We start from the raw sequence: 56,561 nt of genomic DNA, 5'->3' as shown, positions 1-56,561 counted from the left end.
CTTTCCGGTCGAAGCGCTGTGGTGGTTGGACAAGGGCAAGGCGGCAAAGATTGGCAAAGGCTGAGATGTTCGCCCATCGAGGGCAGAGGGCCTAATGGGCGCCTATATACTGCGCCGCATCCTGCTGATGATCCCGACCCTGTTCGGCATCATGGCGGTGTCCTTCGCGGTCGTCCAGTTCGCTCCAGGCGGCCCGGTCGAGCAGGTCATCGCCAAGCTGACCAACCAGGGCGGCAGCGATCGTCTCGGCAGTGGCGGCGGCGATTCGGGCGGCGCCAATTTCGATCCGGCCGGCGATGTCAGTTCGAAATACCGCGGCGCGCAAGGACTCGATCCTGAATTCATCAAGAAGCTGGAGAAGCAGTTCGGCTTCGACAAGCCGCCGCTCGAGCGCTTCGGCCTGATGCTGTGGAACTATGCCCGTTTTGATTTCGGCGACAGCTATTTCCGCGACATTTCGGTGCTCGACCTGATCCTGGAAAAGATGCCGGTATCGATTTCGATCGGGCTGTGGATCACGCTTTTATCCTACCTGATCTCGATCCCGCTCGGTATCCGCAAGGCGGTCAAGGACGGCACGCCCTTTGACATATGGACCAGCGGCGTCGTCATCGTCGGCTACGCCATTCCAGGCTTCCTGTTCGGCATCATGCTGATGGTGCTGTTTGCCGGCGGATCGTTCTGGGACTGGTTTCCGCTGCGCGGAATCACCTCCGACAATTGGGACCAGCTGTCCTGGTCAAGCAAGATTCTGGACTATTTCTGGCACATGACCTTGCCGCTGACCGCGCTGGTGCTGTCGGCCTTCGCCACCACCACGCTTTTGACCAAGAATTCGTTCCTCGAGGAAATCCGCAAGCAATATGTGGTGACCGCACGCGCCAAGGGCCTGTCGGAGCGGCAGGTGCTCTATGGCCACGTCTTCCGCAACGCCATGCTGATCGTCATCGCCGGCTTTCCCGGCGCTTTCATCTCGGCCTTTTTCACCGGCTCGCTGCTGATCGAGAACATATTCTCCCTCGACGGCCTTGGCCTGCTCGGCTTCAAATCGGTGATCGATCGCGACTATCCGGTGGTGTTTGCCAACCTCTACATCTTTTCGTTGCTTGGCCTGTTTGTCGGGCTCTTGTCCGACCTGATCTACACCTGGGTCGACCCGCGCATCGACTTCGAGCGGAGAGACGTCTGATGACGCAAGCTGCCACAGATGCTGTGCCGGCGCGGATTCCTCGGCCGTGGCTGTCGCCGCTCAACCAGCGGCGCCTGCAGAATTTCAAAGCCAACCGGCGCGGCTACTGGTCGTTGTGGATTTTTCTTGTCCTGTTCGTGCTGTCGCTGTTTTCCGAACTGATCGCCAACGACAGGCCGATCATCGTGTCCTACAAAGGCGAGATCCTGTTTCCGGTGCTGGTCGCCTACCCGGAAGAGAAGTTCGGCGGCTTTTACGCGGTCACCGACTATCGTGACCCTGTCATCCAGGACGAGATCAATGGCAATGGCTGGATGATCTGGCCGCCGGTGCGCTACTCCTACCAGACCGTCAACAACGCCATTCCCGAGGCAGCCCCCACCAAGCCATCCTGGCTCTATGATGCCAAGACACGCTGCAACCAGTATCCGCAAGGTGCTGCCGACCCCAACTGCGTCGTCGGCAACTGGAACTGGCTCGGCACCGACGACCAGGCGCGCGACGTGCTGGCGCGCGTCATTTATGGGTTCAGAATCTCGGTGCTGTTCGGGCTGATCCTGACGCTGGGCTCGGCACTGATCGGCGTCGCGGCCGGTGCGGTGCAAGGTTATTTCGGCGGCTGGACGGATCTTCTGTTCCAGCGCTTCATCGAAATCTGGTCGGCGATCCCGGTGCTCTATCTGCTGCTGATCGTCGCCGCCATCCTGCCGCCCGGCTTCTTCATCCTGCTCGGTCTGATGCTCTTGTTCTCCTGGGTGGCGCTGGTCGGCGTGGTGCGGGCCGAGTTCCTGCGCGCCCGCAATTTCGAATATGTCAACGCCGCGCGCGCGCTCGGCGTACCTAACCACACCATCATGTTCCGGCATCTCTTGCCCAACGCCATGGTGGCGACGCTGACCTTCCTGCCCTTCCTGCTCTCAGGCTCGATCTCGACGCTGACCTCGCTCGACTATCTCGGCTTCGGCCTGCCGCCCGGCTCTGCCTCGCTCGGTGAATTGTTGAAGCAGGCGCAGCGCAATCTCAACGCGCCGTGGCTGGGCATTTCCGGCTTCGTCGTCATTTCGCTGATGCTGTCGTTGCTGGTCTTCGTCGGCGAAGCGACCCGCGACGCTTTCGACCCGCGCAAGGCGTTCCGATGAGCGACGCCCCTCTCCTTTCCGTCCGCGATCTCAGCGTCGCCTTCACGCAAGGCGGCAACCAGTCGATGGCCGTCGACCACATCTCCTTCGATCTCGCCAAGGGCGAGACAGTTGCACTGGTCGGCGAATCCGGCTCCGGCAAATCCGTCTCGGCGCTGTCGGTGCTGAAGCTGTTGCCCTATCCGACCGCCAGCCATCCCTCGGGCAAGATCCTGTTCCAGGGCGCCGACCTGCTGGCGATGAACGAGAAGCAATTGCGCAGCGTGCGCGGCAACAAGATCACCATGATCTTCCAGGAGCCGATGACCTCGCTCAATCCGCTGCACACGATCGAGCAGCAGATTGTCGAGATCCTGAAACTGCATCAGGGCATGGCTGATCGCCCGGCACGCGCGCGCACGCTGGAACTGCTGAGCGAGGTCGGCATCCGCGATCCGCAAAAACGGCTCGACGCCTATCCGCACCAGCTTTCCGGCGGTCAGCGCCAGCGCGTCATGATCGCCATGGCGCTGGCCAACGAGCCTGAGTTGCTGATCGCCGACGAACCGACGACCGCGCTTGACGTGACCGTGCAGGCGCAGATTCTCGAACTGCTGGCGGGGCTGAAGAGCCGCAAGGGCATGTCGATGCTGTTCATCACCCATGATCTCGGCATCGTCCGGAAAATCGCCGACCGCGTCTGCGTGATGACGAAGGGCAAGATCGTCGAGACCGGGCCGACGAAAGAGATCTTCGCCAACCCGCAACACGCCTATACCAAGCACCTCCTGGCGGCCGAGCCGAAAGGCAAGCCGCCGGCCGCCAACGCTGCCGCCAAGCCGGTGATGACGGGCCACGACATCAAGGTCTGGTTTCCGATCAAGAAAGGCTTCTTCCGCACCACCGTCGACAATGTGAAAGCGGTCGACGGCATCGACGTCACCGTGCGCGCCGGCCAGACGCTTGGCGTCGTCGGTGAATCCGGTTCGGGCAAGACGACGCTCGGCCTGGCGCTGGCGAGGATGATCTCGTCGACCGGAACCATTCAGTTCAATGGACGCGACATCAACAAGCTGACCTTCAACGCCATGCGACCGCTGCGGCGCGAGTTGCAGATCGTCTTCCAGGACCCGTTCGGATCGCTCAGCCCGCGCATGTCCATCTCGGAGATTATCGAGGAAGGGCTGAAGATCCATGAGCCGAAGCTGTCGCCGGATCAGCGAGACGTGAGGGTGGTCGACGTGCTCGGCGAAGTCGGCCTCGATGCCGCCACCCGCAACCGCTATCCGCATGAATTCTCCGGCGGCCAGCGCCAGCGCGTCGCCATCGCGCGCGCCATGGTGCTCAATCCGCGCTTCGTCATGCTGGACGAGCCGACCTCGGCGCTCGACATGAGCGTGCAGGCGCAAGTCGTCGACCTTTTGCGCAGCCTGCAGGCAAAGCACGACCTCGCCTACCTCTTCATCAGCCACGACCTGAAAGTCATCCGAGCCCTTGCCAACGACGTCATCGTCATGCGCAATGGCAGGATCGTCGAAGCCGGCCCGTCCGAACAGATTTTCGAGCGGCCGCAGACCGACTATACCAAGGCGTTGATCTCGGCCGCCTTCAGAATCGAGACGGCGCCGGTTGGCATCGTCAGCGAGTAGACTGCGCAAGAGGGAATAGAACCCGAAGATGGAAAAAGGCCGCATCCTGCTTGCCGTTACCGGCTTTCATCCGCAGCGCTGGCGCGAACTTTTGTCGGCCGAACGCGAGGTGGTGCTCGAGCCGGACGGCGCCAGCGATCCGTCGATCACCTATGCGGTGGTGTGGAAGCAGAAGCCGAACCTTCTGGCGTCGCTGCCCAATCTGCGCGCCATCTTCTCGATCGGCGCCGGCGTCGACCATATCTTCGCCGACCCCGGCCTGCCCAAGGTGCCGATCGTCAAGGTAGTCGCCGACAACCTCACCCAGTACATGACCGAATATGTCGTCTGGCGGGTGCTCGATCATCACCGCCAGGGCATGCTCTACCGGTCGCAGCAGCCAAAGAAGATCTGGCACGAGCCGCCGCAGCGGCCGGCCGGCGACATTTCGGTCGGCATTATGGGGCTCGGCAATCTCGGCCGCGCGGCGGCGTCGGTGCTATTGTCGCTCGGCTTTCCGGTCAATGGCTGGTCGCGCACGGACCGGCCGATGAAAGGTGTCTCGACCTATGCGGGAGAGGCCGGGCTGGTTCCCTTCCTCAATGCCACCGACATCCTGGTGGTGCTGTTGCCGCTGACGCCCGACACGAAAGGCATCATCAATCATGGCGTGCTGAAGGAGTTGCGCAAGCGCAATGGCCTTGGCGGCGCGGTGCTGATCAATGCCGGGCGCGGCCGGCTGCAAAAAGATGCCGACATTTTGCGCGCGCTGGACGACGGCACGCTGAAGGAAGCGAGCCTCGATGTGTTCGAGGTCGAGCCGCTGCCGAAGACCAGTCCGCTCTGGGGCCATCCGAAAGTGTTCGTGACCCCGCACGCGGCGGCGACCTCCGATCCTGTGCATCTGGTACCGATCATGCTTCGGCAGATGGCCGCCTATGAGCGCGGCGAAAAGCTCGACAATCTTGTCGATCGCGACGCGGGGTACTAGCCGAGCCTTCACTTGGCCAGGTCCCAGTCCCGGAAACTCTTCTTGATTGCCCGCAGCGACGACAGCTGCAGCTTTGGCAGATCGAGCTCTGCGAACATTGCCCGGTATCGTTTGCGATTTTTCGGTGTGATCACGGCAATGTGGTGGATCATGTCCCATTTGATGCTGTCGCGCCCGCCTTCCAGGCCGCCGCGCCTGTCTTTTTCGAACAGCGTTCGCCTGACATAGCGCAGCAGACTAAGCGGCGTGGAGATATCCAGCAGGATCAGCCCCGTCGCCCGCTGAAAGCGCTGCGGCATGCCGATCGCGTAATTTCCATCCATCACCCAGCGTTCGCCGGCGATTGCCGTGTCATGCAGAGCCATAAATTCGCTCTTGGGACGCTGTTCCCAATCCGTGTTCGGAAGATGGAAGAGCAGATCGAGATGAACGACCTCCAGATTGCGCTTGCGGGCAATCGCGTCGGCAAGGGTCGACTTGCCGCTGTTGGACGGCCCGAGGATACAGATGCGGTTCCCCAGCTCCGAGAGATCCATCCGATCGTGCCCTAAGAGGTAGCTTGTTGCCTGCTATTCTCGACCGCTGACGGCTTGGGATCTCAGCTGGGGAGAGCGAACTTCTTCTGCTTGCCCGGCTTACCGCAATCGCGGCGGTCAATCGAGCGGTTCATGGCGTCGATCCTACCGGTTGCCTGGTCGATATCGCGCTTGTTCTTCGAGCGCATATCCGGCGTGAACGGACCAAAGCCCAAAGCCGGATTGGAGAAGGTCGGCTTGGCATCCACCGCCAAATGATATTGCTGCGCCAGGCCGTTTCGCTGCGCCAGCAATTGATCGCAAGGCACGGTGTCGAACTGCAGCGAGGATTCGACATTGGCATCCTGCCGCTCGGACATCGATGAGCCCATGCAGCCGGCCATCGCCAGGCAAGACGCCAAGACCATCATGTTCCAGCGCATTGGTTTTGCTCCTGCGGATGTCCGCCCCCTGTCATCCGCGCATGCGATTCGGGCTTTTTCACAGCAAAGGAGGCGGGACGGCACCGCGGCTTTGGTCACCATTGTGAGCATTCAGCCCGTGCTGATTTTCCCTGCCACCACCACCAGCCCTTCGACCGCCTGACGGCGATCCTGCCGGATGGTTTTTGCGTCCAGCGACAGGACCGAAAACCCGCTGGCGGCCAGAATCCGCCTGACATAGGGCTCCGAATGCGCAAAGCGGCGCGACGGCTGCAGCGCCAAATCGCCGGCCGGGTCTGCCAAACTCTCGACCGAGAACGCAAGCAGACCGTCGCTGGCCAGCAGCCCGGCAATCGTCTTCAGCATGGCTTCGAGCCCGCCGACATAGATGAACACGTCGGCCACCGTCACCAGATCGGCTTTTGGGCCGGCATAGGAAAAATCCCGCAGGTCGGCCTTGCCCAGAAAATCGTAGATGGCTTTGGCTCGCGCCTTTCTCAGCATGCTGGCCGAGATATCGTAGCCCTCCAGCCGGTCGGCGATCGGCCGCAGCCTTTGCCCCATCAACCCGGTGCCGCAGCCGAGATCGAGCGCCAGCGAGAAGCGGCTCGGCCTTGCCGTCCGAATGGCCTGATCGAGAAACTCCGGCAAGCGGTAGCCGAGTTTCTCGACCAGCGATTGATCGAACGTCTCGGCATAGTGGTCGAACAGCGTCTCGACGAAGGCGCTGGGGAGTGCGTCGGTCGCCGGCGCCTTGCCGATCAATTGCAAATTGAGCGACGCACCCTGGCGATCCGTCGGGTCCAGCTGCAACGACATCGTCCAGGCTTGCGCCGCCAGACTCGGAGCGCCCGCCGCTTGCTGCATCTCGCCGAGGCGGAACCAGCCCATCGCCCATTGCGGCGTCAGTTCCAGCGCGCCAAGCAGCAATTCGGCCGCTGCCGCATGATCGCCATCGGCATGCAGCATCTCGGCATAGTCGGCGCGGCGATCGGCGTTCAAGTCGCCGGACGAGGCCTGAAGCGGTTTCATGGCGATGGGTCCTGCCGGCAAACGAAGCCGGCGGTGCCGTGTATGCGGGAGTCAGCAGGGACTTACAACAGGCTTCCCGCGCCTGAATTAGTGCCTATCTTGGAACCATGCGCGCCAGCGACCTGCTTCATCCCCGGCCGGAAGGCCTGTATTGCCCGCCCGGCGATTTCTTCATCGACCCGGTGCGGCCGGTCAACCGGGCGCTGATCACGCACGGCCATTCCGACCATGCCCGCTCCGGCCACCGCTCGGTGCTGGCGACCCAGCAGACGCTCGACATTATGGGGCTGCGCTATGGCGAGGATTTTGCCGAGGCAACGCAAGCGGCGGCGCTCGGCGAGACGATGGCGCTGAACGGCGTCAGCGTCACCTTTCATCCGGCGGGCCATGTGCTCGGCTCGGCACAAATCACGGTCGAGCATCAGGGCACGCGCATCGTCGCATCCGGCGACTACAAGCGGCAGAAGGACGCCACTTGCGCACCGTTCGAGCCGATCAAATGCGACGTCTTCATCACCGAGGCGACCTTCGGCCTGCCGGTGTTCCGCCACCCGCCCGATACCGAAGAGATCGCCCGGCTGCTGAAGTCGGCCGCACAGTTTCCCGAACGCTCGCATCTGGTCGGCGCCTATGCGCTGGGCAAGGCTCAGCGGGTGATGCGGCTGCTGCGCAACGCCGGCTACGACAAGCCGATCTACATTCACGGTGCGCTGGCCAAGCTCAGCGACTACTATCAGAGCCAGGGCATCGACCTCGGCACGCTGGAGCCGGCAACCGTGGAGGGCGGCAGGCAAGATTTCGCTGGCGCCATCGTCGTCGGTCCGCCGTCGGCCTTTGCCGACCGTTGGGCACGGCGCTTTCCCGACCCGATCTCGTGTTTTGCCTCCGGATGGATGCGCATCCGCCAGCGCGCCAAGCAAGGCGGGGTCGAACTGCCGCTGATCATTTCCGACCATGCCGATTGGGACGAACTTACCGCCACCATCAAGGAGACGGGCGCCGGCGAAGTCTGGGTCACGCATGGCCGCGAGGAAGCGCTGGTGCGCTGGTGCGAACTGGAGGGCATTGCTGCCAGGCCGCTGCATCTCGTCGGCTATGAGGACGAGGGCGACTGAGGCATGAATCGCTTTGCCGAACTTCTCGACCGCCTGGTGCTGACGCCGTCGCGCAACGGCAAGCTGACGCTGCTGATCGACTATTTTCGCAGTGTCGAGGATCCGGATCGCGGGCTGGCGCTGGCGGCGATCACCGGCGATCTCAATATCGCGGCGGTCAAGCCGGCGATGCTGCGCACACTGGTCACCGAGCGCATGGACCCGGTGCTGTTCGGCTATTCCTACGACTATGTCGGCGACCTCGCGGAAACCGTGTCGCTGGTCTGGCCGCAATCACCGGCAAATATGCAGAACCGTGAGCCGACGCTTGGCGAGGTCGTCGAAAAGCTGCAGGCGGCGAGCCGTTCCGACGGGCCGAAGGTGCTGGCCAGGCTGCTCGACAGCGCCAGCATTTCGGCACGCTTTGCCATCATCAAACTGGTCACCGGAGGGTTGCGCATCGGCGTCTCGGCGCGGCTAGCGAAACAGGCGCTGGCCGAATTCGGCAAGGTCGAAATCGCCGAAATCGAGGAGCTGTGGCACGGGCTGACGCCACCCTATGCCGGGCTGTTCGCCTGGCTGGAAGGCCAGGCCGAAAAGCCGGCAAGGACGGCGTTGGCGCTGTTCCGGCCAGTGATGCTGTCCAACCCGGTTGGCGACGGCGATCTCGAAAAACTCAACCCGGCCGACTATGCCGCCGAATGGAAATGGGACGGCATCCGCGTCCAGGCAACCTGCGAAGGCGGCGTTCGCCGGCTCTATTCGCGCACCGGCGACGATGTCTCCGGCGCCTTTCCGGATCTCGCCGACGCTATGCATTTTTCCGCCGCCCTCGACGGTGAACTGCTGGTCGGCGATCCCTTAGCGACCGGCACGTTTTCCGACCTGCAGCAACGGCTGAACCGCAAGAGCGTAACAGCGAAGATGCAGCAGCAATATCCAGCCTTCATGCGCTGCTACGACCTCTTGCAGATCGGTGACGAGGATTTGCGCGCGCTGTCGTTTCGCGAGCGGCGCGGCCGCCTCGAAGCCTTCGTGACAACGCTCGATCCGAGCCGCTTCGATCTCTCGCCGCTGGTCGACTTCGCCGACTGGCCGGCGCTGGAGGAAATGCGCCGTGCGCCGCCGCATCCAATCATCGAAGGCGTCATGCTGAAGCGCTGGGATTCGCCCTATCTGGCCGGCCGGCCGAAAGGCCCGTGGTTCAAGTGGAAGCGCGATCCGCACACGGTCGACGCGGTGCTGATGTATGCCCAGCGCGGCCACGGCAAGCGTTCGAGTTTCTACTCGGACTATACGTTCGGCGTCTGGTCGGGGCCGGAAGGATCGGAGGAACTGGTGCCGGTCGGCAAGGCCTATTTCGGCTTCACCGACGAGGAACTGAAGCAGATCGACAAATATGTCCGCGACAACACGGTCGAGCGTTTTGGCCCGGTCCGCTCGGTGCGGGCCGACCGCAAGAACGGCCTGGTGCTGGAGGTGGCGTTCGAAGGGCTCAACCGCTCGACCCGGCACAAATCCGGCGTCGCCATGCGATTTCCCAGAATTTCGCGGCTACGCTGGGACAAGCCGACCGCCGAGGCCGACCGCATCGAAACGCTGCAGGCGCTTCTGGACTAGGGCGCGATCGAGACGCGGATTTCGTAGATGTCGACTGCTTTGCCCTGCTTGTCGAAGTCGGAATTGATGGCGATGGTGCCGGCGGCACCCGGATGCTTCTGCGGGAATTGCACGTCGAACAGATATTCGTTGCGCTCCTGGCTGACCGCGTAGCGCTTGCGGCCACAATCGCCGAGATCGCCGAAATTGCAGTCGACGGAAATCTGCGTCTCCTTGCCCTCTTCGGAGCGGGCGAGGATATCGAACATGGCGTGTTTGCCGGCGAGTTTCTCCAGCACGCCTTGCCCGACATCGAAGGCGATGGCCGAGCCGGAGGCGCCGGAGCGGATGCGCAGGAAGGACCCGGTGTCGTCCTGCATCACCTCGGCCTTGGCGTCGGACGGCGCGCTGACATGCGTCGGATCGGCAGGCGAAAACACATTGATCCAGTCGCGCGCCTGATCGGCGGCGCCGGGTTTCTGCGGCGAGCCCGAGTCGGCCGGTGGCGTGAAATCGTCACCGTCGACCGTCGGCGGCGCCTCTGGCGGGGCCGTGTCGAGTTGGGCCGGCGTTTTGAAGACGCCGGTCTGGATGCCGAAATAGAGGCCGATGCCGGCGGCGGCGAGCAGAGTCACAGCGAGGAAGATCGCGGTCAGCGGCAAGCGGCGCCCCCTCACCCGCCTCTCGTCACGGTCGGGCGCCACCTCTGTCGCGGCTTCGGTGGGAGCTGAGGTGAACATGTCGATTTCCGGCACGCCGGGAAGAACCGCGTCGGGCATGATATCGGGGACGACCGGCAAGACGCGCGATTGCGGCGCGTCGGATGCCGGAGGTTGCACTGGCCCGTCGACAACGACCTCAGGCGACGGCGCGGGTTCGACAGCTTCGCCCACAGGTTCGGTGCTCGTGGGAAGTTCCACTGCGGGCGCAGCCGCGGCAGGTTCCGCCTGCGCGGCAGTTTCCACCTGCGGCGCAACATCGGCAACCGCCGGCAGATACTCGGATTCGATCTCGGTGATCTTGGCCTGCACCGCTTTGCGGCGCTTGATGGCGGCTTCCACCGTCACGCCGGGATTGGCCTGGAGGACGCGGTCAAGCGCGGCGAAGGCCGATCGATAGACCTTCTCGCGAAACGCCCGGTCCTCGGCATTGCCTTTTTCGAAGGCGTTGCGGATCGCTTTTTCGATCGCGTCCAAGCGAATTCCCTCTGCACGTTCGCTCACATCGCCATGATCGTTAGCCGCAGGCGACCAATCAATCAACGGGCGAGCGGCCGCATTCTGCCTCAGCAGGGCGTCCAAGGCCGATTTCGGAGGTTTTCGGCAAAGAAATCAACATATTTCGCCGATCTTGCCGGTGCGATCACGGACGAAGCGCCCGGCGACGGTCGCGTAGGCGTCAAGCGGACCGGTGTGCCGGCTCCTTTTGGACCGGCAGCCAGGGTCGGCACGAAATGCCAAGTCCTGTCTTGAATTTACGACCGGTTGCGTCTATCACCCAGCCCATCTTGGAGGCCTTGGCTTCCCGGGCCGCTTTAGCTCAGTTGGTAGAGCACATCATTCGTAATGATGGGGTCAGGTGTTCGAGTCACCTAAGCGGCACCATTTTTCTCAGACATTTGCCCGCACTTGCTCCCGACGGGCTGCTCTGGACGCCCCCATTTATCGACGACAGCAAAATGGCAGGCGGTGGCTTGCGTCAGGCGCCAATTGGCAGGATGTTGTATGAGGGAAACGGGAGGCGAACCGGCACGCTGGCGCCAAAACGGCTGCTGGAATTATCCGATGTCGCGAGCTTGCTTTGCCTTTCTTGCCCTGATTGCCGTCTTCATCAAGCCGGTGGAGGCAGGCGGGTGGATTTCTCATCTGCTTGACCATTCGGCCATGGCTTCAGCCTATGCGGCAGAATCCGACCTTGTAACCGCTTACACGACAGGGATGGCGCGCATCCGGCTGAAGCTCGCGGGACGTTCTGGCGAAACCGACCTTGCGGTCCCTCTCGAACCAACGCTCTTGCGAGCGGAATTCCGGGCCCGGACATGGCGCGCGGCGGACGGCAGTCTGTTGCAGGGTTTCGCAGGGACTGGCGGCTTCCGGCTGACGCTCGGAAATTGCCTTGCCCGCATCTGCGCTGCCAGCGAATGCAGCGATGCCGGTTGGCCGGTTTTCAGTTGCAGCGACGGCCGTAAGCGCAAGATGTCGGCTACGGACTTTGCCGTCGCGGTTTTCGACGGCGTCTCCTACCGACGATTGAGCGCTGCCCCTTCTCAGCAGTAAGGCCGACCCACCGAGTTGCCTACCCGCGTTGCGGCTGAAACGCCCGCCCGTTTCCGGAGCGGGCGCCTTTGGCAATCCGTCAGTGATTAAAAGCCCCAATAGCCGGGATGCCAGCGATGGCGGAACCAGAATCCGGCATGCCAGTGGCCGACCGGACGCATCATCACCCGGTGGTTCGGCACGCAATTGCCCCATCGGTTCATGTGCCAGGCGGGGCCGCATCGCCAACCAACGGTTTCAATGGGACCGACGCTTTGAATGGGGATTGGGACGGTACCGGGCTTTGCCGTTGGCAGAGCCTGCGAGCCGACACTCGACAGCATCAAGGTGCCTGCCGCAATCGCGATGGGTAGAATGTGTTTGGTGAGCATGACTGTGTTCTCCATGTTCACACCCCCGCGAACAATTAACCCGCTGCCACCTGAATGTTGACTGAACGGCGCAATCACAAATGCGTCATTTGGCCATGCCGCCGCCTCGCCGACATGCGTGGAACACGCCCTGCAAGAAGCGTTGAAAGGCGATGACAGGCTCGACTGCCGTGCCAGCAAGGCCTGCACCTTCGCGAGATCACCAAAAACCCCGACCTGACGCCGGGGTTTTCGCTTCATGGAAAACAAACAAGCTTGCCGCCGCTCGGCTCAGCGGCCGGCTTCAACCGTCTGCGCAGGGCAGCACAGTGGCGGTCAGGCCATCATTGCCAGGATCTTGGCCATGTCTGCGGTGTCGAACGCCCGCAATGTCTGGGTTCTGATGTTGCCCAGCGATGCGATCGATAGGGCTAGTGCGGTCGCGGCAATGTCGTCGTCGGCTTCTGCGACCGCCACGACATCATATTGTCCAAGCGTCCACAACAGCGTGTGAACCTTGATCCCGTTCTTGCTGGCCATCGCCTTGAAAGCTTCAGCACGCTTCTGGGTGTCCTTGATGCTCTTGATGCCTTGATCTGTGAAACTCGACAGCAATACGTAGTAAGCCATTGGTTCCTCCCACAAATGGGGAGCGTACGGGCGCTCACGGCGCGTCCGCCGTCTCCCGGAATGACGATAGCACGAGCCGGGCGCGCGAACCACAGAAGGCCTGCGCGGCTGCCGCACCCGCTATTTCCCCGGTCAAATGGGGGAAGCACGAAATCCGTTCGCTACAGTGTCGCCACGGTCTTCAGCGCGCCGTCAAGCATGTCGCCCTTCTCGTCTTTCAGCGCCATCTCTCGCAGCCGCCGGATCCAGTCGGCGGCATCCGGGCGGCCCTTGACCAGATCGAGCGCCGACAGCACCCGGTCGAATTTCGATTGGGCGCGGAGATGGGTGTCGCTGTAGCCCTTGATCAGCCGGCGGCAGTTGACGATCTCGACAGCCAGCGCGTAATCAGCCGGCACATAGCCAAGCGCCAGCGCGTACCAGCGATCGATATGCTCGACCTCGACCTTGTGGCGCAGCAGGCTGCGGCGCCAGCGACGCAGGCCGCCGATGAACCAGAGCGCGGCGAAGCCGGCGAAACTGTCGGTGCGGATGCGGCGGCCATGGTTGATACGGCGGTCGAGAAAGGCGGCGAGCTTCGGCCGGTCCTCGATGTAGCTGCCGAGCCCCGCCGGCAGCGTGCCGCAGAATTCCTCGATGCGCGGATGGAAATATTCGGTCACCTGCAGGATCGAGCCGTCCTTGACGCCGACCTCGCGGCGCACGCGCTGGTCACGTGTCGAGCGTGTCTTCAGATCGGCAACGCGGATCATGTCGTCATAGCACATCGCGTTGGCGAGATGCTTGGCGGCGGCGATCGACAGCGCATAGGCCTGTCCGGCACCATCCAGCGCGATCGCCCGGTCGAGCCGGTCGAGATACTCGCCACCATAGGCGATGTCCTGATAGTCGACGACCTTGCGCAGGCCGCGCTGCGCCATGTCGCGCGCAGGCTCCGGCAGCGCGGCGACGCGAGCCGCCAAGGCCTGCCAGCCCTTCAGCAGGCTTTCCGGACCGCTGACTTTTCCCGCCGCATCAGGGACGCTCTCGGCAGCCACGGGTTCCGCCGCCTGTGGCGCTGGCGAGCCGGTGCCGCGCGCGCGATCAAAGGCAGCGCCGAAGGCGGCGAGGCTGGCCTTGACGCCGCGACCACCGGCACCGATCGCCTGCTCGTAGCTTTCGCGGGTGAAGGGCAACGCGTCGGATCCGGCCAGTGCGCCGAGCAGGCTGGCCGAGATCATCGAGCCGTTGTCGGCGGCGATCTTCTCCATGTCGAAGGCGATGAAACGCTTGGCCGCTGCTTCCGCCGTTGCGTGCACCTTTGAGGACGATGCGCGGCCGTCGCCGGGTTCGATCTTTTCCGATACCGCGGCGATGCGGTGCGACGACGCGATCAGCGTCGTGCGCTCGGGCGTGACGAAGCCACGGATGATGGCGCGGCCGGCCTCCATCAGTTCGGCGGCGATCAGGATGTCGACATCGCCCTGCGACGGCGACAGAGCGAGGACCGGCGGGCGGCCGGTGTCGCGGCACATCTCGACATAGTAGATGGTGGCGCCGGTGCGCTGGGCGACGCCGGCAACCGAGGTCGATTGCGCGACATAGCCATTGCGCTCGGCGACGTCGGTGATCCAGTCGGCCAGAACGCCGCCGCCCTGGCCGCCAACCGCCAGCACCGCAAGCTTGATGACGCGCTCGTCATGCTGCGCGTCCGCCCTGGAGTGGGATGAAGGCTCAAGCATCGGCGAATGTCAGGCGCCGGCTTTCGCGCCGCCTCTGCAGGAGGCTGATCGTGGCCCGGCGCGTGGCTTCCAGGAAACGATCCCAGCGGCCGGGATTGTGCACGACGTCGGCGCGATAGAAAGACGGGCACAGCACCGCCGCATCGGCGACCTCACCGCAATTGCCGCAGCCGACGCAGCTCTGGTCGATATGCGCCACCGGATCGTCGCGCAGCGGATCGTCGAGCGACTTGACCGACAGCGACGGGCAGCCGGACAACCGCATGCAGGCATGGTCGCCGGTGCAGATATCCTCGTCGACGCCGAACTTCGGTTTGACCACCCGTTCGCCACCCTTGACCGCCTTGTCGACCAGCGGCTTTTCGCGGCGCTGGCGATTGAGCATGCATTCGGACGAGGCGACGATGACTTTTGGTCCCTTCTCCTCGGTGGTCAGCGCCTCGCGCAGCGTGTCCTGCATTTTGGTCACGTCATAGGTGCGGTCGATGTGGCGCAGCCATTTGACGCCCATGCCTTTCACCGCCTCGGTGATCGGGTGCTTGGTCGATTTCGTCTTGTTGCCGGCGCGCGACGACAGGATGTCCTGCCCGCCAGTGGCGGCCGAGTAAAAATTGTCGACGATGACGATGACGCCGTCGTTCTTGTTGAACACCGCGTTGCCGATCGAGGAGGTCAGGCCGTTATGCCAGAAGCCGCCGTCGCCGACGAAGGAGATCGAGCGGCGCTTGGCATCGGGCGAATTGAATGCCGAGGCCGAGGCCGGCCCGAGCCCATAGCCCATGGTGGTGGCGCCGAGCTCGAAAGGCGGCATGATCGAGAACAGATGGCAGCCGATGTCGGAGGCGATGTGGTGCTTGCCAAGCTCCTGCTCGACCAGCTTGGTTGCGGCAAAGATCGGCCGTTCCGGGCAACCGACGCAGAAGCCGGGCGGACGGCCCGGAACGACGTTGATCAGGTCGGCAATGTCGAGCCCGTCGCCAACCTTGTTGGGCGCGCGCACCTCTCCCGGCAAAAGATGGGGAGCGGTGGCGCGCAGGAAGGAACCGATGCCGTCTAGCATGACCTGGCCGGTGTATTCGCCGGCCATCGGCAGGTGCTCCTTGCCGACGATGCTGGTGCCGCGCCCGGCCTTGTGCAGCATCGAGGCGAACGCCTGCTCGATGTAGTTGGGCTGGCCCTCCTCGACGACGAGCACGGAGCCCTTGCCCTCGCAGAAGGCCAGGAACTCGTCATCGACCAAGGGGTAGACGGCATTCAGGACGTAGAGCGGCACATCGGTGCCGCCAAAGGTATCGGCAAGGCCGAGGCGCTGCAGCGCGCGGATGACCGCATTGTACATGCCGCCCTGCAGGACGATGCCGACCGAGCCGTGATCCGGCCCGAAGATCTCGTTGATCTTGTTCTTGCGAATGAAATCGACCGCCGCCGGCCAGCGTTTCTGCACCTTCTCCTTCTCGTGCAGGAAGGAGGCGGGCGGCAGCACAATGCGGCCGGTGTCGCGGCGCGGCGCGTCGAGCGCGTCGGCCACCGTCATCGGCGGCCGCTTGTTGTCCTTGGCGATGAAATGGCCATGGACGTGGCAGCAGCGGATACGGACCTGCAGCATCACAGGCGTGTTGGAGGCCTCGGACAGTTCAAAACCATCCTCCACCGCCTTGACGATCGACGGCAGGTTCGGGCGCGGATCGAGCAGCCAGACCTGGCTCTTCATGGCGAAGGCATGGCTGCGCTCCTGCATGATAGAGGAGCCCTCGCCATAATCCTCGCCGACGATGATCAGCGCACCGCCGGTAACGCCTCCGGAAGCGAGATTGGCGAGCGCATCGGAGGCGACATTGGTGCCGACCGTCGACTTGAAGGTTGCGGCGCCACGGATCGGATAGTGCACCGATGCCGCCAGCATGGCAGTGGCTGTCGCTTCCGAGGCGCTGGCCTCGAAATGCACGCCGAGCTCGCCCAGTATGTCCTGGGCGTCGGCCAGCACGTCCATCAGATGGCTGATCGGCGCGCCCTGATAACCGCCGACATAGCCGACGCCGCATTGCAGCAGCGCCTTGGTGATGGCGAGAATACCTTCGCCGGCAAACTCCTCACCGGCGCCGAGGCGGAGCTTTTCGACTTCCTTGGCAAAAGACCGTTCGGCCATTTTTGTCTCCTTCCGTTACCGCCCGACGCCGGCGGCGCGTAGGTCTAGATGTCGTGCTTGCGAATGTTCTTCAGCATCTTCAAGAGCGTGGCGATCAGTGCGGCATATTCGGCATCGTCGACATCGTCGAACATTGCCTCGAACGCGTCATGCATGGCCGGCCAGGCGCGGGTGAATTCGGCGCGGCCTTCGTCGGTCAGGAACACATGGCGGATGCGGCTGTCGGTTACGCCCTGCTCGCGCCGCACAAAGCCCTGCCCCTCCAGCGTGTCGAGCGTGCGGCTCAAGGTGGACTGCTCGATCACCGTGTAGACCGAGAGATCGTTGACGGTGACCCCGTCGGTGATCGACAGCACGGCCAGCGTGCGGACCTGCGGAATGGTCAGGCCCTGCTTGCGGAAATCGTCACGCAGAGTGGCGTTGTAGCGGCCCATGATGCGGTTCATCAGATAGGGCGCGAATTGCTGCAGGCCGATCTCGCCCAGGGTCGAAATGCGCTGGCGTTTTTCCGGGGGCTTCTGATCCATCACAACCTCCCCGCCAGCAGGAAGCCGGAGCCGCCGCCCAGGCCGGCGCCGGGATGGGTCGAGGCGCCGATGTGATAGAGGCCTTTGATGCCTGTCTGATGGTTGCGGCTGGCCTTGAATGGCCGCCACAGGAACGACTGGTCGATAGTCGACGAACCGCCATAAGGATCGCCGCCGACCAGATTGATGTTCATCGCTTCGAGATCGGCCGGCGAATAGGCGCGGCGCGCGATAACGCTGCCCTTGAAGCCGTCGATATGGCTGGCGAGGATGGCCTCCGCACGATCGGCATAGGCCTCGCGCAACGCGTCGGTCCAGCGGCCGTCCGCAGGTGTCTGCAGCGTGCCAGCGGCATCGCCCTTGATGTGCCTCGGCGCCTCGGGCAGTTGCAGCCACAGGATCGCCTTACCGTCCGGGCAACGTGACGGATCGAGCGCATGTGGCTGGCCGACACAGATGGTCGGCACCTCCGGCAGCATGCCGCGCGCCGCCTCGTTGCAGGCTTTTGACACACCATCAAGCCCCGGCGTCAGATGCAGCAGCGCGACCTTGTCGAGACCGTCGCCGCGCCATGCCGGCGGCTTGCTCAGGGCATAGTGGATCTGGAAATTGCCCTTGCCGTAGCGGTATTTCTGCGTCGCCTCGACATCGTCCTTGGGAGCAATTGCGCCAAGCAAGCGCCCGTAAAGCTGCGTCGGCGTGACCGAACAGATGATGCTCTTCCTCGCATTGACGGTCTCGCCCGAGGCCAGCCGCACACCGGTGGCGCGGCCGTTGGTCAGGATGATGGAGGCAACGTCGGCTTCTGTGGAGATGACGCCGCCGCGCTCGGTGATGAGCGCCTCGAAAGCCGAGAGCAAGTTTTGCGCCCCGCCCTTGACGATCGGCGCCCCGGCGGCTTCCAGCGCGAAGGCAATAACCTTGGCGATCTGGCCGGAAAATGCGTCTTCAGGCCCCAGGCCCGCATGCAGCACCCAGGGCGCCCACAGCGCGCGGATGGTGTCGGACTGGTAAGTGCTTTCCAGCCAGCTGCGCGCCGGCGCCAAAGCGTCGCCGAGGAACGCTGCAAGGCCGCGTGGGCCACGCCGCCAGACCTCGCCGGCCAACAGCTTCGCCGTCGGGTAGGACCACAGGCTGCCGCCGAGCAGGCCGAACAGCAGTCCGGCATTGCGCTCGATGTCGCCGACATCGCTTCCATGCTTATCGCCGTCACCCGCAGCAATCGCATTGATCGCTGCGACATTGGCGGCACGGTCGGTGCTGAGCACGGCATGGCTGCCGTCCGGCCGCAGCACGCCGGTCGGCGTGCCGGCGTGGCAGAATTCCAGCCCGTGCCGCGCCAGGTCCTTGCCCAGCGCCGCATAGGCCGGCGAGGTGATGAACAGGACGAAGGTCGTCGCCATCACATCATGGATGAAACCGGGCGCGGTGATCTCCTCGGTGCGCATGCAGCCGCCGATACGGTCGTTGCGCTCGAGGATGAGCACTTTCGCGCCCTTGCCGCCAAGCATCGCCGCGCAGACCAGCGCGTTGATGCCGCTGCCGACAATGATGTGATCCGGCTGGCTCACTTCAGCGTGCCTTCGCTTAGCCTTTCGACACAAGCGCCAGCGCGCGGATCGGGCTGCCGGTGCCGTGTTCGATCTTCAGCGGCGCCGCGATCAGGATGGCGCCTTTCGGCGGCAACTGGTCGAGATTGCAGAGGCTGGCGAGGCCGTAGCGGTTGGCCTTGTGCATCAGCGTGTGCGCCGGGAATGGTGGCTCCATGCCGCCGGCCTTGCCAGCATCGGTGCCGATCGTTTCGCTGCCCCAGCCCTTGATATTCTTGCTGATCAGGAACTGGATGGCTTCGGCGGTCGGGCCCGGCGTGTGCGGGCCGGTTTCGTTGGCGTTGAGGAATTCGGCTTCCGAGCCGTTGCGCTTGTACCAGTCGGTGCGCATCACCACCCACTCGCCGGCGTTAATGGCGCCATGCTTGGCCTCCCATGCCTTGATGTGGTCGACGGTGAGCAGGAAGTCATGGTCGGCGGCGGCTTCCTTCGAGCAGTCGATGACATTGACCGGGCCGACGAAATTCTGCGCCGGAATGGTGTCGGTGGCGCCGTCCGGATAATCCTTGCCGGTGATCCAATGCTGCGGCGCGTCGAAATGCGTGCCCGAATGCTCGCCGAGCTTCAGCCAGTTCCAGGCCCACCACGGCCCGTTCTTGTCGTAGCGGGAGATCGAGTGGATCTCGACCTTCGGCGTGTCGACGGCCAGCTCCGGCGGCAGCTTGATCAGCGGCGTGTTGGGTCCAAGTGGCGCCGACAGGTCGATCACCTGGATGGCGCCTGAAAGAAGCTGGCCGGCAACTTCGCCGAGGAGTTTCTGGGTGTCCATGGTCTCAGTTCCCTCTCTTGTCAGTGATGATCAAGGCTCGTCTCGGCCCTTAATATCCTACTAGACGAAAACATATGCATCTGCAATTATCTTTAAGCATAAAGGAAATGGGTTGGGTGGGCGTGAGCGAGTTTGACGCCATATTCGTCGGGGCCGGCCACAACAGTCTGGCCTGCGCCGCGCATCTGGCGCTCAAGGGTTGGAAAACCGGGATTTTCGAGCGCAGTGCAGCAATCGGCGGCGCCGTCCAGACTGACGAATATACACTTCCCGGCTTCCGGCACGATTTCGGCGCGATGAATCTGAGCCTGTTTGCCGGCTCGGCCTTTCACCGGAAATATGCAAATGAATTGAAAACCCACGGGCTGGAATTCGCGCCGGTCGCCGATTGCTTCGCCAGCGCCTTTCCTGACGGCCGCTGGTTCGGCGTCAGCAACGATCTGGAAAAGACGACGTCGCGCATCGCCGCTTTCTCCGCCGCTGACGCGGCCACATGGCGAAAGCTGGTTGCGGCTTTCCCTGGGGAGGCCGAGCATCTGTTCCGCCTGCTGGGCTCGCCGATGAGCGCGCGTGCCCTTGCCGGCACCGCCTGGAACCTGTGGCGCAAGAAGGGCATTGCCGGGGCGCTCGACACCAGTCGTATGTTGCTTTCCTCACCCCGTGCGTGGCTCGAGGAGAATTTCGAGTCGCCCTATGTCAGGGCGACGCTCGCCACCTGGGGCATGCATCTCGATTTCGCGCCCGACATCGCCGGGGGTGCGGTGTTCCCCTATCTGGAATCGATGGTCAACCAGTGTTTCGGCATGGTGATCGGCAAGGGCGGCGCCGATACCATGATCCGCGCTTTGTCCGGCATGGTCACATCAGCCGGCGGCAAGATCGTCACAGGGGCGGAAGTGGCCGAGATCACGGTTTCCGCCGGCAAGGCGACCGGCGTGCGGCTCGCTTCCGGCGAGACGCATAGTGCGACCAAGGCGGTCATCGCCGGCGTCGCTCCCGCCGCGCTAGCCGTCAAACTGTTGCCGAACGGTTCCGGCGATGCCGGCTTCGATACGGCGATGAAAAAGTTCCGCCATGCACCGGGCACGATGATGATCCATCTGGCGCTGGACGAATTGCCGGACTGGCGCGCCGGCGCAGAGCTCCGGCAATTCGCCTATGTGCATCTGTCGCCGTCGCTCGATGCCATGTCGCGCACCTACCAGCAGGCGATGGCAGGCCTGCTGCCGGACGAGCCGGTGCTGGTCGTCGGCCAGCCGACTGCCGTCGACCCGTCGCGCGCGCCTCAGGGCAAGCATGTCCTGTGGGTGCAGGTGCGCATGCTGCCGGCCGAAATTTTGGGCGACGCAGCCGGCACAATCGCACCGGATCACTGGGACAAGGTCAAGGAAACCTACGCCGAGCGCGTCCTCGACATCATCGAGACCTACGCGCCTGGTCTTCGCCACAAGATCCTCGGCCGTGCGGTGTTTTCGCCTGTCGATCTCGAGCGCGAGAACCCGAACCTCGTCGGCGGCGACCAGGTTTGCGGCAGCCATCATCTGGCGCAGAATTTTCTGTTTCGCCCGGCACGCGGTTACGCCGGCTGGAACACACCGGTGGCGCATCTGCACCTCACCGGCGCTGCGACATGGCCGGGCGCCGGCACCGGTGCCGCCTCCGGCTTCATGCTCGCGCAACAGCTTGGCGGGAGGTAGGAGCCAAAGATTTCATAGGGGCGACGAGGGGCACGGCGCTGCTGCCCAAGGAGCCTGAACGAATGAACTGACATAGCCGCGCAGACGAATAACCAAACAGGGGAACGATGATGACCATCAACAGACGCGAATTGCTTGGATACAGTGCTGCAGCGCTTGGTGCGGCGGCGATCGGCTTGCCGCAGGTTGCCAAGGCGGCGGGCGAACTGACCATCGCCTATAACGTCAATTTGCCGTCCTGGGATCCGACGACTGGACCTTCGGCGGTCAACCCGACGATCCAGGGTCTCTACCAATCGGTGTTCGACCAGTTCATTCCGCAGAAGCCGGACCTTTCGTTTGCGCCGGGCCTGATCACCGAATGGGGCTGGAACGACGACCGCAGCAAGATCACGATGACGGTGCGCGAGGGCGTGACCTGGCATGACGGGTCGCCGTTCACCGCAGAGGACGTGGTGTGGTCGCTGCAGCGGGCGGGCGACGAGAAGACCGGCAACCCGATCCAGTTCGTCTGGAAGAACGTCACCAACTTCAAGATCGACGGCAACAAGATCACCGGCGACGTGGTGCAGTTCGACCCGGTGTATTTCAAGTGGATGTCGTTCCTGACCGGCTACGTCATGCCAAAAGCCTATTACGAGAAGGTCGGCGCCGAGGGTTTCGAGAAGGCGCCGATCGGCACCGGCCCCTACATGGTCGACAAATTCGAGCGCAACGCCTTCCTGCGGCTGAAGGCCAACCCGAACTATTGGGGCGACAAGCCGGCCTTCGAGAACGTGACGATCAAGTTCGTCACCGATGCGGCAAGCCGCGTCGCCGAGATCGAGTCGGGCTCCTCGCAGGTGACGCTCGAAGTCCCCTATGAGGAGTATGACCGGCTGATCGCCAAGGACGGGCTGGCCGGCTCGTGCAAGAACGTGTCCGACATCGGCATGATCTTCTTCAACGACATCGAGGCGATGCTGGACAAGAACGTCCGCCAGGCTGCGGTGATGGCGGTCGACAAGAAGCTGCTCGTCGAGCGCCTGCTGCACGGCTACGGCCAGCCCATCGATACGCTGGAGACGCCGGAATACACGGCCTTCGATCCGTCGATCAAGGTCGAGCACAATCCGGAAAAGGCCAAGGAGCTTTTGGCCGCCTCCGGTTTTTCGCCGGAGAAGCCGGTCAAGTTCACCATCCAGACCACCAAGGGCTTCAAGCCCAAGGATTACGAGATGATCCAGGCGATCGTCGGCATGTGGCGCAAGGTCGGCATCGAGGCGACGATCGAGGTCTATGAGATCGCCAAGCATTACGAACTGCGCGCCGCCGACAAGCTGGCGCCGGCCGCCTTCTACAATTGGGGCAATGCCATCGGCGATCCGACGACGTCGACCGGCTTTGCCATGTATGGCCCCAGCCCGCATTCGGTGTGGGACAGCCAGGACCTGATCGACATGATCAACCCGCTGTGGGGCGAAAAGGACGAGGCCAAGCGCATCGCCGGCTGGAAGGCGGTCGACAAGTACATCGCCGAGCAGGCCTATGTGCTGCCGCTGATCCAGTATGCGCAGCCGATCGTGCATGCCAAGGGCGTCAACGTCGTGCAGCATGTGTCCGGCGCGCTGTTGCCGGCCTTGATGACCCCGGCCTGACATCGGCATAGACTGCGTGCGCGCCACCGCAACCGGTGGCGCGCCTCTTTCCGCCAGGCTTACAGGCGACCATGCTTCTGCAAAGATTTCTGATCCGTCTTGTGACGATGGCGATCACGCTGTTCGGCGTCGCGGTCGTGGTCTTCGTCGTCATTCGCGTCGCGCCCGGCGACCCGATTGCGATGATGCTGCCGCCCGGCGCGACCCAGGAGGATATCGCCCGGCTGCGCGCGCTCTACGGGCTCGACAAGACCATCGTGCAACAGTTCTTCATCTGGCTGTCCGGCGTCGTCAGGGGCGATTTCGGCACCTCGATTTCGCTGCGGCAAGACGTGCTGGGGCTGGTCTTCAACCGGCTGCCGGCGACGCTGGAACTCGCTATCGTGGCGCTCATCATGGCACTGGCGATCGGCGGTACGACGGCGATCCTTGGCGCGCGCGAACGCGGCACCGCGGTGGAAGCCGGCATCGACATTGCCAGCGGTGCGGCACTGTCCATTCCGGATTTCCTGTGGGGCCTGGTGCTCATTCTTCTCTTTGGCGTGCTGGTGCCGGTGTTCGACATTTCCGGGCGGGTGTCGCCGCAACTCGACCTGCCCTTCGTCACCCAGTTCTATCTCGTCGAAAGCATCGTGCGGCTGCGCTTCGACCTGACCAAAGATCTGCTGGCGCATCTGCTGATGCCGGCGATTGCGCTGGCGCTGCCGCTGGCCGCGATCATCGCGCAGCTCTTAAAACAGTCGCTGAAGGAAGTGCTCGATCTCGACTATGTCGTGCTGGCCCGGGTGAAAGGGTTTTCGGAAACGCAGGTCATCCTGCGCGAGGCGCTGAAGAACGCCGCCCTGCCGACGCTCACCTTGGTCGGCGTGCAGTTCACCTTCCTCATCGGCGGCACCGTCATCGTCGAACGGCTGTTTTCCTATGAGGGTCTCGGCAACATGGCGATCGACGCCGTCATCAACCGCGACCTGCCGCTGATCCAGGGCATCGTGCTGGTCTTTGCGCTGCTGTTCGTGCTGATCAACCTTGCCGTCGACATGATGTATGCGCTGCTCAATCCGAGGCTGCGCCATGGATGATAGCCGCATCTCAAGACATGGCTCGGGCGCAAAACTGTGGCTGGCCGGCGGCTGGCTGCTTTTGGCACTGCTGGCCGCGATCCTGGCGCCGCTGGTGGCGCCGCAGGATCCGCTGGCGCAGGACCTGATGCTGGAGCGGCTGCCGCCCTTCTGGCTGAGTGGTGCGGAACCCGGCTATTGGCTGGGCACCGACAGCCTTGGCCGCGATCTGCTATCGCGTCTGATCTTCGGCGGCCGCATCGCCTTCATCGTTGCCTTCGCCGCGGCCATCGCCGCCTGCCTGGTCGGCTCGACGCTCGGGCTGGTCGCCGGCTATTTCGGCGGCTGGGCCGACCGCATCATCTCGCGCATCGTCGATGTCTGGATGGCGTTTCCGCCGGTGCTGTTCGCCATCCTTCTGGTCGCGGTGCTCGGCACCGGCTTGAGCTCCGTCATCATCGCCATCGCGGTCATCGACTGGACGCGCTTCTGCCGGGTGATCCGCGCCGAGACCATGGGGCAGTCGCGCATGGACTATGTCGAGAATGCCCGCATCGCCGGCTATGGCCGCGTCGGCATCATGCTGCGCGAAGTGCTGCCCAATGTGGTGCCGTCGATCGTCGCACTTCTGTCGCTGGAGATGGGCATCGCCGTTATCGTCGAGGCCATCCTGTCCTTCGTCAACCTGTCGATCTCGACCGACGATCCGACCTGGGGCGGCATCATTGCCGAGGGCCGGCTGTCGATCCATCAGGCCTGGTGGGTGCTGGTGTTTCCGCTCATCACCCTGATCCTGACGGTGCTGTCGTTCAGTCAGTTCGGCGAGGGGCTGAAGGCACGTTTCGATCCGGTGCTGCGATGAGTGCCGCTTGCCTCGATATCCGCAATCTCAGCGCGGTGCTGCCGAACGGCCAGCGCGTGCTGCGCTCGGTGTCGCTCGCCGTTCAACCCGGCGAAGTGCGCGCGCTGGTCGGCGAGAGCGGCGCCGGCAAGACCATGATCGGCAAGGCGGTGCTCGGCGTCTTGCCGCCAAGCGTGCGCATCGTCGAGGGCGACATGTTGTTGGAAGGCGAAGACCTCGGCAGACTTCAGCCCAAGGCGCGGCGCACGCTGATCGGCGCCCGCACCGCGCTGATCCCGCAGGACCCGCTGACCGCGCTCAACCCGTCGCGGCGCATCGGCCCGCAGATGACCGACCGGCTGGTGCGCATCCTCGGCTGGAGCGGTGAGAGAGCCGACCAGCGCATCCGGCAATTGCTGGGCGAGGTGCAGATCCGCGATGCCGACCGTGTGCTCAAATGCTATCCGCACGAGCTGTCCGGCGGCATGCGCCAGCGCGTGCTGATCGCCGCTGCCTTTGCCGCCGAGCCAAGGCTGATCGTTGCCGACGAACCGACCACGGCGCTCGATGTGACCGTGCAAAAGCAAATCCTGCGGCTGATCGCTGAGTTGCAGCGCGAGCATGGCACCGCGATCCTGTTTGTCACCCACGATCTCGGCGTCGTCGCCAAGATCAGCCAAAAGGTCTCGGTGCTCTATGCCGGCAAGGTGGTGGAAGAAGCCGAAACGGCTGATCTCTTCGCCGCCCCTGAACATCCCTACACGCGGGCGCTGATGCAAGCCACGCCACGCTACACCGACCCGTTCGCCTCGCTCAAACCGGTCGACGATGCCGTGCTGGCGGGGCTCGCCGCCGAGATCGCTGCTGCCGACCAGACGTGGAGGCGGCCGCATGGCTGAGCCGCTGTTTTCCGTGCGTGGACTGAAGGTCGCGCTGCCCGACATGACGCGCAAGCCGCTGATTGGCCGCGCGCCGCTGGCCGAGATCCTGAAAGGTCTGGATTTCGACCTGCCCAAGGGCTCGGTGACCGGCATCGTCGGCGAATCCGGCTCCGGCAAATCGACGCTCGGCCGCGCTTTGGTCAGGCTGTTGGAACCCAGCGCCGGCAGGGTCACCTTCGATGGCCGCGATATCACCCATCTGCCGGAGGCGGAGCTTCGGCCGCTGCGCCGCAATCTGCAGATGATTTTCCAGGATCCTATGTCGTCGCTCAACCCGCGCCGCACCATTGCCAGCATCATCGCCGCCCCGCTCAAGCAGAATGGGCTTGGCGACAGTCTGAAGGCCCGCGTCGCAGAAGCACTGCAGCGCGTCGGCCTGCCACAGAGTTTTGCCAGCCGCTACCGGCACGAACTGTCCGGCGGCCAGCGCCAGCGCGTCGGCATTGCGCGCGCCCTGGCGCTGTCGCCGAAATTCGTGCTGGCCGACGAGATCGTCTCCGGCCTCGACGTGTCGACCCAGGCGCAGATCCTGACGCTCCTGGAAAAGCTCGCCGCCGAGATGGGCCTGACCGTTGCCTTCATCAGCCATGACCTGTCGGTGATCCGGCGGCTGTGCAAGCAGGTGATCGTCATGCGCGAAGGCGTAATCGTCGAGGCCAGCGCGACGGACGCTCTGTTCGACAATCCGCAGCAGGCCTACACGCGCGACCTGATATCAGCCATTCCGCTTCCCGAAATCGATGCCGGCTGGCTGGACATCCATCCCGCCGCAAAGCCACCGGCATGAACCATCCGCACGCCGAACAGCGGGCTGTGGCGTGCGCCCGGCAAGTGTCCCGCAATGGAGGATGACTGACATGAAGAGTGCAATCCTGACTGCAACATTTGCGGCCGCCGCTCTGGGAACCATGGGTGCTGCTTCCGCCGATTCCATCCCCGGTATGCGCGGGCACGACCACACCGGCATCACCGTGCCCGACATGAAGCAGGCGGTCGATTTCTTCACCGAAGTGGTCGGCTGCAAGAAGGCGATGTCGTTCGGCCCGTTCGCCGACGACAAGGGCACGTTCATGCAGGATCTGCTGGGCGTCGACCCGAAGGCAGTGATCGAGGAGATCACCCTGGTCCGCTGCGGCTACGGATCGAACATCGAACTGTTCAAATACATCGCTCCCGACCAGAAGGATCTGACGCCAAAGAACAGCGACATTGGCGGCTTCCATATCGCCTTGTATGTCGACGATGTCGCCGCCGCGAAAGCCTATCTCGATGGCAAGGGCGTGAAGACCCGATTGGGGCCGCTCCCGGTCAAGGAAGGCCCGGCCGCCGGCCAGACCATCCTCTATTTCCAGTCGCCCTGGGGCCTGCAGCTGGAAGCCATCAGCTATCCCGACGGGATGGCCTATGAAAAAGGCGCCGAGACCGTGCTGTGGAGCCCGAAGAACCCGGAGAAGTGACCCGGCAGGGGCGTGCTTGCGCAATCATCCGCAAGCACGCCATAGACCTCTGAAGCAAATCGTCTCAATATGAAACTTTAAGCTTGAAATAATTTACCTCGGGCGCAATACTGGCAATCGGGATCGCTAGCCTTGCCGGCGACCCAGAAAGCGAAGAGGAGATCGCAGGCATGAAGGTTGCGGTTCTCGGCGGTGGACCAGCCGGCCTCTACTTTGCCATCTCGATGAAGCTCAGGGACGCCGCGCACGAAGTGACGGTGTTCGAGCGCAATCGCGCCGACGACACATTCGGCTGGGGCGTCGTGCTGTCGGCGGAAACGCTCGACAATCTGACCCGGAACGATCCGGTCAGCGCCGTCTGGATCAAGAAACACTTTGCCTATTGGGATGACATCGCCGTCATCCATGACGGCGTGCGCACGGTTTCGACCGGTCACGGCTTCTGCGGCATCGGCCGCAAGCGGCTGCTGGTCCTGCTGCAGCGGCGGGCGCGCGAACTCGGCGTCAAGCTCAGCTTCGAGACCGATATCGCCGATCCCAAGCCTTATATGGAAACGTACGATCTCGTCGTTGCCGCCGACGGGCTGAACTCGAGAGCCCGCAACACTTTCGTCGACGTGTTCAAGCCCGACATCGACACCCGCAAATGCAAGTTCGTCTGGCTGGGCACAGAGCAGAAATTCGACGACGCCTTCACCTTCATCTTCGAAAAGACGGAACATGGCTGGGTGTGGGCGCACGCCTACCAGTTCGACAGCGATACCGCGACCTTCATCGTCGAATGCAGCGAACAGACCTGGGCTGGTTTCGGCTTCGGTTCGATGTCGCAGCAGGAATCGATCGCCGTCTGCGAGCGCATCTTCGCCAAGCACCTTGGCGGCCACGCGCTGATGACCAATGCCAACCACATAAGGGGTTCGGCCTGGATCAATTTCCCGCGCGTGCTGTGCGAGCGCTGGTCCTATCAGAACCTGGCGCTGATGGGCGATGCGGCGGCATCGGCGCATTTCTCGATCGGCTCCGGCACCAAGCTGGCGCTGGAAAGTGCTGTGGCGCTGGCAGACTATGTCGAGTCCGAGCCCGACCTCGAAGCGGCGTTTCGTAAATATGAGGATGCGCGCCGCACCGAGGTGCTGAAGCTGCAGTCGGCGGCGCGCAATTCGCTCGAATGGTTCGAGGAAGTCGAGCGCTATCTCGGCCTCGATCCGGTCCAGTTCAATTACTCGCTGCTGACGCGGTCACAACGAATCAGCCACGAGAATTTGCGGCTGCGCGATGCGGAATGGCTGGCCGGCGCCGAAGAATGGTTCCAGCGCCAGGCCGGCGCCGGCGGCAACAGCTTGCGCCGCGCGCCGATGTTCGCGCCGTTCAAGCTGCGCGACATGGCGCTCAGCAACCGCATCGTCGTCTCGCCGATGGCGCAGTACAAGGCCGTCGACGGCTGTCCGACCGACTGGCATTTCGCCCACTATGCCGAGCGTGCCAAGGGCGGCGCCGGCCTGCTCTATATCGAGATGACCTGCGTCAGCCCGGAAGGTCGGATCACGCCTGGCTGCCCCGGATTCTACGCACCAGAGCATGAAGTCGCGTGGAAGCGGCTGGTCGATTTCGTCCACACCGAGACAGAGGCGAAGATCTGCGCCCAGATCGGCCATTCCGGCGCCAAGGGCTCGACCCGGCTCGGCTGGTTAGGCACCGACGTGCCGCTGCCGTCCGGCAACTGGCCGGTGATGGCGGCATCGGCTGTCGCCTGGTCGCCTGAGAACCAGGTGCCGAAGGCGATGGACCGCGCCGACATGGACCGCGTGCGAGACCAGTTCGTAGCCTCGGCCGAGATGGCCGAGCGTGGCGGCTTCGACATGCTCGAAATCCATGCCGCACACGGCTATCTGCTGTCGTCCTTCATCACACCGGTCACCAACCGACGCACCGACGCCTATGGCGGTTCGCTGGAAAACCGCATGCGTTATCCGCTGGAGATCTTCCATGCGGTGCGCGCCGTGTGGCCCTCGGAAAAGCCGATCTCGATGCGCATCTCGGCCAATGACTGGGTCGGCATCGAAGGCGTGACGCCTGCCGACGCGGTCGAGATCGCACGGCTGTTGCATGAGGCCGGCGTCGACATTTGCGACGTCTCAGCCGGCCAGACATCGGCGCTGGCAAAGCCTGTCTATGGCCGCATGTTCCAGACGCCGTTTTCCGACCGCATCCGCAATGAGGTGGGCATGGCGACGATGGCGGTCGGCAACATCTACGAACCCGACCACGTCAATTCGATTCTGATGGCCGGCCGCGCCGACCTAGTGGCGCTGGCAAGGCCGCATCTCGCCGATCCCTACTGGACGCTGCATGCCGCCGTCACGCTCGGCGACCGCGGCGTCAAATGGCCGGATCCCTATTTGCCAGGCCGCGACCAGATCTACCGGCTGGCCGAACGCGATGCGGCTGCGGGGTTGAAAGTATGAGCGGCGCCGCAGCCATCGCTGGCAGGCATGCGCTGGTCACCGGCGGCGGCTCCGGCGTTGGCCGGGCGATCGCATTGGCGCTGGCCGGCGCCGGCATCGACGTGACCATCTGCGGCCGGCGCGAGGCGGAGCTCGCCAAGGTGGTCAAGGAAAGCAGCCGTATCTTCGGCATCGCCGCAGACGTCACCGACGAAGCCTCGATGGCGTCGCTCTACAGCCAGGCGGAAGCCGCACGCGGACCATTCGACATCGTCGTCGCCAATGCCGGTATGTCCGGCAGCGCACCGGCGCACAGAACCGCGCTCAGCGACTGGCAGCGCACGCTCGACGTCAATCTCACCGGTGCGTTCCTGACGGTGAAGCCGGCGTTGGCCGGCATGGCCGCGCGCAAGGCGGGCCGCATCGTCTTCGTCGCCTCCACCGCCGGGCTGAAAGGTTATCCGTATGTCGCAGCATACGTTGCCGCCAAGCACGGCGTCGTCGGGCTGATGCGGGCGGCTGCCGCCGAGACCGTCAAAACCGGGGTGACCGTCAACGCCGTTTGCCCGGGCTTCGTCGAAACCGACATGCTGGAGGCATCCGTCCAGCGCATCATCGACAAGACCGGCCGCTCGGTCGAGGACGCACGGACGAGCCTCGCCTCGACCAATCCGCAAGGCCGCTTCATCCAGCCGGAGGAAGTCGCCGCCGCGGTGCTTTGGCTGTGCGGCGATGCCGCCCGCTCGATCACCGGGCAGACGATCTCGATTTCAGGAGGCGAGACATGGTAGCAGGTCCCCTGCCCACCCCTTCAGGACACGGCAAGGACCGGCTGCGGCTGTGGATAAGGCTGCTGCGGGCATCCCGCACCATCGAAGCCGAACTGCGCGAGCGTCTGAAAAAAGAATTCAACACGACGCTGCCGCGTTTCGACGTGATGGCGGCGCTCTACCGCGTGCCTGAAGGCATGCTGATGAGCGACCTGTCGCGCTTCCTGCTGGTGTCCAACGGCAATGTCACCGGCATCGTCGACCGGCTGGTTTCGGAAGGGGTGGTGGCCCGCGCGCGCCGCAATGGCGACCGCCGCACCTCGATGGTGCGGCTGACCGAGGAAGGCTCGAAGGCCTTCGGCATCATCGCTGCCGCGCATGAGACATGGATCGCCGAGCTGCTGGGCAATGTCAGCGAGGATGAAGCACGCCGGCTGACCGGCATGCTGACCTCGTTCCGCAGCAATTGGGAGGGCAGGGAATGACCGAGATGGCAGGCCGCAAGCCGAAGCATTTCCTCTGGCAGGTCGAAGGCAAGATCGCCAAGGTCCGGCTCGACCGGCCGGAGCGCAAGAACCCGCTGACGTTCGAGAGCTATGCCGAATTGCGCGACACTTTTCGCGACCTCGTCTATGCCGACGATGTCGATGCGGTGGTGTTCCTGTCCAATGGCGGCAATTTCTGCTCCGGCGGCGATGTCCATGACATAATCGGGCCGCTGGTCAAGATGGATATGAAGCAACTGCTCGCCTTTACCCGCATGACCGGCGATTTCGTCAAGGCGATGCTGAACTGCGGCAAGCCGATTATTTCGGCGGTGGACGGTGTGGCGGTCGGCGCCGGCGCCATCATCGCCATGGCGTCCGATATCCGCATCGCCACGCCGGAAGCCAAGACCGCGTTCCTGTTCACCCGCGTCGGCCTTGCCGGCTGCGATATGGGCGCCTGCGCGATCCTGCCGCGCATCATCGGCCAGGGCCGCGCCGCCGAATTGCTTTACACCGGCCGGACAATGACGGCGGCTGAAGGCGAGCGTTGGGGGTTCTACAACCGGCTGGTCGATGCGGCGGCACTCGAGGCCGACGCACTCGACATGGCGGAGCGCATTGTTTCCGGCCCGACCTTCGCCCACGGCATCACCAAGACGCAGTTGAACCAGGAATGGTCGATGGGGCTCGACCAGGCGATCGAAGCCGAAGCCCAGGCGCAGGCGATCTGCATGCAGACGCGCGATTTCGAGCGTGCCTACAAGGCATTTGTGGCCAAGGGAAAACCGGTGTTCGAGGGGAATTGATGGCCGACAAGAGTTTCCTCAACTGGCCATTCTTCGAGGGCCGTCATCGCGCGCTGGCCGAGCGGCTGGACGCATGGTGCGCCAAGAACCTGCCGGTCGATCATCATGATGTCGATACCGCTTGTCGCGAGTTGGTGGCGAAGCTGGGCCGAGACGGCTGGCTGAAGCCGACGGCGCTCGATACCGACAATCCGGGGCCGCTCGACGTGCGCGCGCTGTGCATCGCCCGCGAGACGCTGGCCCGGCATGATGGGCTGGCCGATTTCGCCTTCGCCATGCAAGGGCTCGGCACCGGCGCGCTCAGCCTGTTCGGCACACCGCAGCAACAGCAATGGCTGGCGAAGACACGCGCCGGCAAGGCGATTTCCGCCTTTGCCCTGTCGGAACCACGTTCGGGCTCGGATGTCGCCAATATGGAGATGGAAGCCGTCCGCGACGGCGACAGCTATGTTCTGTCCGGCGAAAAGACCTGGATCTCCAATGGCGGCATCGCCGATCTCTACATCGTCTTCGCCCGTACCGGCGAGGCGCCCGGCGCCAAGGGGCTTTCCGCTTTCATCGTGCCGGCCGAAACCAAGGGGTTGAGCATCGCCGAGCGCATCGAGGTGATTGCACCGCATCCGCTGGCGCGCCTGTCCTTCGACAACGTCCGCGTTCCAGCCTCGGCGCTGATCGGCAAGCCCAGCGATGGCTTTCGCATCGCCATGTCGGTGCTCGACGTGTTCCGCTCGACGGTGGGTGCCGCCGCCCTGGGCTTTGCCCGCCGGGCGCTCGATGAAAGCATCGCCAGGGTGGCCGAGCGCGAATTGTTCGGCGCGCCGATGGCCGAGCTGCAGATGGTGCAGGGCCACATCGCCGACATGGCGCTCGATGTCGATGCCGCTGCCTTGCTTGTCTACCGCGCCGCCTGGACCAAGGACATGGGGGCACCGCGGGTGACGCGCGAGGCGGCCATGGCGAAACTATACGCGACAGACCGCGCGCAAGAGGTGATCGACAAGGCCGTGCAGTTGCATGGCGGCGACGGAGTTCGCAAAGGTCATATCGTCGAAAGCCTGTATCGCGAGATCCGCGCGCTGCGCATCTATGAGGGCGCTTCGGATGTGCAGAAGGTGGTTATCGCGCGGCAAGTGATGGGCGCGGCCTGAGGGCAGCTCAGAAGATTTGGACGAGACCGTTTTCGAACCGGACATTTGAGAAGCAGATTGAGTATCGGGAGGCCAGAAATGCACACCATTCTGCAGCCGGAGGGCTGGGCGAAACCGGTCGGTTACGCCAACGGCATTGCTGCGCGTGGGCGGCTGGTCTTCGTCGGCGGCCAGGTCGGCTGGAACGGGCAATGCCGGTTCGAAACCGATGATTTCGCCGGCCAGGTGCGGCAGACGCTTGAAAACATCGTCGCCGTGCTGGCCGAAGCCGGCGCCGGGCCACAGCACATCACCTCGATGACCTGGTATTTTACCGACAAGGCTGAGTACCTGGCCAACCTCAAAGGGATTGGCGAGGCCTACCGCGAGGTGATCGGCCGGCATTTTCCGGCGATGGCCGCCATGCAGGTGATGGCGCTGGTCGAGGACCGCGCCAAGGTCGAGATCCAGGCTACCGCGGTCATCCCTGAGTGAATTATCCGCGAAGGCCTGCCTGTTTCAGAAGCGGCAGCACGCGGTCGCAGAAATAGGGCAGTTCTTGCGTGTAGTTGACGAAGGACAGCGCAATTCCCTGATAGCCATGCCCGGCAATGGCGACCATGTCGGCGGCGATCGTTTCCGGCGTTCCGATCAGGGGATAAGTGCCGGCGCCGCCGGCAAAGCGCTGGCGGTAGCGGTCATAGGCATGCGGGTCGTGCGACTGCGAGAATTCCTTCTTGCCCGCCATGTGGGCATCGACCGCGTCGTGGTCGGCCATCTCGACCGCATAGCGGGTGTAGTAGGCCTGTGCCTCTTCCATCGTCGGGCGGCAGACGACATGCGCCACGGTGTAGACGCCGACATCACGGCCCACCTTGTCGGCTCGCTCACTGATATCGGCGACGTGCTTGCCGGCATCGCTCATTTCGGAAAAGGTTGTGAACAGGTAATCACATTTGGCGGCGGCGAAATCCCGGCCCGGACCGCCGAAAGCGGCATTCATGGTCACCGGGCGTGGAGCTTGTAGACTGGCCGGGCGGCTCACCGCCTCTTTCAGGTGATAATAGGTGCGTTCGTAGTCGAGCGGCTGGTCCGAGGCGTACAGTTTTTCGAGGATTTCGATCCATTCGGCCGCCTGGTCGTAGCCTTTCTCGACCAAAGGCGTGCCGAACATGCCGAATTCCTTCGGGTTCCAGCCGCATACGATGTTGAGGCCGGCGCGGCCCTGGCTGATGTGGTCGACCGTCGCCAGTGCCTTGGCGGCGTAGAGCGGATGCACGAGCGGCACATGCACGGTCATGAACAGGCCAATCTGTTCGGTCGCCACGGCAAGGGCCGCAGCCCAGGTAAAAGTCTCGAACGACCATTCGCGCACCTTGTTGCGGCCGCCAAAACCGCGCCAGCGCGCGATCGGCAGCATGAACTCCAGACCGGCGCGGTCGGCGATCCGGGCTGCCGTCAGATTGTCCTGCCAGCTTGCCGTCCAGCGTTCCGGCACATCGGTAATGGCAAGCCCGCCATCGGCATTGGTCGAAAAGACGCCGAGCTTCAATCGGTTCGGGCCGTGCAGGGGATGCGCTTTGATCATGTCTGAAAACTCGCTGCGGGAGACGGCAGGCTACGGCCGCGGGAAAATATTTCAAGCCTGAAATAGCTTCGCTCGGCTCTGGTTTGCGGCTATGGATTTGGACCGGACAAAAAAGGGGATCGGCATGAGCGAGTTCCGCCAGAAATGCACGGCCAAGCAAAACCTCGTCGGCTCGTTCGCCGCCATACCGCACGCCGTTGCGGTGGAAGTGATGGCGATGGCCGGTCTCGATTTCCTCTGCATCGACTGGGAGCATGCGCAGATCTCCAGAGACACAATCGAGAACATGGTGCGTGCGGCCGACAGTCATGGCGTGCCCGCCATGGTGCGCGTCCCTGGCCACCAGCCGGAAGCGATCGCCGCGGCACTCGACAGCGGTGCGCAAGGCGTGCTCATCCCGCGCATCTCGACGGCTGCCCAGGCCCAGGCGGCGGTGAAGGCCTCGCGCTATCCGCCTGAGGGCGAGCGAGGCGTCGGGCCCGGCCGGGCCGCCGGCTATGGCTACCGCATCCCGCAATATCTCGCTGCCGCCAATGCCAGGACCGTTGTCGCGGTCCAGGTCGAAACCGCCGAAGGTCTTGCCAATATCGAGGCGATTGCAGCCGTGGACGGCGTTGACGTGATCTTCGTCGGTCCTGGAGACCTCTCGGTGTCGATCGATGCAATCGGCCCGAAAGGCGCCGACAAGCTCAATGCGGCGATCCGGACGATCATCGGCGTGACGATCGCTCACGGCAAGGCCGCCGGCATATTTTGCGCCAGCCCGCAGCCTGTCGGCCAATGGGCAGCCATTGGCGCCAGCTTTTTCATCCTGGCCAGCGACACAATGTTTCTCGGCGCCGGCGCTGCCGCCAACTATGCCGCGGCACGCGATGAGCTGGCTTAACGGAAACTTTTTAAGCTTAAAACTTTTGTCTTGAAATGTCCGACGCTTTGGATAAGCATTCAATATCGATCTGACTGCCGTGCCGGACGGGCTTGCCGGCGGTCCTGTCGAGGCGTTCAGGGTGCGAGGTTCAGTCCTTGTCGTTCATGCTGCCCCAGTCATCGTCTCTGGCCAGCGCGCGTTACGCTTTCGATGGCGTGCGCGCCCAAATTCGTGATCTGCACACCGAAAACATCGCCAACCTTGCCGTGCGCGCCCGTGAACTGGGCGATGTGATCGCGCTCTGGTACGGCGAAGGCGACATGGTGACGCCGGCTTTCATCCGCGACGCGGCCAAGGCGGCGTTCGATGAAGGCCTGACCTTCTACGTTCCCAACATGCGCGGCCATGGGCCGTTGAATGAAGCGCTGTCGGAGTACCAGACGCGCATCCACGGCAGGCCGATCCCGATCGCGCGCACCACGGTGACGCCGGGCGGCATGCAGGCGCTGTACCTGGCGCTGGAACTGCTGGTCGATACCGGCACCAACGTCGTCTATGTCGCGCCGCAATGGCCCAACATCCACAACGCCATCCACCTGATCGGCGGCGAGCCGCGGCCATTTTCGCTCGATTTCAAGGGCGACTGGAAGCTCGATCTCGACCGGCTGTTTGCGACCTGCGATGCGCGCACGCGGGCGATCTTCCTGTCGACGCCGTCCAACCCGACCGGCTGGACCGCGTCGCGTGAAGAGATGCAGGCGCTGCTCGATTTCAGCCGGCGCACCGGCATCTGGATCATCTCCGACGAGGTTTATGGCCGGCTCTATTTCGACAGCGTTGTGGCGCCTTCGGTGCTGCAGATCGCCGAGGACGGCGACCGGGTGCTGTCGGTCAACAGCTTCTCGAAGGCCTGGGCAATGACCGGCTGGCGCGTCGGCTGGCTGACGCATCCCTCCGGTGTCGCCGACCAGCTCGGCGCCATGAGCCAGTATATCAACAGTGGCACGGCCGCCCCCATCCAGGCCGGTGCCGTCGCGGCGATCCGCCAGGGCGAGCCGCTGGTCGAGGAGATCAGGCAGCGGATCAAGACCGGTCTCGACCTCGCCTATGACAGGCTGGCTGAGATCCCGGGCATCGTGCTGCCGACAAAACCGCGCGGCGGCATGTATGCGTTCTTTGCCATGGAAGGCGAAGACGACGCGCGCCGCGCCTGCGCCAAGATCCTGGAGACGGCACGCGTCGGGCTGGCGCCCGGCCATCTGTTCGGAAGTTCGGCGACGGCCTTCCTGCGCATGTGTGTCTGCCGCGACCGCGACCAGTTAGCGACTGCGCTCGACCGCATGACCGCTGCCATGAATTGACGCCCTGCCCAAAAGCGGGGCGGCAAAAAACCGTGCGGGAGCAAACCCGCCCGATCAACAACCAGAGGGAACAAAAATGAGCCTCACTCGTCGTAACCTGCTTCTTCTCGCGGCCACGATCGGCATCGCTGCCGGCCCCGCCACCGCCTTCGCGGCCGATGTGCTCAATGTCGGCGCCTACCCGACCAATCCGCCCTTCGAATACAAGAACGAGAGCGGCACGTTCGAGGGTTTTGAAGTCGACATCGTCAACGAAGCGGCAAAGCGCGTCGGCATGACCACGGAAATTGCCGACCTCGGATTCCAGGCGCTGTTTGCCGCCACCACCTCAAAGCGCATCGATGTCGCCATCTCGTCGATCACCATCACGCCGGAGCGGCTGAAGTCGCAGTCGTTCACCCAGCCCTATTATGATTCCGACATGGGCATCGCCACCAAGACCGACAGCGCGATCAACACCGAGGCCGACCTCAAGGGCAAGATCATCGGCGTGCTGTCCGGCTCGACCGGCGAGACCTGGGTTAAGGAGCACCAGGCGGCCGACGGGTTCAGCGATGTGAAGGGCTACGACACGCAGCAGAACCTGCTGCTCGATCTCAGCGCCGGCCGCGTCGACGCCGCCGTCAGCGACATTCCGGGCATGGAATACTCCTTCACCAAGATGAAGGACCTCACCGTGAAGAAGCGCATCAAGACCGGCGAACAGTACGGCCTGATGATGACCAAGGACCACCCGCTGCTCGGCAAGCTGAACGACGCGCTGACCACGATGAAGAAGGACGGCACGATCGCCGCGATACACAAGAAGTGGTTCGGCAGCGATGCACCGGCCGATTCCTCGACCGTCAAGGAACTGCCGCTGCCGAAGGGCTGAGCGGCAGTTTTCGTTTGAACCGCGCCGGCTTTCCAGGCCGGCACGATTTGACGGCGTCCTTCGATTTTCGCGCATGACCCTCCCCGGAAACCGATTTCGGTTTCCGGGATCATGCTTTAGCGTCGCGGGACGCCAACCGTTTCGGGAATGCTCCCATGTCGCTGCTGGACACCTTCTTCAACCCCGATGTCATCATGTCCAGCCTGCCGGCGTTGCTGCGTGGCTTCCTGAACACGCTGCTGCTCGGACTGCTCAGCATCGGCATCGGTATCCCCGTCGGCCTGGTGATCAGCCTGGTGCGGCTCTATGCGCCAAAGCCGCTGCGCTGGCTGGCGATTGGCTACACCGACATCTTTCGCGCGCTGCCGGTGCTGGTCGTGCTGATCCTGATCTATTATGCGCTGCCCTTCCTCGGCATACGCCTGTCGTCCTGGACCTCCGCAGTGACGGCGTTTGCCATCATCATGTCGGCCTATTCGAGCGAAGTGTTCCGCTCCGGCATCGAAAGCATTCCAATCGGCCAGTTCGAGGCGGCAAACGCGCTCGGCCTGCCGTTCCTGCTGACCTTGCGCAAGGTGGTGCTGCCGCAGGCGATCCGCGTCGTCATTCCACCGATGACCAGCAACTGCGTCTCGATGTTCAAGGACACTTCGCTGGCATCCACCGTGGCGCTGCCGGAACTCTTGAAGGAAGCGACCAACGCGCAGTCGCTCTACGCCAATCCCTCGCCGCTGATCGGCGCGGCACTGGTCTATCTCATCTTCCTTTGGCCGATGGTCCGCCTCGTCAGCCTGCTGGAACGCCGCTTCAAAACCGAAAAGACGCGCTGACCTCGCCACAATTTCCATCTGCAAAGCACTTGCGCAGGAGACGACCTTGAACAAGCACCAGACCGACAATGCGAGCGACGCCGCCGGCGCGTTCCCCGTCGAAGCCATCCGCGCCATGTTCCCCGCGTTGCAGCGGGCCGGCGACTTCATCTTCCTGGACAATGCCGCCGGCGCGCAGATCCCGCAAAGCGTGCTCGACGCGGTGACCAACCATCTGGTCGCGCACAATGTGCAGCGCGGCGGCCGTTATGGCCGAAGCGTCACTGTCGACCAGTCGGTCGCCGATGCGCGGGAAAGCGTAGCGCTGCTGATAAACGCCTACAGCCCGGCCGAAATCTGCTTCGGCATGAACGCCACCTCCTTCATCCGTCTCGTCAGCCTCGGCATCGGCCAGATGCTGCAGGAGCGCGACGAGATCGTCATCACCGACATGGACCACGACGCCAACATCGCGACATGGCTGGCGCTGGAGTCCGCCGGCGCCAAGTTCAAGTGGTGGCGCATGCGTGAGGACGGCAATCTGCATGTCGACGACCTCAAGCCCCTGGTCTCCGACCGCACAAGGCTTGTCGCTTGCACGGTGACGGCGCACTCGATCGGCTCGATCGTCGATGTCGCGTCAGTGGCCAGGATCGCGCACGCGGCCGGCGCCGAAGTGTTCCTCGACTGCGTGCATTACGGCCCGCACGGGTTGATCGACGTGCAGGCCTGGGATTGCGATTACCTCGTCTGCTCCGGCTACAAGAACTTCTCGCCGCATATGGGCTTCCTGTGGGGTCGCTTCGAGACACTGAAGCGGCTGCCGACCTTTCGCGAGGATTTCATCCCCGACGAGCCGCCCTACAAGGTCGAGGCCGGTACCTTCATCTACGAGAACGTCTCCGGCATGGATGCCGCCGTGCAGTATCTGGAACTGATCGGCCGCAATCTTGCGCCATCCAACAACCGCTCGCGGCGCGACAACATCGTCGCCGGCATGGGCGCCATCCGCGATTACGAGCTGGTGCTGGCGCGCGAGATGCTGGCCGTGCTCAAGGATTGCGGCGCCACCATCTACGGCGTCGCCGACGAGGCCCGCATCAACGAGCGGGTGCCGACCTTCTGCTTCAACATCGGCAAACTCTCGCCCCAGCGGATCGTCGAGGAAATGGCCGAAATGCAGATCGGCATCCGCGACGGCCACATGTACGCGCCGCGGCTGATGAAACGGCTCAACCTCTCGATGGACAGCGGCGCCATCCGCGCCTCGCTGGTGCACTACAACACGGTGGACGAGATCAGGCGCTTCGGCGAGGCGCTGCGCGCCATCATCGCCAAGCTGTCGTGACTGGAATGCGGCGTGCCTGACCTTCCGGTCAGGCCGCCGCCTTCTTCGCCAGTCTCGCCTTGATCGAGGCGACGTCGGCGCGCGGCGTCGCGGCGAACAGCGTGCGGGTGTAGTTGTGCTTGGGGTCGGCAAAGACCTCTTCGCGCGAACCGTATTCGACCGCCTCGCCGAAATACATCACCATCACGTCGTCGGCGATGTAGCGCACCACGGACAGGTCGTGGCTGATGAAGACATAGGTCAGCTGGAACTCGTCCTGCAGGTCGGCGAGCAGGTTCAGCACCTGTGCCTGTACCGACAGATCGAGTGCCGAGACCGGCTCGTCCAGCACCAGCAGGCTCGGGTTCAGCATCAGTGCGCGGGCAATGGCGATGCGCTGGCGTTGGCCGCCCGAGAACATGTGCGGATAGCGGTTGTAGTGCTCGGTGCCGAGGCCGACCTTCTTCAGCATCTTCATGGCCAGGTCGCGCCGTTCTTCAGCCGGCTTGTCGGTGTTGATGAGCAGTGGTTCGCCGAGAACGTCGCCGATCTTCTGGCGCGGATTAAGCGACCCGTATGGATTCTGGAAGACGATCTGCACCTTGCGGCGCATCTCCTTGGTCAGGCCGTTCCTGGCGATATCGACCTTGTTGCCGTCGATGAAAAGCTCGCCCGACGTTGCCGGATCGATCAGCGTGATGATGCGGGCAAGCGTGGACTTGCCGCATCCGCTCTCGCCGACAATGGCCAGCGTCTTGCCCTTGTCGACACTGAAGGAAACGCCCTTGACCGCATGCACGGTGCGCTGCCCGCGAAACAGGCCGCCGCCGACGTGATAGTCGCGCTTGATGTCCTTGCCTTCGACGACCTTGATGCTCATCAGGCGACTCCGGCGGCCGGTTCGAACAGCATGTCTGAGACAGTCGGCAGACGGTCGCCGACAGCGTTGTCCGGCAGCGCCGACAGGAGCGCACGCGTGTAGTTGCTCTTTGGCGATTCAAACAGCGACAGCACGTCGGCCTCTTCCATCTTGCGGCCCTTGTACTGAACGATGACGCGGTCGGCGGTCTCGGCGACGACGCCCATATTGTGGGTGATCATGATCAGGCCCATGCCGTATTTGACCTGCAGCGAGACCAGCAGGTCGAGGATCTGCTTCTGGATGGTGACGTCGAGTGCGGTGGTCGGCTCGTCGGCGATCAAAAGCTTCGGATTGCAGGCGATGGCGATGGCGATCATGACGCGCTGGCACTGGCCGCCCGACATCTGGTGCGGGAAGGAGTTCAGCCGTTCCGCCGGCTCAGCAATGCCGACTTGCGTCAAAAGCTCGATGGCGCGCTCCCGGCGTTGCGCACCGTCCATGCCCATATGGAAGCGCAGCACTTCCTCAATCTGGAAGCCAACCGTGAAGCAGGGATTGAGGCTGGCCATCGGCTCCTGGAAGATCATCGACATGTCCTTGCCGACGATCTTGCGGCGCTCGGCCGGACTCAGCTTCAGGAGGTCGCGGCCATTGAAGCTCATCTTGTCGGCGGTGACCGTTGCGGTCCACGGCAACAGGCCCATCACCGCCAGCATCGACACCGACTTGCCGGAGCCGGATTCGCCGACAATGGCGAGCACCTCGCGCTCTTCGACATGGAGCGAGACACCGTCGACCGCACGGAACGGGCCCGACGCGGTCTGGAATTCGACGACGAGGTTCTGGATGTCGAGCAGCGCCATCACGATCTCCTGAGTTTTGGATCGAGTGCGTCGCGCAGGCCGTCGCCGATCAAATTGATGGCGAGCACGGTGATGAGGATGGCGAGGCCGGGGAAGGTCACCACCCACCAGGCGCGCAGGATGAATTCGCGCGCCGTGGCAAGCATGGTTCCCCACTCCGGCGTCGGCGGCTGGGCGCCAAGGCCGAGGAAGCCGAGCGCAGCCGCCTCGAGGATTGCGTTGGAGAAGGACAGCGTGCCCTGGACGATCAGCGGCGCGAGGCAATTGGGCAGGATGGTGCGCAGCATCAGCCTAATGTGGCCGGCGCCGGCAACCTTGGCGGCGATCACATATTCGCGGCTCTTTTCGGCCATCACTGCGGCGCGCACCAGGCGGGCGAAATGCGGCTGCAGCACCAGCGCGATCGCCAGCATGGCGTTGAACAGCCCGGGACCCAGGATGGTCACCAGCACCAGTGCCAGCAGCAGCGACGGAAAGGCCAGGATCAGATCCATGACGCGCATGATCGCCACGTCGACCCAGCCGCGGAAATAACCGGCGAGCAGGCCGAGCGTGATGCCGCCGACCAGGGCAAGCGTAACGACGACGGCGCCGATCAGCAGGGAGAAGCGCGCGCCATAGAGCAGGCGGGAAAGTATGTCGCGGCCGACGGCGTCGGTGCCGAGCAGATATTCGGCGCTGCCGCCTGCCTCCCATGCCGGAGGCCTCAGAAACGCGGTCTTGTCCTGGACATCGGGCGCATAGGGCGCCAGCACCGGCGCAAGGATCGCGGCCATCACCAGCAGGATGAAGACGAACAAGCCGATGACGGCGCCGCGGTTCACCGAGAAATAGTGCCAGAAGGTCCTGAAGCCGGTCAGCCTATCCGGATTGCCGGCGGCCATCGGGGCGGTTTCGGTTGACTGGCTCATCACGATGCCCGTATGCGCGGGTTGATGACGGCATAGAGCACGTCGACGATCAGGTTCACGGCCATGACAATAAGGGCGATCAAGAGCAAGCCTGATTGCACCACCACATAGTCGCGCTTGCCGATGGAGTCGACCATCCACTTGCCGATGCCCGGCCAGGCAAAGATGGTTTCGGTGAGGATGGCGCCGGCGAGCAGGGTGCTGACCTGCAGGCCGATGGTGGTGACCACCGGGATCAATGCATTGCGCAGCGCGTGCACGCCGATGACGCGGGACGACGACAGCCCCTTGGCACGGGCGGTCCGCACATAGTCCTCGCCCAACACTTCAAGCATGGCCGAGCGCGTCTGGCGAGCGATCACCGCCAGCGGGATGGTGCCGAGCGCAATTGTCGGCAGCACCAGATGGCTCAATGCCGAGCGGAACGCGTCCCATTTGCCGTAGAGCAATGTGTCGATGGTCATGAAGCCGGTGATCGGCTTGAAGAAGTACTGCAGGCCGATGCGGCCCGAAACCGGCGTCCAGCCGAGATAGCCGGAGAAAAAGATGATCAGCAGCAGGCCCCACCAGAAGATCGGCATGGAATAGCCGACGAGTGCGGTGCCCATCAGCGACTGATCGAACCAGGAGCCGCGCTTGACCGCCGCGAATATGCCGGCCGGAATGCCCAGCGCCATGGCAAAAATCATGGCGAAGAACGACAGTTCCAGCGTTGCCGGAAACAGGGTTTTGAACTCTTCGAGAACCGGGCGCTTGGAGGAGATCGCAACGCCGAAATCGCCTGTCAGGACTTCGCCGACATAGCGTGCGTATTGCTGCCAGATCGGCAAATTGTAGCCGAACTGTTCCTTGAGCTCGGCGTAACGTTCAGCCGACACGCCATGCTCGCCGGCCATGGCAAGGATGGGATCGCCAGGCAGCAGCCTGACGAAAGCAAAAGCACAGATGGTGATGCCGATAAGCGTCGGAATCAAAAGTGCTATTCTGTTGAGGATATATTTGAGCATGATGAAGGGGGCGGCGCTTTATCGCGCCGCCCCACTCTAATGTCTTATTCGGCTTTGTCGACGCCGTCGAAGCGGTGAATGCCGAGCGGATCCATCATGTAGCCGCTGACATTCTTGCGCACGACCGAGTAGACTTGGCTGTGTGCCAGAAGGAAGGCCGGAGCCTGCTTCTGGAAGACCACCTGAGCCTGCTCGTAAAGCTTGGTGCGTTCAGCCTGGTCGCTGGTCTTCTTGGCCTTCTGGATCAGGTCCTCGAAGTCCTTGTCGCACCAGCTCGAGTAGTTCGACACGCCGATGGCCGAGCAGGCGAACAGCGTGGCGAAGAAGTTGTCCGGATCGCCATTGTCGCCGGTCCAGCCGATCTGGAAGGCGCCTGGACGATCCTTCTTCTTGCCCTCCGAGCGATACTTGGTCCACTCGTAGTTGACGATCTCAGCCTTGACGCCGACCTTGGCCCAGTCGGCCTGGATCAGTTCGGCGGCACGCTGGAAGTTCGGGTTGTAAGGACGAACGCGGTCGGAAGCCCAAAGCTGGATTTCCGTGAGGCCGGCTGCGGCCAGCACTTTCTTGGCAGCTTCCGGATCGTAGGAATCGGACTTCACGTCCTTGTTCCACGACCACATCGTCGGCGGAATCAGGTTTTCGGCCGGCGTTGCGCCGGCATCCTGGAACAGCGACTTGATCAGCGATTCCCGATCGATCGCCTGGTTGAGCGCGTGACGCACCTCAGGCTTGTCGAGCGGCGGGATGGTCGTGTTGTAGCTCATATAGCCGATGTTCAGGCCGGCCTGATCCATCAGGGTCACGTCGGCGTTGGCCTTGATCGTGCCGATGTCGGCAGGATTCGGATAAGGAGCGATGTCGCACTCGCCGGCCAGGACCTTCTGGATACGGGCGGTCGCGTCAGGCGTGATGGCGAAGACGAGATCGTCGATCTTTTCCTTGCCCTTGAAGTAGTCCGGGTGAGCCGCATAGCGGATGACCGAATCCAGCTGGTAGTCGACGAACTGGAACGGACCGGTGCCGATCGGCTTGGTCGAGAAGTCGGCCATCTTGCCGTCCTTCTGAAGCTGGTCGGCATATTCCTTCGAGACGATCGAGGCGAAGTCCATGCCGAGATTGGCCAGCATCGGCGCGTTCGGCTCGGTCAGCGTCAGCTTGACGGTCAGGTCATCGACCTTTTCCCACTTGGCGACGTATTTCGGCATGTCCATGCCGGTGTAGTAGTCCCAGGTCAGGTTCGGCAGATACTTGTCGCCGTTCCAGGGATTTTCCTTGTTGAACTGGCGGTCAAAGGAGAAGACGACGTCGTCCGCATTGAGGTCGCGCGTCGGCTTGAAATACTCGGTGGTCTGGAACTTCACGCCCGGATGCAGGTGGAAGGTATAGACCAGGCCGTCGTCCGAGATTTCCCACTTGTCGGCGAGGCCGGGCTCGACCTCGGTGCCGCCATGCTTGAACTCGACCAGCCGCGAATAGACGGTACGCGACGAGGCGTCGAAATCATTGCCGCCAGTCGTGGTACCCGGATCGAAATTGGCCGGCGATGCCTCCGAACAGTAAACCAGCGTCTTTGCGCTGGCCACGCCGCCGAGGACGCTTGCAGCCAGCAACGCGGCTGCAAAAGTCAGTTTCTTTTTCATTGAGCACTCCCTGATGTTCTGCCAAGCCCCTCTAGCAGGCTCGCGAAGGGCGCATATAAGCACCGTTTTCCCGGCTTTGGAACTCCCTGTTTGCCTACCCCACCGTAAGCAGAAAATGATTCTCTTGTTTTGCTCAATTTCAGAAAAAAATAGCAAAACCTGCTAATCACAGGATTGTTAACGACCGCATTTTTTTATTGATCGCCAGTCCCGCGAATACAATCATCCACAGGCCCGGCCCTGTCGCCCGCATGACGGGAAGCAGGCCTCGAAGGCCCCGTCGCCGGAAAGATTTCGGCGGCAAATCTTTCCGGTTCTGCCGCAGGGGCAAGACTTGCACGGCCGCCGCTAGTCGCAATACATAGGCTGCATGCCGGATTTCTCTAGGGAATCCGCACCATCGCTGCAGCAGAGGACGTCTCGGTCATTCAGAGGCGGTGCGGCATGGAGCATGCAGTGGAACGACCGAGGGAGGCACGGATGGCAAAAGCAACAAAGACAACGGCCGCGAAAGCGGGGGCCAAGGCAGCTCCCAAAGCTGCTGCTGCCACGGCCAAGCCCAAAGCCTCATCCGTCAAAGCCGCTGCGCCGGCCAAGCCAAAGGCGACGACTGCACCTGCCAAGGCAAGCGCCAAGCCCGTCGCGAAAACCGTGGCCAAGCCTGCCGCTGGGAAGCCGGCAGCCGCAACAAAACCGGCAGCGACCAAGCCAGCGGTGAAAGCGGCGGCAGAGCCCGCAGCGACTCCGGCCAAGAGATTGCCGAAGGCACTCACGGCGCTGACTGCCGGACTGCCGGAAAAACCGTGGCTCAAAAGCTATCCGAAAGTCGTTCCGGCCGAGATCGGCACCCTGCCCTACAGTTCCATCGGCGACTTCCTGGTGGCCGCCTGCAAACAGTTTGCCGCGCAGCCGGCTTTCATCTGCATGGGCAAGTCGATCAGCTACGCCGAACTTGAGCGGCAGTCGGCTGCCTTTGGCGCCTATCTGCAGTCGAAGGGATTGCAGAAGGGTGCGCGCGTCGCGCTGATGATGCCGAACGTGCTTCAGTATCCGGTGGCGATGATGGCCATCCTGCGCGCCGGCTACATCGTGGTGAACATCAACCCGCTCTACACGCCGCGCGAGCTCGAGCACCAGCTCAAGGATTCTGGTGCGCAAGCCATCGTCATCCTCGAAAATTTTGCCAACACGTTGCAAGCCGTGATCGCCAGGACTGATGTCAAGCATGTCGTGGTCGCCACAATGGGCGACATGCTGGGCAGCCTGAAGGGAACCATCGTCAATTTCGTCGTGCGCCGCGTGAAGAAGATGGTGCCGGCCTGGTCGCTGCCCGGCTATATCGCGTTCAACGCCGCCTTGAAGGCCGGTACGGGTATCGCCTTCAAACCCGCCAAGGTGGCGGCCGGAGATGTCGCCTTCCTGCAATATACCGGCGGCACAACCGGTGTCTCCAAAGGCGCGACGCTGCTGCACAGCAATGTGCTGGCCAATGTCGCGCAGAATACGCTGTGGATGGACGACGCCTACGCGATCAAGCCAAAGCCGGCGCATCCCAACTTCATCTGCGCGCTGCCGCTCTACCATATCTTCGCGCTGACGGTGAACGCGCTGATGGGCATGCAGCAAGGTGCCCAGAACGTGCTCATTCCCAACCCGCGCGACATTCCCGGCTTCGTCAAGGAGCTGCAGAAATACCCGGTCCACATCTTTCCCGGCCTCAACACGCTGTTCAACGCGCTGCTCAACAATGAGGATTTCCGCAAGCTCGACTTCAAGCCGCTGATCCTGACACTGGGCGGCGGCATGGCGGTTCAGAAAGGCGTTGCCGAACGCTGGAAGGCGCTGACCGGCAACTCGATCACCGAGGGCTACGGGCTGTCTGAGACGTCGCCGGTGGCCACCGCCAACAAGTTCAGCGACGGCAATTTCACCGGCACGATCGGACTGCCGCTGCCCTCGACCGAGATCGCCATCCGCGACGACGACGGCAACAATCTGCCGCTCGGTGAAGTCGGCGAGATCTGCATCCGCGGGCCCCAGGTGATGGCCGGCTACTGGAACCGGCCCGACGAGACCGCCAAGGTGATGACTCCAGACGGTTTCTTCAAATCCGGCGACATGGGCTTCATGGACGAGCGCGGCTACACCAAGATCGTCGACCGCAAGAAGGACATGATCCTGGTCTCGGGCTTCAACGTCTATCCTAACGAGCTCGAGGAAGTCGTGGCGATGCATCCGGGCGTGCTCGAAGTGGCGGCGATCGGCGTGCCGGACGAGCATTCGGGCGAGGTGCCAAAACTGTTCGTGGTCAAGAAGGACCCGAACCTGACCTCCGAGGCGCTGATCGCCTATTGCCGCGAGAACCTGACCGGCTACAAGCGGCCAAAATACATCGAATTCCGGACCGAGCTGCCGAAGACGCCGGTGGGCAAGATCCTGCGGCGGGCGTTGCGAGGATAGGCACGATTTCGAACGATGGCCCTGGTTGCGGCGGGATCGCGGACGATGGTCGGCGTCCCGACCCGGCAACATTCGTCGAAGCGAACCTGCGGCTTGCGCCCGTTCCCGCGCTTCCTGAAATCCAACTCTACACGGCTCATCCAGGCAGCGGTCTGAGGCGGCTTGCCGACCCGCACCGAGGCGCCGACGCGGACGACGATGCGGTCGCGCCAGCCGACGATGCGCCAGAGCCGCAGCCGCCCTACTGGGCCTATGTCTGGGCCGGCGGCGCGGTGCTTGCCCGCTATATACTCGACCATCCGCAAAGTGTGGCCGGCCGCCGCGTGCTCGACCTCGGCGCCGGCTCAGGCCTGGTCGGCATCGCTGCAGCAAAGGCTGGAGCCCGCGCGGTGATTGCGGCCGAGATCGACCGCAACGGCGTTGCCGCCATCGGTCTCAATGCCGCAGCCAACGGCGTAAAGATCACCATTGTCGACATGGATATCACCACGGGCCCGCCACCGGCGGTCGACCTCGTGCTTGCAGGCGACGTTTTCTACGGCCGTGAGGTTGCTCTACGCGTCACTCCGTTCCTCGACCGCTGCCTGGCAGCCGGCATCGAGGTGCTGGTCGGCGATCCCCGCCGCGCAGATTTGCCGCTGTCCCGGCTGCAGTTGCTCGCCGAATATCAGGTGCCGGATTTCGGCGACGCAAAAGGCGCTGCAACCAAGCCGAGTGGGGTGTTTTCGTTCGAGTCCGCGCCACCGAGCGGTCTGTATCTTCTTTAGACCTCGGATAGGTTTTGCCGGTATTTATCGGAAAAAAGGGAGCCGAAGTCATGACCGAGATCTGGCACTCACTCCTCGCCAACCTTGCCCTGGTCTCCATCCTCGTGGTCGCCTGGGACCTTGTGGCCGATTTCACCGGGCGTCTCTCGCGGCGGATGCAGTCGTTGCTTCTCGGCGTGGTCATGTGCGTGGGCGCGATCACTTCCATGGCGACGGCCTTGTCCGTCTCCGGCTTCGTCGTCGATCTGCGCGCCGCCTTTATTGCTGCGGCCGCGTTCTTCGGCGGATGGCCGGCAATGCTCATCGCCACGGGCGGCTCCATTGCCTATCGCATCCATCTGGGCGGGCAGGGCGCGAGCATCGGGGTCATGGGCATCCTCATCACCGCAGTCGTCGGCATTGCGTGGCACCACATCGTCGCGGCCCGATCGCGCACCATGTACGATATATTCGGTCTCGGCGTGTCGGTCGCTCTCGCCGGGCTGATCACGCTCCTGGTCATCCCCGCGCAAGTTATCACCGGCCTTGTGCAGCAGAGCACGTTCCCGTCCCTCGTGTTCCGCTTCCTCAGCACAATCATCATCGGCGTACTGCTCGACCGGCAGCAGCGCCGGCGGGATCTCTTGATGTCCAACATGACCTACCGGGCCATGGTTCGCGAACTGCCGGATTGCCTGAACATAAAGGATGTCGACGGCCGCTTCATCGCCGCCAACCCCGCCACCGCCGAAATGGTTCGCGCCGCTTCGGTGGAGGAACTCATCGGCAAGACGGATTTCGATTTCTATCCGAAGGAGGTGGCAGAGCGCTTCCGGCAGGATGAGATGGGCGCGCTGGAGGCAGGGCAGACACTGCGGATCGATCAGCCGGCACTTTTACCGGATGGCAGACAAGGCTGGCTCTACACGCTCAAGGCCCCTTTCCGCGACGAGTCCGGCAAGATCGTCGGCGTCATCACCTACAATCGCGACATCACCGAGCAGAAGCGCACCGCCCAGCTCAAAAACGATTTCATTTCCACGGTCAGCCACGAATTGCGGACCCCGTTGACGTCCATCCGCGGCTCGCTTGGCCTGATCGCGGCCGGCGTGGCCGGCGAACTGCCGCCCAAGGCCGCCAATCTCGTCAACATCGCCCACACCAACAGCGAAAGGCTGGTTCTTCTCATCAACGACATCCTCGACATCGAGAAGATCGAATCGGGCGTGATCACCTTCAAGATCAGGCAGATGCCTGTCCGCCAGGTCCTGGAGCAGGCCATTGCCGCCAGCTCCAACTACATGGCCGACAGCCGGATCAGGATCGTCCTGGTCGACGACGCCCCGCGCGCCGAGGCCAATATCGATCCGGATCGCCTGCATCAGGTGATGGCGAACCTGCTGTCGAATGCGATCAAGTTCTCGCACACCGATGGCACCGTCACGGTGAAACTCCAGCGTCGTGACCGCGACATGCTGCGCCTCTCCGTGGTGGACCAGGGCGCCGGCATCCCCGAGGCGTTCCGCAGCCGCATTTTCGGGAAGTTCGAGCAGGCGGACGCCTCCAGCACCCGCAAGATAGGCGGCACAGGCCTGGGCTTGAGCATAGTCAAGGCTATCGCCGAAAAGCTGGGCGGCGCCGTTTCCTTCGAAACCGAGGAAGGCAAGGGAACCTCGTTTCACGTCGACCTTCCCGAAGCGCACAGGCAGGCCGAGAAGCCGGTTTTGGTCGAGCGTCGGGCGCGCAAGCGCGATAGCCGCCTGCGTGTTCTCATCTGCGAGGACGAGCCCGACGTCGCTGCGGTGATCGCAACACTTCTCGATGCGGAAGGCTTTTCCAGCGACGTCGCGCCCGATATCGAAACCGCCAAGGCGCTCCTGAGCTCCCGCGACTACGTGGCGCTGACGCTAGACATCAAGCTGGCGGGGGAATCCGGCATCAAGCTCTTCCACGACATAAGGGCATCCCCGGTGAATTCCGACATTGCGGTCATCGTCATCTCCGCTGTCGCCGACGAGGCCAGGCGCTCGCTGAACGGCAGCGCCGTCGGCATCGTCGACTGGCTGGAGAAGCCGGTGGATTCGAAACGGCTTCACGACGCTCTCGCCAAGATCGTCGGCCGCAGGATCGAGCCGAAGCCGCAGATTCTGCACGTCGAAGACGATGAGGGCGTGCTTGCGGTGTTGTCGGCGGGGCTGGGTTCGAGCGTCTCGATCACAGCCGCAAAGACGCTGCAGGAAGCGCGGCAGGCGGTCGCTCGCCATCGCTTCGACCTGGTCATCCTCGACATCGCGCTTCCCGACGGATCTGGCCTCGACCTCCTCGTCGATCTGCCGCTCGAGACCGCGGTCATCGTGTTCTCGGCGGCGGAACTCGACCAGAAACTCGGCGATCGCGTGCAAGCGATCATGACCAAGACCAGGGCGTCGGAGATCGATGTGGCAAAGCTGGTCAGGAGCATGTTGGTTTCGACCCGCACTCGGCCTGCCGCGCACGCAAAGGAGTGACGCTGATGCCCGCAAGGATCCTCTATGTGGATGACGAGGACGATATCCGCGAAATCGCCCAGATGTCGCTGGAGCTCGAGCCGGAATTCGAGGTGCGGTGCTGTTCTTCGGGCATGCAGGCGCTGGCCGATGCCGCTGAATGGCGACCCGACCTCATTCTGCTCGACGTGATGATGCCAGACATGGACGGGCCGGAGACGTTGAGGCGCCTGGCCGAATCTCGGCCGACGGCGTCGATACCAGTGGTATTCATCACCGCGCGCACCCAGACGCATGAGGTCGAACGCTACCTGGCGATGGGGGCTGTAGGGGTGATCGCCAAGCCGTTCGACCCGCTTGCGCTTGCCGGTGACGTCAAAAGATTGCTTGTGCCACGCGCCTGAAACGACGGTTGGTTTAGGCACAGAGCGCAGTCTGGCTGCAGCCTGTGCGATGCCGTTCACGGCTCCTATACCATGTCGTCTTATTCATCTACTGATTGTGCTGAGATCCAGGCGTCTCGAATCAGGTTGTCTATGATCGCGCGGCATCGGCGGACGTCGGCGAGAGATTTGAGAAGAATGTGCCTGTCTGCATGAACCGCATTGGCGGATGTCGGTTCATGGATCAATCACTCCGGGGGGCTAGCGGCAAACGAGGCGCGAACCGGAGCAAGGCTGGTGAACGGAGCGAAGGCAAGAGTTCTGATTTGCGATGACGATCCCTTATTGCTCGAACTGATGGAATTCAGGCTCAGGGCGAAGGGATACGAAGTCATCAAGGCGGTAGACGGGGCGGAAGCGCTCACGAAGGCGGAGCATGAGGCCCCGGACATCATCGTGCTCGACGCGATGATGCCCAAGGCCGACGGCCTGGAGGTTCTTGCCCGCATCAAGAGCGATCCGGTTTTGTCCGAAATCCCGGTCGTCATGCTGACCGCCCGCAAGGGTGAAAAAGACATCGTCTCGGCCCTTGAGAAGGGGGCCGACGACTACCTTGTGAAACCCTTCATTCCCGAGGAACTGCTGGCCCGGCTTGCGCGTCTGCTGGCGCGAAAGAGCGGGAAACGCTGATGCGGCGAGGCCGGCGCGCCATCATTGCCGCATGCGTATTCCTGGCGGTTGCCGCGGCGCCTGCCGCGGCGCTGGCCCAGACGGTTGACGAACTCTACGCTTCCGGCGTCAAGGCCAGGCAAGCCCAGCATTTCGACGAGGCGGCGGAGCTGCTTCGGCGTGCGCTGGCGCTCAAGCCCGACAATGCCGACGCCCTGGTGCAACTCGGCTTCGCCGAGCTTGGCCGCAACGATCTGCCGGCGGCGCGCGAAGCCTTTTCCAGGGCGCTTTCGCTGGCGCCGGCCTATCTCGATGCCAGCTTCGGCTTGGCTGAGGTCGAATTCCGCTCCGGCAATCTCGACGCCGCGCTGCCGCTCGCCGAAAAGGTCTCGCGCGCCGAGCCCGGCAATGCCGACGCGGCCGTGCTTGTCGCCAATATCCGCGAGGCCCAGCAGGCCGGCAGCAACAACGCGAAGCCTGCGACCGCGGGGAAGAAGCCGCTCCCGCCGCGGCCGGATCCCGTTGCCGGCCTGATGGAGGAGGGCCGGAGATTGCGGGCGTCGGGACAGTTGCCCGAGGCGGAGAAGGCCTACCGCTGCGCGCTCAGGCTGGCACCGCAAAACACCGACATCCTGGTCGCCCTTGGGCTGGTTGTGGGCTCCAGCCAGAGATTCGACGAGGCCGGGCAGTTCTTCGACCAGGCGCTTGCCGAAAAGCCCGGCCTTCTCGACGCCCGCCTCGGCAAGGTCCGCCTGGCGATCTGGCAGGGCGACGTGCCGCGCGCACGCGCTATGATAGACGATTTGCTTGGCACCGCGCCTGGCAATTCCGAGGCGCTAGGCCTCGACGCGCGGATTTCCCTGCTCGAGCAGGATTACACGCGGGCCGAGCAGTCGTTTCAGCGGGTGTTGGCGATCGATCCGCGCAACGCCGAGGCGCTGGTGGGGATCGGCGATGTGCGCCGCGCCCGTGGCGACGACGACGCCGCGCGCGACGCCTACCGGCAGGCGCTTGCCCTTGAACCCGGCTCGCGCGATGTCGACCAGAGGCTCGCCGCGCCGCCGCCACGCAAATGGCGGCTCGATGTCGGCAGCGAAGTGAGCGATCTCACTGACGGGCTTGGCGACTGGACCGACAGCTCGGCCGGCGTTGCCTATCGGCTCACCCCGCGGACGACCATTTCGGGCCGTACCCGGATGGCGACCCGCTTCGGCCACACCGACCTTCAGATCGAAGGCCGCATCGACCAGGCGTTCTCGCCCACGGTCTCAGCCTATGCGCTGGCGGCCGCGACGCCGGATGCTGATTTCCTGGCGCGCTATTCGGTCGGCGCCGGCGCGTCCTGGCAGGTCATGGCGCCAGCAAAGGCGTTCGGCCCATTCTCTCTCAACATCGACACCCGCTACGACGATTTCGCCAACGTCGACATCACCACTATCTCGCCCTGGGTGCAGGGATATGTTCTCGATGGCCGGCTCGGGCTTTCTGCCCGATGGGTGCACGCTGACGACGATATCGGCACGCGCGCGGATGGCTATGTGCTGCGCGCCGATCTTGCACTCACGCCGGGCGTCAATGTGTTCGGCGGTTACGCGGATGCCCCCGAGATCTCCGACGGCACGCTCGTGCCGACGCGCACCGTCTTTGGCGGCATCTCCTGGGACGTTGCCGACCCGCTGACACTGCGCGCCAGCCTCGCCCATGAGCAACGCCCGACATTCGACCGAACCATATTCGGGCTCGGCCTAACCACGCGGTTCTGATCATGTTGTACATCTGGTACCTGTCCATCCTGCTCAGTGTCCTTTCCCTGGCCATCATGCTTCTGCTGATCGTACGCCGGGTGCTGCACGAGCGCCGGGGGACGGCGGGCGCCGATCAGCGGCGCCTTCTTCTGACTGCGCTGATCGCTTTCACCGAAAGCCGGGATCGCGCGGCATTGGAGGCGGCGCTGCTTGCGGTGCCGGCGAGGGTGGCGATCGATGCCGGCTTCGAGTTCATTTCGCTGTTGCGCGGCGAGGAGCACGACGAGCTCCTTTCAGCCTTCAACGAATGTGGCCTGCCGACGCTTGTCGGCACCCAGCTGGAAAAAGGCAACGGCGCCGAACGTATCCATGCGGCCGAGATGCTGGCGGCGCTGCGTTCGGAAAACGCGGTGGCAAGCCTGCTTTCGGCACTCGACCGCGACCGCTCGCGCGACGTCAGGATCGCCGTCGCCATCGCGCTCTGCGATGTCGGTGCCTTGCCGCCTCTCGTCATAACGCTGCGCAAGATCGGCGTGGCGGGGCAGCGCTCGCGGCGCCTAATCGAACTTTTCAGGCGCTTTCCGTCAAAGCGGTTCGACGAGCTCAGGGATTACGCCGGGCGTCAGGACGCGGTGCCTTTCATAAGGGCGGCCGCGATCGACGCGCTTGCCCGCGGCGGCAACTTCCAGTTTGGGGAGTTCTTTGCCCGCGCGGCTGGCGATCCGTCGCCGGAGGTCGCCGCAGCCGCATTGCGGGCGCTCGGCCTGACCGGACATGCCAACGCGCCGGCCATCCTGATCAAGGCGATGGAAAATGGCGGCTGGGACGTACGAGCCGACGCTGCGGATGCGGCAGGCCGCCTCGGCCTGTCCGAACTCGCCGCGCCGCTGGCGCAACTGATGGACGACGAGGCATGGACCGTGCGCTATGCCGCCGCCAACGCATTGCGCTCGTTCGGCCAGCAGGGCGAACAGGTGCTGCGAGAGATCGCCGCCAGCGAGGTCTCGCGCAGCCAGCGCACGGCCTCGCTGATCCTTGCCGAGGGGCCGGCCGCCTGATGTTCGACTGGAGCCAAGAGATCGTTCTGGGTGCCTCCATCCTGTCCTGGTTCATCATCGGGGCAGGGCTGGCGCAGACGGCAGTCTACCTGCTGCAGCTCGTCATCGCCGCCTACGCGCTGTCGAAGCGCCCGCCGGTCGCGCGTTCGGCACTGCTGTGGCACCGTTATGGCGACGTCGCGCCGCCGATCGCGCTGCTAGTGCCCGCCTACAATGAGGAAGTGAACGTAGTCGAGAGCGTGCACTCGATGCTGGCGCTCGAATATCCGAATTTCGAGGTCATCGTCATCAATGACGGCTCGAAGGATCAGACTCTGCAGCGCCTTGTCGAAGGCTTCAAGCTGGTGAAATTCCACCGGCCCTATGAGGAGACCCTGACGCACAAGCCGATCCGCGGCCTCTATTCCTCGCCGATGACCGAACGGCTGTTCGTTGTCGACAAGGAGAATGGCGGCAAGGCCGATGCCCAGAATGCCGGCGTCAATGTCTGCCGCGCGCCGCTGTTTTGCGTGATCGACGGCGATTCCATCCTCGAGCCCGATGCGCTCATGCGCGCCGCGCAGCCCTTCATCGACGATCCGGAGCGCACCATCGCGGTGGGCGGCACGATCCGGATCGCCAACGGCTCTAGGATCGAAGGTGGCAGGGTGCGCGAGGTCCGGCTGCCGAACCGGCTGTTGCCGCTGCTGCAGGTGGTCGAATATCTGCGCGCCTTCCTCATGGCGCGGCTTGCCTGGAGCCGCATCAACACGTTGATGCTGGTGTCCGGAGCCTTCGGTCTGTTCCGTCGCAAGGAAGTTGTGGCGGTTGGCGGCTTCACCAGTGGGTCGATGGGTGAGGATTTGGACCTCGTGATCAAGCTGCATCGCCACATGATGGACACCAAACGCAGATACAGCATCCAGTTCATTCCGGAGCCGGTGTGCTGGACCGAAGCGCCGGAGTCACTGCGCGTTCTGGCAAGGCAGCGCACGCGCTGGCAACGCGGTTCGCTCGAATGCTTCTTCCGTTACCGCTCCATGCTCTTCAACCCCCGCTATGGGCGTGTCGGCTTCCTCGGCTTTGGCCACATACTGATTGTCGACGTGCTTGGGCCGATATCGGAGGTGCTGGGCTATGTTCTGATCCCGGCCTTCTGGCTACTCGGCATCCTTTCGACCGAATATCTGTTGGCGTTCACGTCGCTGGTTTTCACCTACGGCGTTTGCGTGAGCGTGTGTTCGCTGGTCCTCGAAGAGGCCGAGCTTCAGCGTTTTCCGCGCGCGCGGGATCTCGCCGTGCTCACGGCCGTGGCTGTGATCGAGAATTTCGGCTACCGCCAGCTCAACAATTTCTGGCGCGTGAAGGGTTGGTGGCAATTCCTGCGGGCCGACCAGAGCTGGGGCGAGATGACCAGGACCGGCCTGACTGGCTCGAAGAAGTGAGCCCCATCGGCTGAGTCACTTCAGCGTCCGCTCGATCTCCATAATAAGCGCATCGAGTGCGGTGTGCGCAGCCCCGTCATCCGCCCGTTCGATCAGCAGTGTTTCCAACACTGATGCCCGCGCGCTGATCTCCGCAAAGCCGAACGTTCCCGCGGCTCCGGCGAGTGAGTGCGCGGTCGGAATCAGCGAGTCGTTGGAGCCCGGTAGCGGGCCTTTATGGCGCGCCGCCTTCAACTCCGTCAGTTGAGCGGCGCACCGGGCCAGGAAACGCTGCCGTAGCGGGGCGAAGGGATCTTTCAAGTTGGGAGGCGCTCCACGGCTGGGTTTCAGAGGCATTCAAGCAGAAAACTCGGTCGAGTGGAACGAACTGGTTGTCACCCACGCTCCTATCCGAGTGGAACTGGCAGTGGGCCGCATTGACCCAAATGCGATTGCGCGAGCGGTTCGCAAACGGCAGCTTCGCGCCTAGACGGAGACATCGGATCGTCACTGTTGGCGAGCGACGCGATGGCAGACTGCTAGGCTTTGAGCCATCCGCCGACAGAGATTGTTTGTTCTGTCTAGGTACGCAAC

52 protein-coding genes and 1 tRNA gene (1 of these 53 running past the window's edge) are annotated in these 56,561 nt (G+C 63.5%); 35 read left to right on the top strand and 18 right to left on the bottom strand.

What is annotated here, in order from left to right; all coding sequences use genetic code 11:
- The 5 genes in view from AC1DVW_RS07915 to AC1DVW_RS07895 are tightly spaced (at most 30 nt apart) and all read left to right on the top strand, a layout consistent with a single transcriptional unit that may run on beyond the window.
- A protein-coding gene (locus AC1DVW_RS07915) for an extracellular solute-binding protein (protein ID WP_477322265.1) crosses the window boundary here: on the top strand, window positions 1-64 show its 3' portion. Its footprint begins 1,805 nt before the window's first position; the window shows 64 of its 1,869 coding nt (coding positions 1,806-1,869); its start codon lies off the left edge, out of view; its stop codon occupies window positions 62-64.
- A 30-nt stretch (window positions 65-94) separates the two neighbouring features.
- The gene (locus AC1DVW_RS07910; RefSeq protein WP_477241514.1) at window positions 95-1,189 is read left to right on the top strand and encodes a microcin C ABC transporter permease YejB; all 1,095 of its coding nucleotides are present in this window, start codon (window positions 95-97) and stop codon (window positions 1,187-1,189) included.
- Complete coding sequence (locus AC1DVW_RS07905) at window positions 1,189-2,328, top strand: ABC transporter permease (protein WP_477241512.1); 1,140 nt, start codon at window positions 1,189-1,191, stop codon at window positions 2,326-2,328. The genes AC1DVW_RS07910 and AC1DVW_RS07905 overlap by 1 nt, the downstream gene beginning before the upstream one ends.
- On the top strand, window positions 2,325-3,956 hold the full coding sequence (locus AC1DVW_RS07900; RefSeq protein WP_477275525.1) for an ABC transporter ATP-binding protein: 1,632 nt from the start codon (window positions 2,325-2,327) through the stop codon (window positions 3,954-3,956). Before AC1DVW_RS07905 ends, AC1DVW_RS07900 begins: the two co-directional genes overlap by 4 nt.
- Window positions 3,957-3,984: 28 nt before the next feature.
- On the top strand, window positions 3,985-4,926 hold the full coding sequence (locus AC1DVW_RS07895) for a 2-hydroxyacid dehydrogenase (RefSeq protein WP_477241508.1): 942 nt from the start codon (window positions 3,985-3,987) through the stop codon (window positions 4,924-4,926).
- 8 nt (window positions 4,927-4,934) lie between these two features.
- Here the strand turns inward: AC1DVW_RS07895 and AC1DVW_RS07890 are convergent, their stop codons facing one another.
- From AC1DVW_RS07890 to AC1DVW_RS07880, 3 genes are all read right to left on the bottom strand, one after another.
- Window positions 4,935-5,462: a P-loop NTPase family protein gene (locus AC1DVW_RS07890; protein WP_477322264.1), complete on the bottom strand. Its 528-nt coding sequence runs from the start codon at window positions 5,460-5,462 to the stop codon at window positions 4,935-4,937.
- 62 nt (window positions 5,463-5,524) lie between these two features.
- Entirely contained in the window at window positions 5,525-5,884 is a 360-nt protein-coding gene (locus AC1DVW_RS07885; RefSeq protein WP_477275529.1) for a hypothetical protein, read from the bottom strand.
- 111 nt (window positions 5,885-5,995) lie between these two features.
- A complete protein-coding gene (locus AC1DVW_RS07880) occupies window positions 5,996-6,916 on the bottom strand; it encodes a class I SAM-dependent DNA methyltransferase (protein ID WP_477322262.1) in 921 nt (306 codons plus the stop codon).
- Between the two features lie 107 nt (window positions 6,917-7,023).
- Between AC1DVW_RS07880 and AC1DVW_RS07875 the strand changes: the two genes are divergently transcribed.
- On the top strand, window positions 7,024-8,031 hold the full coding sequence (locus AC1DVW_RS07875) for a ligase-associated DNA damage response exonuclease (protein WP_477322261.1): 1,008 nt from the start codon (window positions 7,024-7,026) through the stop codon (window positions 8,029-8,031).
- Between the two features lie 3 nt (window positions 8,032-8,034).
- Window positions 8,035-9,630 carry a cisplatin damage response ATP-dependent DNA ligase gene (locus AC1DVW_RS07870; protein ID WP_477322259.1) on the top strand — a complete coding sequence of 532 codons (1,596 nt, stop codon included), beginning with the start codon at window positions 8,035-8,037 and terminating at the stop codon, window positions 9,628-9,630.
- Here the strand turns inward: AC1DVW_RS07870 and AC1DVW_RS07865 are convergent.
- The gene (locus AC1DVW_RS07865; RefSeq protein ID WP_477322258.1) at window positions 9,627-10,805 is read right to left on the bottom strand and encodes a hypothetical protein; all 1,179 of its coding nucleotides are present in this window, start codon (window positions 10,803-10,805) and stop codon (window positions 9,627-9,629) included. The two genes, AC1DVW_RS07870 and AC1DVW_RS07865, sit on opposite strands and share 4 nt — an antisense overlap.
- Before the next feature lie 332 nt (window positions 10,806-11,137).
- On the opposite strand from AC1DVW_RS07865, the gene AC1DVW_RS07860 reads away from it, so the two are divergent.
- Window positions 11,138-11,213 (top strand) — tRNA-Thr (locus AC1DVW_RS07860).
- A 279-nt stretch (window positions 11,214-11,492) separates the two neighbouring features.
- Window positions 11,493-11,885, top strand: coding sequence for a hypothetical protein (locus tag AC1DVW_RS07855; protein ID WP_477241472.1), 393 nt, complete (start codon window positions 11,493-11,495; stop codon window positions 11,883-11,885).
- Between the two features lie 86 nt (window positions 11,886-11,971).
- Here AC1DVW_RS07855 and AC1DVW_RS07850 read toward each other — a convergent pair whose 3' ends face one another.
- The 7 genes from AC1DVW_RS07850 to AC1DVW_RS07820 form a co-directional block, all read right to left on the bottom strand.
- The gene (locus AC1DVW_RS07850; RefSeq protein ID WP_477275933.1) at window positions 11,972-12,256 is read right to left on the bottom strand and encodes a GCG_CRPN prefix-to-repeats domain-containing protein; all 285 of its coding nucleotides are present in this window, start codon (window positions 12,254-12,256) and stop codon (window positions 11,972-11,974) included.
- Window positions 12,257-12,571: 315 nt separating this feature from the next.
- A complete protein-coding gene (locus tag AC1DVW_RS07845; protein WP_477322257.1) occupies window positions 12,572-12,865 on the bottom strand; it encodes a GYD domain-containing protein in 294 nt (97 codons plus the stop codon).
- A gap of 161 nt (window positions 12,866-13,026) precedes the next feature.
- Complete coding sequence (locus tag AC1DVW_RS07840; protein WP_477322255.1) at window positions 13,027-14,586, bottom strand: indolepyruvate oxidoreductase subunit beta family protein; 1,560 nt, start codon at window positions 14,584-14,586, stop codon at window positions 13,027-13,029.
- Window positions 14,579-16,732, bottom strand: a complete 2,154-nt coding sequence (locus tag AC1DVW_RS07835) for a thiamine pyrophosphate-dependent enzyme (RefSeq protein WP_477322253.1) — start codon at window positions 16,730-16,732, stop codon at window positions 14,579-14,581. Before AC1DVW_RS07835 ends, AC1DVW_RS07840 begins: the two co-directional genes overlap by 8 nt.
- 44 nt (window positions 16,733-16,776) lie before the next feature.
- The gene (locus AC1DVW_RS07830) at window positions 16,777-17,259 is read right to left on the bottom strand and encodes a MarR family winged helix-turn-helix transcriptional regulator (protein WP_477241464.1); all 483 of its coding nucleotides are present in this window, start codon (window positions 17,257-17,259) and stop codon (window positions 16,777-16,779) included.
- Window positions 17,259-18,830 (bottom strand): phytoene desaturase family protein, encoded by a 1,572-nt coding sequence (locus AC1DVW_RS07825; RefSeq protein WP_477322252.1) that lies wholly within the window; start codon window positions 18,828-18,830, stop codon window positions 17,259-17,261. Before AC1DVW_RS07825 ends, AC1DVW_RS07830 begins: the two co-directional genes overlap by 1 nt.
- Window positions 18,831-18,846: 16 nt before the next feature.
- Window positions 18,847-19,638: a cyclase family protein gene (locus tag AC1DVW_RS07820; protein WP_477241460.1), complete on the bottom strand. Its 792-nt coding sequence runs from the start codon at window positions 19,636-19,638 to the stop codon at window positions 18,847-18,849.
- Window positions 19,639-19,760: 122 nt separating this feature from the next.
- On the opposite strand from AC1DVW_RS07820, the gene AC1DVW_RS07815 reads away from it, so the two are divergent.
- The 13 genes from AC1DVW_RS07815 to AC1DVW_RS07755 all read left to right on the top strand — a co-directional run bounded on the left by AC1DVW_RS07815 (window position 19,761) and on the right by AC1DVW_RS07755 (window position 33,399).
- Window positions 19,761-21,335 carry a phytoene desaturase family protein gene (locus tag AC1DVW_RS07815; RefSeq protein WP_477241458.1) on the top strand — a complete coding sequence of 525 codons (1,575 nt, stop codon included), beginning with the start codon at window positions 19,761-19,763 and terminating at the stop codon, window positions 21,333-21,335.
- Window positions 21,336-21,445: 110 nt separating this feature from the next.
- Window positions 21,446-22,972 carry an ABC transporter substrate-binding protein gene (locus tag AC1DVW_RS07810; protein WP_477322250.1) on the top strand — a complete coding sequence of 509 codons (1,527 nt, stop codon included), beginning with the start codon at window positions 21,446-21,448 and terminating at the stop codon, window positions 22,970-22,972.
- Between the two features lie 71 nt (window positions 22,973-23,043).
- Complete coding sequence (locus tag AC1DVW_RS07805; protein ID WP_477322248.1) at window positions 23,044-24,051, top strand: ABC transporter permease; 1,008 nt, start codon at window positions 23,044-23,046, stop codon at window positions 24,049-24,051.
- Window positions 24,044-24,892, top strand: a complete 849-nt coding sequence (locus AC1DVW_RS07800) for an ABC transporter permease (RefSeq protein WP_477275552.1) — start codon at window positions 24,044-24,046, stop codon at window positions 24,890-24,892. The genes AC1DVW_RS07805 and AC1DVW_RS07800 overlap by 8 nt, the downstream gene beginning before the upstream one ends.
- The gene (locus AC1DVW_RS07795) at window positions 24,889-25,770 is read left to right on the top strand and encodes an ABC transporter ATP-binding protein (protein WP_477322246.1); all 882 of its coding nucleotides are present in this window, start codon (window positions 24,889-24,891) and stop codon (window positions 25,768-25,770) included. Before AC1DVW_RS07800 ends, AC1DVW_RS07795 begins: the two co-directional genes overlap by 4 nt.
- The gene (locus AC1DVW_RS07790) at window positions 25,763-26,599 is read left to right on the top strand and encodes an ATP-binding cassette domain-containing protein (protein ID WP_477322244.1); all 837 of its coding nucleotides are present in this window, start codon (window positions 25,763-25,765) and stop codon (window positions 26,597-26,599) included. Before AC1DVW_RS07795 ends, AC1DVW_RS07790 begins: the two co-directional genes overlap by 8 nt.
- A 70-nt stretch (window positions 26,600-26,669) precedes the next feature.
- Window positions 26,670-27,269, top strand: a complete 600-nt coding sequence (locus AC1DVW_RS07785) for a VOC family protein (protein WP_477322243.1) — start codon at window positions 26,670-26,672, stop codon at window positions 27,267-27,269.
- Between the two features lie 170 nt (window positions 27,270-27,439).
- A complete protein-coding gene (locus AC1DVW_RS07780) occupies window positions 27,440-29,734 on the top strand; it encodes a bifunctional salicylyl-CoA 5-hydroxylase/oxidoreductase (RefSeq protein WP_477322241.1) in 2,295 nt (764 codons plus the stop codon).
- Window positions 29,731-30,504, top strand: a complete 774-nt coding sequence (locus AC1DVW_RS07775) for an SDR family NAD(P)-dependent oxidoreductase (RefSeq protein WP_477322239.1) — start codon at window positions 29,731-29,733, stop codon at window positions 30,502-30,504. The genes AC1DVW_RS07780 and AC1DVW_RS07775 overlap by 4 nt, the downstream gene beginning before the upstream one ends.
- Window positions 30,498-30,968 (top strand): MarR family winged helix-turn-helix transcriptional regulator, encoded by a 471-nt coding sequence (locus AC1DVW_RS07770; protein WP_477322237.1) that lies wholly within the window; start codon window positions 30,498-30,500, stop codon window positions 30,966-30,968. Before AC1DVW_RS07775 ends, AC1DVW_RS07770 begins: the two co-directional genes overlap by 7 nt.
- Entirely contained in the window at window positions 30,965-31,777 is an 813-nt protein-coding gene (locus AC1DVW_RS07765; protein WP_477322235.1) for an enoyl-CoA hydratase family protein, read from the top strand. The genes AC1DVW_RS07770 and AC1DVW_RS07765 overlap by 4 nt, the downstream gene beginning before the upstream one ends.
- Window positions 31,777-32,925, top strand: coding sequence for an acyl-CoA dehydrogenase family protein (locus AC1DVW_RS07760; RefSeq protein ID WP_477322233.1), 1,149 nt, complete (start codon window positions 31,777-31,779; stop codon window positions 32,923-32,925). Before AC1DVW_RS07765 ends, AC1DVW_RS07760 begins: the two co-directional genes overlap by 1 nt.
- Window positions 32,926-33,003: 78 nt before the next feature.
- A complete protein-coding gene (locus tag AC1DVW_RS07755) occupies window positions 33,004-33,399 on the top strand; it encodes a RidA family protein (RefSeq protein WP_477322231.1) in 396 nt (131 codons plus the stop codon).
- Window position 33,400: 1 nt separating this feature from the next.
- Here the strand turns inward: AC1DVW_RS07755 and AC1DVW_RS07750 are convergent, their stop codons facing one another.
- On the bottom strand, window positions 33,401-34,492 hold the full coding sequence (locus AC1DVW_RS07750; RefSeq protein WP_477322229.1) for an LLM class flavin-dependent oxidoreductase: 1,092 nt from the start codon (window positions 34,490-34,492) through the stop codon (window positions 33,401-33,403).
- 124 nt (window positions 34,493-34,616) lie between these two features.
- Between AC1DVW_RS07750 and AC1DVW_RS07745 the strand changes: the two genes are divergently transcribed.
- From AC1DVW_RS07745 to AC1DVW_RS07725, 5 genes are all read left to right on the top strand, one after another.
- A complete protein-coding gene (locus AC1DVW_RS07745; protein WP_477322227.1) occupies window positions 34,617-35,378 on the top strand; it encodes an HpcH/HpaI aldolase family protein in 762 nt (253 codons plus the stop codon).
- Between the two features lie 146 nt (window positions 35,379-35,524).
- Window positions 35,525-36,721 carry a pyridoxal phosphate-dependent aminotransferase gene (locus AC1DVW_RS07740; RefSeq protein WP_477322656.1) on the top strand — a complete coding sequence of 399 codons (1,197 nt, stop codon included), beginning with the start codon at window positions 35,525-35,527 and terminating at the stop codon, window positions 36,719-36,721.
- Window positions 36,722-36,797: 76 nt separating this feature from the next.
- On the top strand, window positions 36,798-37,595 hold the full coding sequence (locus AC1DVW_RS07735) for an ABC transporter substrate-binding protein (RefSeq protein WP_477322225.1): 798 nt from the start codon (window positions 36,798-36,800) through the stop codon (window positions 37,593-37,595).
- Window positions 37,596-37,750: 155 nt separating this feature from the next.
- Window positions 37,751-38,425, top strand: coding sequence for an amino acid ABC transporter permease (locus tag AC1DVW_RS07730; protein ID WP_477241426.1), 675 nt, complete (start codon window positions 37,751-37,753; stop codon window positions 38,423-38,425).
- Window positions 38,426-38,471: 46 nt separating this feature from the next.
- Window positions 38,472-39,752 carry a cysteine desulfurase-like protein gene (locus AC1DVW_RS07725; RefSeq protein WP_477322223.1) on the top strand — a complete coding sequence of 427 codons (1,281 nt, stop codon included), beginning with the start codon at window positions 38,472-38,474 and terminating at the stop codon, window positions 39,750-39,752.
- A gap of 28 nt (window positions 39,753-39,780) precedes the next feature.
- Here the strand turns inward: AC1DVW_RS07725 and AC1DVW_RS07720 are convergent, their stop codons facing one another.
- Genes AC1DVW_RS07720 through AC1DVW_RS07700 form a run of 5 tightly spaced genes read right to left on the bottom strand, consistent with a single transcriptional unit; the run spans window position 39,781 to window position 45,017 of the window.
- A complete protein-coding gene (locus AC1DVW_RS07720; RefSeq protein ID WP_477275574.1) occupies window positions 39,781-40,611 on the bottom strand; it encodes a dipeptide ABC transporter ATP-binding protein in 831 nt (276 codons plus the stop codon).
- Window positions 40,611-41,456 carry an ABC transporter ATP-binding protein gene (locus AC1DVW_RS07715; RefSeq protein ID WP_477275576.1) on the bottom strand — a complete coding sequence of 282 codons (846 nt, stop codon included), beginning with the start codon at window positions 41,454-41,456 and terminating at the stop codon, window positions 40,611-40,613. The genes AC1DVW_RS07720 and AC1DVW_RS07715 overlap by 1 nt, the downstream gene beginning before the upstream one ends.
- On the bottom strand, window positions 41,456-42,340 hold the full coding sequence (locus AC1DVW_RS07710) for an ABC transporter permease subunit (protein WP_477322654.1): 885 nt from the start codon (window positions 42,338-42,340) through the stop codon (window positions 41,456-41,458). Before AC1DVW_RS07710 ends, AC1DVW_RS07715 begins: the two co-directional genes overlap by 1 nt.
- Window positions 42,341-42,366: 26 nt before the next feature.
- Window positions 42,367-43,374 (bottom strand): ABC transporter permease subunit, encoded by a 1,008-nt coding sequence (locus AC1DVW_RS07705; RefSeq protein WP_477241418.1) that lies wholly within the window; start codon window positions 43,372-43,374, stop codon window positions 42,367-42,369.
- A gap of 44 nt (window positions 43,375-43,418) precedes the next feature.
- On the bottom strand, window positions 43,419-45,017 hold the full coding sequence (locus AC1DVW_RS07700; RefSeq protein ID WP_477322221.1) for an ABC transporter substrate-binding protein: 1,599 nt from the start codon (window positions 45,015-45,017) through the stop codon (window positions 43,419-43,421).
- 480 nt (window positions 45,018-45,497) lie between these two features.
- Here AC1DVW_RS07700 and AC1DVW_RS07695 point away from each other — a divergent pair, with 480 nt between their 5' ends.
- The 8 genes from AC1DVW_RS07695 (at window position 45,498) to AC1DVW_RS07660 (ending at window position 55,988) form a co-directional block, all read left to right on the top strand.
- The gene (locus AC1DVW_RS07695; protein WP_477322219.1) at window positions 45,498-47,477 is read left to right on the top strand and encodes a long-chain-fatty-acid--CoA ligase; all 1,980 of its coding nucleotides are present in this window, start codon (window positions 45,498-45,500) and stop codon (window positions 47,475-47,477) included.
- Between the two features lie 5 nt (window positions 47,478-47,482).
- Window positions 47,483-48,244, top strand: coding sequence for a class I SAM-dependent methyltransferase (locus AC1DVW_RS07690; RefSeq protein WP_477322652.1), 762 nt, complete (start codon window positions 47,483-47,485; stop codon window positions 48,242-48,244).
- A 50-nt stretch (window positions 48,245-48,294) separates the two neighbouring features.
- Window positions 48,295-50,730 carry a hybrid sensor histidine kinase/response regulator gene (locus AC1DVW_RS07685; RefSeq protein ID WP_477322217.1) on the top strand — a complete coding sequence of 812 codons (2,436 nt, stop codon included), beginning with the start codon at window positions 48,295-48,297 and terminating at the stop codon, window positions 50,728-50,730.
- Window positions 50,731-50,735: 5 nt separating this feature from the next.
- Window positions 50,736-51,113, top strand: coding sequence for a response regulator (locus AC1DVW_RS07680; protein ID WP_477241410.1), 378 nt, complete (start codon window positions 50,736-50,738; stop codon window positions 51,111-51,113).
- 276 nt (window positions 51,114-51,389) lie between these two features.
- Complete coding sequence (locus AC1DVW_RS07675; protein WP_477322215.1) at window positions 51,390-51,782, top strand: response regulator transcription factor; 393 nt, start codon at window positions 51,390-51,392, stop codon at window positions 51,780-51,782.
- Complete coding sequence (locus AC1DVW_RS07670; protein WP_477322213.1) at window positions 51,782-53,524, top strand: YaiO family outer membrane beta-barrel protein; 1,743 nt, start codon at window positions 51,782-51,784, stop codon at window positions 53,522-53,524. The genes AC1DVW_RS07675 and AC1DVW_RS07670 overlap by 1 nt, the downstream gene beginning before the upstream one ends.
- 2 nt (window positions 53,525-53,526) lie before the next feature.
- Complete coding sequence (locus AC1DVW_RS07665) at window positions 53,527-54,564, top strand: HEAT repeat domain-containing protein (RefSeq protein ID WP_477322211.1); 1,038 nt, start codon at window positions 53,527-53,529, stop codon at window positions 54,562-54,564.
- Entirely contained in the window at window positions 54,564-55,988 is a 1,425-nt protein-coding gene (locus AC1DVW_RS07660) for a glycosyltransferase family 2 protein (RefSeq protein WP_477322209.1), read from the top strand. The genes AC1DVW_RS07665 and AC1DVW_RS07660 overlap by 1 nt, the downstream gene beginning before the upstream one ends.
- 15 nt (window positions 55,989-56,003) lie before the next feature.
- On the opposite strand, the gene AC1DVW_RS07655 is transcribed toward AC1DVW_RS07660, so the two are convergent.
- Entirely contained in the window at window positions 56,004-56,288 is a 285-nt protein-coding gene (locus tag AC1DVW_RS07655) for an Hpt domain-containing protein (protein ID WP_477241400.1), read from the bottom strand.
- Window positions 56,289-56,561 lie beyond the last annotated feature (273 nt).

The organism is Mesorhizobium sp. P3_B5 (assembly GCF_056402815.1).
Note: the sequence above shows the minus strand (reverse complement) of the source record. Positions and strands in the feature narration are given on the sequence as shown.

Excerpts from the sequence above, each read along its gene's own strand:
- AC1DVW_RS07885 (WP_477275529.1), bottom strand. The coding sequence starts at position 5,884 with ATGCGCTGGAACATGATGGTCTTGGCGTCTTGCCTGGCGATGGCCGGC.
- AC1DVW_RS07680 (WP_477241410.1), top strand. The coding sequence starts at position 50,736 with ATGCCCGCAAGGATCCTCTATGTGGATGACGAGGACGATATCCGCGAA.
- AC1DVW_RS07720 (WP_477275574.1), bottom strand. The coding sequence starts at position 40,611 with ATGAGCATCAAGGTCGTCGAAGGCAAGGACATCAAGCGCGACTATCAC.
- AC1DVW_RS07785 (WP_477322243.1), top strand. The coding sequence starts at position 26,670 with ATGAAGAGTGCAATCCTGACTGCAACATTTGCGGCCGCCGCTCTGGGA.
- AC1DVW_RS07670 (WP_477322213.1), top strand. The coding sequence starts at position 51,782 with ATGCGGCGAGGCCGGCGCGCCATCATTGCCGCATGCGTATTCCTGGCG.
- AC1DVW_RS07780 (WP_477322241.1), top strand. The coding sequence starts at position 27,440 with ATGAAGGTTGCGGTTCTCGGCGGTGGACCAGCCGGCCTCTACTTTGCC.
- AC1DVW_RS07840 (WP_477322255.1), bottom strand. The coding sequence starts at position 14,586 with ATGCTTGAGCCTTCATCCCACTCCAGGGCGGACGCGCAGCATGACGAG.
- AC1DVW_RS07770 (WP_477322237.1), top strand. The coding sequence starts at position 30,498 with ATGGTAGCAGGTCCCCTGCCCACCCCTTCAGGACACGGCAAGGACCGG.
- AC1DVW_RS07910 (WP_477241514.1), top strand. The coding sequence starts at position 95 with ATGGGCGCCTATATACTGCGCCGCATCCTGCTGATGATCCCGACCCTG.
- AC1DVW_RS07890 (WP_477322264.1), bottom strand. The coding sequence starts at position 5,462 with ATGGATCTCTCGGAGCTGGGGAACCGCATCTGTATCCTCGGGCCGTCC.
- AC1DVW_RS07850 (WP_477275933.1), bottom strand. The coding sequence starts at position 12,256 with ATGCTCACCAAACACATTCTACCCATCGCGATTGCGGCAGGCACCTTG.
- AC1DVW_RS07665 (WP_477322211.1), top strand. The coding sequence starts at position 53,527 with ATGTTGTACATCTGGTACCTGTCCATCCTGCTCAGTGTCCTTTCCCTG.
- AC1DVW_RS07660 (WP_477322209.1), top strand. The coding sequence starts at position 54,564 with ATGTTCGACTGGAGCCAAGAGATCGTTCTGGGTGCCTCCATCCTGTCC.
- AC1DVW_RS07755 (WP_477322231.1), top strand. The coding sequence starts at position 33,004 with ATGCACACCATTCTGCAGCCGGAGGGCTGGGCGAAACCGGTCGGTTAC.
- AC1DVW_RS07800 (WP_477275552.1), top strand. The coding sequence starts at position 24,044 with ATGGATGATAGCCGCATCTCAAGACATGGCTCGGGCGCAAAACTGTGG.
- AC1DVW_RS07745 (WP_477322227.1), top strand. The coding sequence starts at position 34,617 with ATGAGCGAGTTCCGCCAGAAATGCACGGCCAAGCAAAACCTCGTCGGC.
- AC1DVW_RS07880 (WP_477322262.1), bottom strand. The coding sequence starts at position 6,916 with ATGAAACCGCTTCAGGCCTCGTCCGGCGACTTGAACGCCGATCGCCGC.
- AC1DVW_RS07895 (WP_477241508.1), top strand. The coding sequence starts at position 3,985 with ATGGAAAAAGGCCGCATCCTGCTTGCCGTTACCGGCTTTCATCCGCAG.
- AC1DVW_RS07760 (WP_477322233.1), top strand. The coding sequence starts at position 31,777 with ATGGCCGACAAGAGTTTCCTCAACTGGCCATTCTTCGAGGGCCGTCAT.
- AC1DVW_RS07810 (WP_477322250.1), top strand. The coding sequence starts at position 21,446 with ATGACCATCAACAGACGCGAATTGCTTGGATACAGTGCTGCAGCGCTT.
- AC1DVW_RS07730 (WP_477241426.1), top strand. The coding sequence starts at position 37,751 with ATGTCGCTGCTGGACACCTTCTTCAACCCCGATGTCATCATGTCCAGC.
- AC1DVW_RS07685 (WP_477322217.1), top strand. The coding sequence starts at position 48,295 with ATGACCGAGATCTGGCACTCACTCCTCGCCAACCTTGCCCTGGTCTCC.
- AC1DVW_RS07870 (WP_477322259.1), top strand. The coding sequence starts at position 8,035 with ATGAATCGCTTTGCCGAACTTCTCGACCGCCTGGTGCTGACGCCGTCG.
- AC1DVW_RS07835 (WP_477322253.1), bottom strand. The coding sequence starts at position 16,732 with ATGGCCGAACGGTCTTTTGCCAAGGAAGTCGAAAAGCTCCGCCTCGGC.
- AC1DVW_RS07765 (WP_477322235.1), top strand. The coding sequence starts at position 30,965 with ATGACCGAGATGGCAGGCCGCAAGCCGAAGCATTTCCTCTGGCAGGTC.
- AC1DVW_RS07845 (WP_477322257.1), bottom strand. The coding sequence starts at position 12,865 with ATGGCTTACTACGTATTGCTGTCGAGTTTCACAGATCAAGGCATCAAG.
- AC1DVW_RS07900 (WP_477275525.1), top strand. The coding sequence starts at position 2,325 with ATGAGCGACGCCCCTCTCCTTTCCGTCCGCGATCTCAGCGTCGCCTTC.
- AC1DVW_RS07830 (WP_477241464.1), bottom strand. The coding sequence starts at position 17,259 with ATGGATCAGAAGCCCCCGGAAAAACGCCAGCGCATTTCGACCCTGGGC.
- AC1DVW_RS07705 (WP_477241418.1), bottom strand. The coding sequence starts at position 43,374 with ATGCTCAAATATATCCTCAACAGAATAGCACTTTTGATTCCGACGCTT.
- AC1DVW_RS07805 (WP_477322248.1), top strand. The coding sequence starts at position 23,044 with ATGCTTCTGCAAAGATTTCTGATCCGTCTTGTGACGATGGCGATCACG.
- AC1DVW_RS07795 (WP_477322246.1), top strand. The coding sequence starts at position 24,889 with ATGAGTGCCGCTTGCCTCGATATCCGCAATCTCAGCGCGGTGCTGCCG.
- AC1DVW_RS07775 (WP_477322239.1), top strand. The coding sequence starts at position 29,731 with ATGAGCGGCGCCGCAGCCATCGCTGGCAGGCATGCGCTGGTCACCGGC.
- AC1DVW_RS07695 (WP_477322219.1), top strand. The coding sequence starts at position 45,498 with ATGGCAAAAGCAACAAAGACAACGGCCGCGAAAGCGGGGGCCAAGGCA.
- AC1DVW_RS07740 (WP_477322656.1), top strand. The coding sequence starts at position 35,525 with ATGCTGCCCCAGTCATCGTCTCTGGCCAGCGCGCGTTACGCTTTCGAT.
- AC1DVW_RS07710 (WP_477322654.1), bottom strand. The coding sequence starts at position 42,340 with ATGGCCGCCGGCAATCCGGATAGGCTGACCGGCTTCAGGACCTTCTGG.
- AC1DVW_RS07715 (WP_477275576.1), bottom strand. The coding sequence starts at position 41,456 with ATGGCGCTGCTCGACATCCAGAACCTCGTCGTCGAATTCCAGACCGCG.
- AC1DVW_RS07750 (WP_477322229.1), bottom strand. The coding sequence starts at position 34,492 with ATGATCAAAGCGCATCCCCTGCACGGCCCGAACCGATTGAAGCTCGGC.
- AC1DVW_RS07820 (WP_477241460.1), bottom strand. The coding sequence starts at position 19,638 with ATGGACACCCAGAAACTCCTCGGCGAAGTTGCCGGCCAGCTTCTTTCA.
- AC1DVW_RS07790 (WP_477322244.1), top strand. The coding sequence starts at position 25,763 with ATGGCTGAGCCGCTGTTTTCCGTGCGTGGACTGAAGGTCGCGCTGCCC.
- AC1DVW_RS07735 (WP_477322225.1), top strand. The coding sequence starts at position 36,798 with ATGAGCCTCACTCGTCGTAACCTGCTTCTTCTCGCGGCCACGATCGGC.
- AC1DVW_RS07855 (WP_477241472.1), top strand. The coding sequence starts at position 11,493 with ATGGCTTCAGCCTATGCGGCAGAATCCGACCTTGTAACCGCTTACACG.
- AC1DVW_RS07700 (WP_477322221.1), bottom strand. The coding sequence starts at position 45,017 with ATGAAAAAGAAACTGACTTTTGCAGCCGCGTTGCTGGCTGCAAGCGTC.
- AC1DVW_RS07905 (WP_477241512.1), top strand. The coding sequence starts at position 1,189 with ATGACGCAAGCTGCCACAGATGCTGTGCCGGCGCGGATTCCTCGGCCG.
- AC1DVW_RS07875 (WP_477322261.1), top strand. The coding sequence starts at position 7,024 with ATGCGCGCCAGCGACCTGCTTCATCCCCGGCCGGAAGGCCTGTATTGC.